Raw genomic sequence first — 57,671 nt, forward strand, 5'->3', positions numbered from 1 at the left:
GTGGACTCCTGCTGAATTTCGGGGCCGCGAGTCTTGAGCGCAAGCGCCACGTCATGACCGCGACGGTATCCCCGCCCCAGCGTTAACTCGCCTTGCACTCCAGGCCCGTTCCCCGTTTCAGTCTCGGGCGCGTGATTTTTGAAAGGACCTTCTCCGGACTATGGATATCGGACTGATCGGGCTGCCTGGCAGTGGAAAAACAACGGTTTTCAATGCTTTGACGGGACAGAGCGCCTCCACGGCGCCGTCCGGCAAGCTCGAAGCGAACCAGGCAATCGTCAAGGTGCCCGACGAGCGGGTGGATCGGCTGGCGGAGCTGTACGAGCCAAAAAAGGTCACTCATGCGACGGTGAAGTACGTCGATCTGGTCGGTCTCCAGGTGCAGGAGGGCTCCGGTCTTCCGACGGCCGCGCTGACCTTGCTGGGCCAGACGGAGATGCTGGTCGTTATCCTGCGTGGATTCGATGGTGGCTTGGGTGCTCCCGATCCGGCGTCTGAGGCTGAAGCTCTCGAACTAGAAATGACGATCAGCGATCTGCAGAAGGTCGAGAACCGCCTGCCGAAGATGGAAAAGCAGATCATGCGCGTGGCGGGCGCAGAGAAGGATCGGCTGCGCGCCGAGCAGTCTGCGCTCGAAAAGGCTCAAGGACCACTCGAAGCCGGGCAGCCGCTGCGAGAGTTGGAATTCACGTCGGAGGAACTGCTCGCGATCCGCGGGTTCCAGTTCCTGACGCTGAAGCCAACGCTCTATCTCGTGAACACGGAATCGGTGGAGGCTGCCGCGGATCCGGCAGCACTGGCACCCCTTTCCGAGCGCGCCGGGCGTCCTCACACGATGGTCGACGCGCTGGCGGGCAAGATCGAGGAGGAGATTGCGCAATTGGATGCCGAGGAGCGCGAAATCTTCATGGGCGAGTACGGCATCGAGCGTCCCGGCAGCGAGCGCATCATCCGCCGCTCGTACGAGTTGCTCGGCCTGATGTCTTTCCTGACCGGTGGCAAGGACGAGGTTCGCGCTTGGACGATTCGTCGCGGATCGCCCGCTCCGGAAGCTGCCGGCGCGATTCACTCCGACATCCAGCAGGGCTTCATCCGCGCCGAGGTCGTGAAGTACGAAGACCTGATGAATCGCGGATCAATGAAGGCCTGTCGCGATCACGGGGAACTGCGCACGGAAGGCAAAGCCTACGTCGTGCAGGACGGCGACGTCATCGAGTTTCTGTTTAACAAGTAAAACCTAAGCTGTTTATTGTCAGTGGGGAAGAAAGCGCTACCGGAGGAGTGTCCAGTAGACTTGGCCGGTGCCGCCTTCGATCTGATCGCTGATGAAGAGCAGGTGCAGTTCCCCGTTCGGGCCGGCGGCCAGACGGGGCTGCGCGACGTGCTCGAGACCTGAGACGCGCAGGCGCTCCGGACCGCTCTGGACGAGCAGATCGCTGCCCTGCGGGGTCTCTTCGCGCCATGCGTAGGCGGGTTCGGTGCGCCCATCCACAGCGTCGGGCTCGAGTTGACGCGCGGCGGGCTGACTCGGGAGGCCACGCACGCGATCTCCTTCGGCGCGACGCGGATCGTAGGTCAGAAGGAGTTCGCCGTCGTCCTGCGGTTCAACCCAGATCGCTCCGGGGCTGAGTCCAGGTGCCGTCTGGTAGAGGATCGGGAGCCGGTTCGCAGGGAGAGCATCCAATTCGCCGACCGACTGAGAACGCCATCCGCGCTCCTCGATCAGCGCCGACTTCATCTGGAAAGCCTGTCCATCAAGCGCGTACCAATGCACGGTCGGCTGCGGTCCGCCGAAGACAGTCGGGAGGATGTCGTAGGCCTCCGGGCGCATGGTCAGCGGAATCTTCGTCCACGTGTTGCTGTCGGAATCGAAGCGCGACAAGGCCACGGAGTAACTGGCGCCGTTGCCCTCTGTCCAGGCGACGAGCGGTCGTCCCTGGCCATCGAATCCCAGCGAGGGCGTTTCAATCATGCCCTGGCCGGAGGAATAAACTGTCTGGGGATCCTCACGAGAAACCACCGGGGAGAACTTCAGGACGTGCGAATCTGTCTCGGCTTCGATCCAGACAAGCGCCGGGCTGCCATTCGAATCGATAGCAACGATGGGCTCGCGGCAATCGGCCGTGCCGGAATCGAGGGCAAACCGGGGCGGGGTCCACTCGTTGCGGATCCGGGCCGCGATCTGGATGCGGTTGCGACCGTCGATGAAGGCGCTCCAGGCGGCGACTGCACCATTCGGGCCGACTGCAATCGCGGGATCGTGGCACAGATCGGCCCCGGCGCTGACCGTGATCATCGCCTCGCCGTCAAGCACGACATCTGCACGGGCCACTCCGCATGTCGCGAGAAGCGCCGCGCCAAGTGCCGTCAGAAGTCTGCCCGTCTGTTTCGCCACGCTCATTATGACCACCCGTACGCCTTGGCGTTTCTCCTAATATGGAGCCACGCGCTGGTACACGGCAACAGGATAATCCATCCGATTGACGCGTTTTCTGCCTCTGCCGCTCGCATGCTCGCATTGCAGGCCTGCATAAATACCTGGACTGATTGTTTCAAAGGCTGGTTTGGAGCCTACTCCATGATCCATAGGTCGAACGTTCCGATTCTCTCGCGATGATGGGCGCGTTCGGGAACTTCGATCTCGGGCGCCGGCTGACGCACGAGGACGCGGGAGCCCGCGGCCGCTGTCTGATAGACGTTCAGCAGTCCCTCGGCGTTCCAGACAGGGTAAACGCGATCCGGCCAGTGTGAGTGGTACATCGCCATCCAGTGGTCCTCGCCTCGACCGGGAATGCCCATAACGAAAAGCGCAGTGTCCGGCGGCTGGATCGGGAGGTACCCGAGCTTCCCATCGACCCAGGGACGGCCGTTGTCCCACTCGTGCTCAAGCCGGTCGAAGACCATGAGGGCTTCGGGACTGTATCCATACGCATTGGGGTAATTGGCGCGACCGTATCTGGCGGACCAGCCAACGAACACGACAAGTAAGAGAACAACAGCCGCGCGAAGAGCGATTCGGAGCGCTCCCCTCCCCTGGTCCCACAGGAGCGCGGGAAGTCCTGCGCCCAATCCAATCAATGGCAGCAGGAGAAACATCGTGTAGCGCGGACGATTATTAGAACCAACGCCGGCTTTCAGTGTGATTACCATCGAGAAGAGCAGCAGAATCGCCCAGGCGACGATGTAGAACGCCAGACGTCGGCGTCGAACAAGTGCGAAAACACCGGCGGCTGCAGGTAACACCAGGAAGTTCCAGTGATCTTGAACCAGGATCTTTGGATAGATGACAAATCGAGTCCAGGGCGTGGAGAAGTCGTAGAGCATGTTCGTGTCGGTGTTCATCTGGGTGGCGTCCTTGGCAAACCCCAATGGCGACCCGAGATGCACGGTGCTGCTGATCATCCAGCATGCAGGATAGGTCATTAGCAGAACGCAGCCGACCAGCGGATACCAGGCGTTGGCGTTGGGAACATCCTTGCGGAAGAGTGCCCGGCCGATGCGAAAAATGAGGAAGCAGCCGAAGAGAATCCCGACGTACCACATCTCGAAGCGGAACATCGTCCCGAATGCGAACCAGGCAGCGGCGGCGAGATAGCGACGCTCGGCCCTGATCGGCTCGTCGGTGGCCTGCCAGCCGGCGACCCAGCGCTCGATCCCTGCAAGCAGTGCCGGCAGGAAAAAGACTTCGGCGTGCGGATTCACGGAAGCCCAGAGAACAACCCAGTGCGTCCCCGCCAAGAGGCCTGATGTGACGCCCGCTATAGGATGCTTCCAGAGCCGCGTCCCCAACCGGTAGGCGAAATAGGTCGTTGCCAGCGTTCCAGCGATACTGGTCGCTGCGACCGCCAGGGGCATACTGGAGACGAGACGCGCAAGGGCGCCCAGAATGTAGAATTGCCCGGCGAGCCAGATATGGTCCGGGGGGGCGAAGAAGGGATCGATCGACCAGTAGGTCGCATACATGGCGCGCGCGTACTCGTCGCCGCCCTGCAGGAAATCGATTCCGCTACGGAAGAGAGCATCCACGGCCAGGACCGACAGCAGCGTCCAGAGCAGCGGAATGATCGAACTTGAGGCTCCAGCATTCCGCTCGCCGTCTGATTGCTTCCAGGCAATTGCAATCGCCAGCGCTGCGACAATGGCAGCCAGGATGGCGGAGAGCATTTTCAACTGATCCATGGATCGTCGTTCCCGATTGAGCTGAAGGCAGAGTGAAACCGGCCGTCAAACGAGCGAAAGGGGAATCTTGCGGGGCCTCCGGTGCCGAGAGGCGCTTTCTCCTTGCGGGGCGAGGGGCAGGGGCGCGAGAACGCTGGCCCGCGGGCGTACGACCCCGTCAAATCCACTGATCTGAAGATGCCATGACTCTCTCTGGAAACGAACTGCGCAAAGAATACCTGGAGTACTTCATCAACATGCCGGACGCCCCGCACAAATTGGTGGAGTCCGCTCCGCTGATTCCGCCGGACGATCCGACGTTGCTGTTCACCAGCGCCGGCATGGTGCAGTTCAAGCGTTTCTATAGCGGCGAGATCGATCCGCTCCCCTACTGTCGCGCCACGAGCAGCCAGAAGTGCCTCCGCGCCGGCGGCAAGGGCAGCGACCTGGAGAACGTCGGCAAGACGCTGCGTCACCACACGTTCTTCGAGATGCTGGGGAACTTCAGCTTCGGCGATTACTTCAAGCGCGAAGCCATTCGCTGGGCATGGAAGTTCGTCACCGAGCATATGGGCCTGCCGAAAGAGCGGCTGTTCCCGACAATCTTCGAGGACGATGACGAAGCCGAGCAGTTGTGGCGCGAAGAGACGGACCTGCAATACACGCCTGTGCGCCTCGACGCGAAGCAGAACTTCTGGGGTCCCGCCGGCGACACCGGCGCGTGCGGCCCCTGCAGCGAATTGTGCTTCTTCATGGGCACCGATGCAGAGCTGCGCGAGATTCGCGAAGCTCTGAGCAAGAGCGAAGACGCCTACATGCCGATTCTCGCCAACCGCATCGACGAGGAAGGCGACAAGTTTCTCGAAATCTGGAACATGGTGTTCCCGCAGTTCGATCAGCAGCGCGACGGCAGCCGTCCGCAGTTGAAGAATCGTGGCATCGATACAGGCGCGGGCCTGGAGCGCATGACAACGGCCATGATGTGGATGCAAGGCAAGGCCAGCACGCCGTACGAAACCGATCTGTTGATGCCGATCGTTTCGTCTGCCGCGAATTTGCTGAACGTGAAGTATTACAAGGTCCTTGACGAGGGCGGACACACGGCAGAGGCCGAGCGCGTTCGGCTAGCAATCAATGCCATCGCCGATCACACGCGTGCGCTTTCGTTCTGCCTCGCGGAAGGCATCACGCCGGGAAATATCGGTCGCGGCTACGTGATCCGTCGAATCCAGCGCCGCGCGCTGCGTTTTGCATCGCTGCTCGGAATGGATCATCCCTTCATGGGCGACCTGGTCGATCCGGTGATCGATGCCATGGGTGGAACGTATCCGGAGTTGAAAGAGAAGGCAGACTTCATTCGCAAGGCCATTCGCCTCGAAGAAGAAGCCTTCCTGCGCACCCGCAATCGCGGCATCAAGTTGCTCGATGAGTTGATGGACCAGGCGCGCGATCGCGGCGACAATGCGATCCCGGGCGCGGAAGCCTTCAAGCTGTGGGACACGTACGGATTCCCGCTCGATCTGACGCGCGAGATTGCCGAAGATCACGGCATTCGTGTCGATCGCGAAGGCTACGAGAAGTCTCTGCGCGAGCAAAAGGAACGCGGCCGTGCCAGTTGGCAGGGTGCCGAGATGGACGAAGTCGTGGAACTCGTGAAGCCGATTGCGGACGAAAAAGGGGGGACGGAGTTCCTCGGATACGATCCGAAGCTCCCTCGAATCGAAGCGAAGATTCTCGCTATCGTCTGCGACGGCAAGATGGTCGATCATCTCGAAGCTGGCTCGAAGGCTGATATCGTTCTCGATCGGACGCCCTTCTACGCCGAATCCGGTGGCCAGATTGGCGACACGGGGTTCATCGAGCATTCCCACGAGTCGACGTTCGAGGTCATGGATACGCAGAAGACACCGGAGGGCATCTTCCTGCATCGTGGCGAACTGGAGGCAGGCATCATCCACACGGGCGATACCGTGACTGCGAAAGTCGATCGCGAACGCCGCATGGCAATTCGCCGCAACCACAGCACCACGCACCTGCTGCAGGCGGCGTTGAAGAAGCACCTTGGCGATCACATCACGCAGGCCGGCTCGTGGGTCGGCCCGGAAGGCTTGCGATTCGATTTCTCACACCCGGAGCAGATTCCGGCCGCAACGTTGCGGAAGGTCCAGGAAGACGTGAACCAGCACATCCTGCTCGATCTGCCAGTAACGACCGATGTGTTGGCGTTGGAAGAAGCGCGTCAGCGCGGCGCCATCGCGCCGTTCGGCGAGAAGTACGGCCCCACCGTGCGCGTCGTGCAGATGGGACGCGGAGATGCGCTGGCATCGCTGGAATTCTGCGGCGGTACGCACCTCGACCATACTGGCCAGGCGGCGCGCTTCCGCATTGTCAGCGAATCCTCGATTGCCTCCGGCGTGCGGCGCATCGAAGCCGTGACGGGCGAGAAAGCTGTCGAGATGGAGATCGAAGATCAGTACGACGTCCTTCAGCCGCTGCAGATGTCGCTGGCCTCGAAAGGCAGCGCGCTCGTCGATCGCGTCGGGCAATTGCAGTCACGCATCAAGCAGCTCGAGAAGGAGCTCGCACGCGAACGCCAGAAGGCCGCGACCTCGAACCTCGATCGCTTCATCGAAGAGGCGCAGGAAGTCGGTGGCTGCAAAGTGGCCACGGCGGTCGTGGAAGAGATGGGCACGAACGAGTTGCGTACGTTGGCGACGACTCTTCAGGAAAAGCTCGGTGCCGATGGCATCGCGATTGCCATCTCTGCGAGCGCAGACAAGGTCGGCATCGTGGCGGCTTGCGGCGAAAACGCCCGCAAGACCTACCCGGCCGGACGCGTCGTGAACGCCGTTGCCGGTCCGCTCGGTGGCAAGGGCGGCGGCAAGCCCGACATCGCGCAGGGCGGCGCCAAGGATGTCGCCGGCGTGAAGGATGTGGCGAGCAAAGTGCCCGAACTGATCGGCGCAATCTAACCAGGAATCTCGATCACTCCACGCGTCGTCTGATCGGGCTCGACGAGTATTGCGAAACCCCTACGGCATGGGCGGCGGGGGTGGCATGTCCGGGTCTTCGTCCCCGTGGTCGGGACTCAGGTCGACGTCGTCCCAGCGGGCCGGGCCGGGCTGCGGGGCTTCCCGAATAGTCGGCGGATCGAAGTCATTGTAGTCGCGGTTCGGCTCGTCGATCTCGGCATCAGGCTCGGGCGCCTGTCGAATAGTGGGAGGATCGAACTGGTCGTAATCCGCGTCGGGATCCACGTACTGAGCATTCGTTTGCTCGATCCGATACGGCGACTCTTCAATTTCCGGGTCTATCGGGGCCGGCTCTTCGTGTTGCGATTCGGGGCGTTCGATCTGGTAGGGCGACTCCTCGATTTCCGGGTCTATGGGCGGGACCGGCGCGGGCGATCCGGGCGAGAATGGCGGAGGAGTCATGGTTCCCTTGTCAGCCTTGCGCGCTGGTCGTCGCGTCGGCTTGGGAGGCAGGTTCGCGCGCTTGGGCTTTGGAGGCAGGGGCGTCTTTGGCTTCGGCTGGGCATCCTTCGAGGACTCGGCTGCAGGCGGCAGCGGAGGCTCGTAGGGGGGCGCTTCCTCAGGTTCGAGACCGACCTGGAGATCTTCTTCCTCCTCTTCCACCGGCGCGGGGGTTGAAACCCCACCCGGGTTCGATGGCGGGAGCGCGAAGCCATCGAATTCGCGATTCAGCGCCAGATGGAGCTCGTAGTTCTCCTGATAATCCTGCAGCAGTTCCTGAATTTCCGCCTCGAGCGTATCGACCTCGACGTCTTTTTGGGCTTCGATCGCGAGATCGAGCTTCAGCAGACCTTCCTTCAGACGCTTCAAGTCTTCGTCGGTCATCGCGTCGCCGACGGCGGCGATTGTGCGATTCGCGAGATCGGAGAGGCGCGCGGCCCGCGCGCGGCGATCCGCGAACCGGACGAAGTCCCTGTCCTCATCTTCGTGCGCGACGGCATCCTCGACGAGCTTCTCAACTTGCTTCCGATCGCCACCGATCTGCCCGTATTCCTCAACGACTACGCCCGTTTGCTGTCCGGTCGTCATATCGGTCGCGGTGACGCTCAGAATGCCGTTAGCGTCGATCGAGAAATGCACATCGATTTCAGGAAGTTCCTTCGGCGCCGGTGGGATTCCGACGAGGCGGAACTTTGCGAGCGAGTGGTTGTTCGAAGCCTTCTTGCGTTCGCCCTGCAGCACGTGAACAAGCACGCTGGTCTGGTTGTCCACAACCGTGGTGAATTTGCGATTGGCCTCGCAAGGAATCGTCGAGTTGCGCGGGATCAGTTCGCGGAACACGCCACCGGCGAGTTCGATGCCGAGCGTCAGTGGCGCAACATCAAGCAGGAGAACTTCGCGCAGCGCGCCGGAGATCACACCGCTCTGGATGGCAGCGCCCGCACCAACAGCTTCGTCCGGATTGATGGATCGATTCGGTTCACGGCCGAAGTACTCTCGCACGATTTCCTGCACGCGCGGAATGCGAGTAGAGCCGCCGACAAGGAGGACTTCCTCCAAGTCACGCGGCGTTAGATTCGCGTCCTTCAGCGCGCGCTTGCAGGGCTCGATCAGGCGCTGGAAGATGGGCTCCATCAACTCATTGAATTGCTGGCGGGTGACGTCGCGCTGGAAGTGCTTCGGCCCATGCGAATCGGCCACGATGAACGGCAGAGAGACGGTGGTACTCGTCAGGGACGAGAGCTCGCACTTCGCCTTCTCGGCGGCCTCGTTGATACGCTGGATGGCCTGGGAATCCTGTGTCGGATCGATGCCGGTTTCCTGCAGGATGTTGTCGCAAAGTTCTTGATAGAAGCGACGATCGATGTCATCGCCGCCCAGATTGTTGTCGCCGTTCGTCGAAAGGACTTCAAAGATGTCCTTGGAAATCTGCAGGATTGATACATCGAACGTGCCGCCACCGAAGTCAAACACAGCAACGCGGCCTTTGCGTTCGCGTTCTAGACCGTACGCGAGCGCGGCGGCCGTCGGTTCATTGATGATTCGGAGGACGGAAAGCCCTGCCATTTCCGCTGCAGATTTTGTCGCCGTACGCTGCTGGTCGTTGAAGTGCGCAGGAACCGTAATGACGACTTCCTGCACGTCCTCGCCGAGATAACCTTCAGCAACGATGCGAAGGCGATCGAGAATGTCGGCGGAGACCTCTTCGGGGCGCAGACGGGCGCCGCCCTCCAATTCGACACCGGCCATTCCATCATCCAGTTCGACGACCTTGAATGGCATCTCATCGAGGAATTCTGCCAGTTCGGCGTAGCGCTTGCCCATCAGTCTCTTGATGGAACGGATGCAGCGATGGGGCTGGAGGAGCGATTGGCGCTTCGCGAGATTGCCGACGATGATTTCATCATCGCTTTTGTAGAAAACGACGGAGGGAGTCGTCTTCTGGCCTTCGGAATTGGGAATGGTCTCGACGCGCTGGCCGTCAAGGAAGGCAATCACCGAGTTTGTCGTCCCCAAATCGATCCCAATTGTCCTCATAATTGCTCACCCATCACTTCTTCTGGCCTTTTTCCAGGAGGCTTCCGAAGACTTTCGAGAAGAATCCCTTCTTCGAATCCTCTTCGTCCTTCATGAATCCCAATCGCAGTTTCGCGCGTTCGTTGGTCGGATCCCAGCGCAAGACATCCTGGTAAAGCTCCTTCGCCTTGCTGTGGACGCCGGCCATCTCGTGAATCTCTGCCAGAACCAACTTGAAGTCCAAGCTGTACGGATCCATCTCACAGGCCTTCTGCGCGTGCTCGACGGCCTTTGTGAAACTACCGCGTGCCTTCATGATCGCCTGTGCGTATTTCAGGTGGTATTGCGCATCGGAATCCGGGTCGTTCTTCACGGCCGCTTCGAAGAAGCTCAACGCCTGCTTGATATCATCCTGCTTCATCATCTGCATGCCGCGGACGAAAGCCTTCTGTGCCATGGCTTTCTTCTGTGCACGAATCTCGGCGTCACCGATGCGAGGCATATCGCCCGACAACGCGGACGAACTCGAGTCCTCCGAACTGGCTTTCGGCTTGCGAGGCGCCGGAGCGGGAGCGGATGCCGGGGGGTCGCCGCCAGCCGAGCGGCCGCGAAGCTTGGCGTCGTACTCCTGGCGCTTCCGAGCGTCCTTGAGCGTGTTGTAAGCTTGAGAGATCAGCGCGAGATCGCTGGCGTTCTTGGACGCCTCCTCGGGCGAACTCGCTTTGTCCGGGTGCAGACGGCGGGCCAGGTCGTAATAAGCCTTCTTGATCTCGCGCTCCGGTGCGTCGCGAGAGATCCCTAAAAGGCGATAATAGTCGGCTTCGTTACTCGGCATCTAGTCCGCCCGCTCTTCCTTGGTTGCGGCAGCTCATTCTCGATAAACCTTGGGCATTCAATCGTATCACCCGGAATCTCGGGCCATCGAGAAATCGTGTCAACGGATTTGGAATCGACCGTCAATCCCACCAGAGGCACATTTCATACCGTCATGAGGGTGCTTTTCAAGCCCCGATTACAAACAGCCTTTCCCCTTGAGCGTCCACACCCATCTACGCGAACATTCTTGGTTAATCTTTTGAACGAGGATCGCCCGCCATGCTCCCCTACAAGTTGGTCTGTTCTGAATCCGGTGCCGAGTACCCTCCCCAGTCGATGCACTACCTGTCGCCGGAGAAGGGGCCGGAGACTCCAGCAGGCGGTTGCCTGCGGGGGGTGCTCGATATCGTTTACGATTGGTCTGCTTCGCCACAGCCGATTACACGCGAGTCCATCGCCGCATCCAGAGCCCTCGGAACACGCCGCTACATGGACCTGCTGCCGATCGAGAGCCCGGATTCATTACCGGCAGTCATCGTGGGAAATACGCCCGTCGTTCCCGGGGGGCGATTCGCTGAAAAGAGAGGGTTTAAGCACCTCTTCTTCAAGGACGACACGCGGAATCCAACCGGCTCCTACAAGGATCGCGCATCCGAGATCGTGGTGGCCAAGGCGCGTGAGCTTGGCATCAGCCGGATCACTGCGGCGTCAACGGGCAATGCGGCCACGGCGCTCTCCGGGCTGTGCGCTTCCACCGGACTGGAGGCAATCGTCTTCGTCCCGGCCGGGGCGCCCCAGGGCAAGCTGGCCCAGATTCTCGCCTACGGCGCGCGCGTCATTCGCGTCCAGGGCACCTACGACGATGCCTTCGATCTCAGCCTTGCCGCGACCGAGCGCTTCGGCTGGTATAACCGTAACACGGCCTATAACCCTTATACGATCGATGGAAAAAGGACAGCAGCGTTCGAGATTGCCGAACAGATGGGATGGGAAGTTCCGGATGTTGTGGCGGTATCGAGCGGCGACGGCGTGATTCTGTCCGGTCTCTGGAAGGGCTTCAAAGACCTGCGCGACGCGGGATTGACGGATCGCGTGCCGCGGATGCTGTCCGTCCAGGCAGAGGGCAGCAACTCGATCGTGCGAGCGATCCGAGAGGGGCTCGACGTGCCGCCGACGCTGCGCGGAGCGTCCTCGATGGCCGATTCGATTGTCGTTGAGGCGCCCCGCAACGGTGTCATGGCGGTTCGCGACATCCGCGAGAGCGGCGGAACCGCGATCGATGTCACGGAAGAGGAAATCCAGGCCGGCCTGCGCGATACGGCCCAGGAAGCGGGCATTTTCTGCGAGCCAAGTTGCGCCGCGACCGCTGCGGGTGTGGTCAAGGCCGCCGAAGAGGGTCTGATCGGCAGGGACGAGCGCATCGTCTGCGTCCTTACCGGAAATGGTCTAAAAGACGTTGCGGGGACCCTGAAATGCGTCAAGGTCCCCGAACCCATCGAGCCAAAGCTGGAAGCGCTGCCTGCCGATTTGCAGGTGTAACATCGCTTACGAGCAGGCGAATTGCGCATCGGCCGGCGATGCCGGGCCGGATTGCGTGATGCCGCGGCCGTTTGCCGCGAGGTGCTCCAGCAGCAGGTAAATCTCTTCCGCCTTGTCTGCGGCGGAGAGCTTCTCCGCCCACCCTTCTGCGCTGAGCGTGATACCCGCGTTGGCCTTCATCGTCTCAACCAACTGTCCCTGAAGTTCCAGCAGCGCTGCGGCAGCCTTCTTGCCCGCTTCGACGCCGGGTTGGTGGTAGGCGTTGATATTCACGAGCGTCGCGTAGAAGCCGACGGCGCGCTCGAAGAGTGCGATCAGCATGCCGACCGTCCGTGGGGAAACATCCTCGACGGTGATCGTCATCGATTCGCGGCCGCTGCCGGCGAGTGCCGTGCGTGTGCCCTGGAAGAACCCGTGCAGGTAATCGCCGGACGTCACGCCGGGCTCGACTTCCATCGATGCGCCTTCGCGATCCTTCAAGACCTCGATGAACGTGACGAAGAAGTTATTCACGCCGTCGCGGAGCTGCTGCACGTAGGCGTGCTGGTCTGTGGAACCCTTGTTGCCGTAGACTGAAAGACCCTGGTGGACAACGTTTCCGTCCAGATCCTTCTCCTTACCGAGCGATTCCATGATCAGTTGCTGCAGGTACTTGCTGAACAGGCAGAGGCGATCCTTGTAGGGCAGAATCACGAGGTCGCGTTCGCCTTTGCCATTCGTTGCGTAATACCACATCAGCGCCATCAGCGCGGCGGGGTTTTGGGGCGTGTTGCGATTGCGAGTGCATTCGTCCATCGCCGCGGCGCCTGCCAGGAGGCCGTCGATGTCGAAGCCTTCGAGAGCCGCCGGCAACATGCCGACCGCGCTGAATTCGCTCGTGCGGCCGCCGACGTAATCGAACATGGGAACACGACGGAGCCAGCCGTCGGCTTCGGCGACCTTGTCCAGGTTGCTGCCGATTCCGGTGATCGCGATGGCGTGGGCGGCAAAATCCAGCCCGACCTCTTCGTAAGCGGCCTTTGCTTCCAGCATCCCGTTGCGGGTTTCTTTCGTGCCGCCGGACTTGCTGATCACAACCGCCAACGTCTCTCCGAGGACGGGTTCGAGGCCCTGCAGGACAACATCCATGCCGTCCGGGTCCGTATTGTCCAGGAAGAAGACGGCCATCGCATCGTCATTGCCGCCGAGGGCTTCCTTGACAAACTGCGGTCCGAGTGCGCTGCCGCCGATTCCGATCACCAGCACGTTCAGGAATCGGTCTGCATTCGGGGGCTTGATGGCGCCGGAATGCACGTCGGCGGCGACCTTTTTGACGGTTTCGAGGGTCGACATGACTTCCTGGCGGCGCTCCTGGTCGGGAGCGATGGCCGCATTGCGCAGCCAATAGTGGCCAACCTGGCGCTTCTCGTCGGGATTGGCGATAGCGCCGCCTTCCAGCGCTTCCATGTCGCTGTACGCCTTCTCCATCTTCGCCTTCATCGAGTCGAAGAAGTCCGCCGGAAAATCCATTCGGCTGATATCGAGCGCCAGCCCCAAGCCCTTGGGTGCGCAGTAATAGTCCTTGAAGCGTTGCCAATTGGTCGAAGCCATGTGTGTCCTCGCTTGCGGTGATCTCAAAAACGGTGTCGGACCTACGCGCCGGGGGGCGGGGACGCAAGCCCTAGACGGGGGATGACGCTCCCACTTGCGTCGCCGGAGGGCGTCGCTTAGGCGAAGACCATGATGAATGGACCATTTCTGCAGGATTTCTCTACAGAATTGCGGCGGATCTGCTCTTCTTTTGACTGGAGCCGCATGGAAATCGGCATGTCTGGGCATTCGACCTGGCGGGGCGCTCGCGACGGGCGGGCCGAGGTCTTCCTGAAGCTCTCCGGCGAAAAGGGGATGCTCCCCCTCTCGGACGAAGCGGAGCGATTGCGCTGGCTGGCGGGAAGACTGCCGGCGCCGCGGCTCCTGCACTTCGAGACGGATGATCACAGGGAGGCTCTGCTAATGTCCGCCGTTCCGGGCGTCGATGCGACGCGTGTCATCGAAGGCAAGCCGCGTGAGACCGCTCGTGTTCTCGGCGAAGCCCTTCGGCTTTGGCACGAGACTCCAGCCGCGGACTGTCCGTTCGATGAGCGCCTGGACGTGGAACTCGAGCTTGCCCGCCGGCATGTGGAACTTGGGAAGGTCGATGTGGAAGACTTCGACGACTGCCGCCTCGGCCGCTCGGCGGATGAAGTGTTTGCGGAGTTGCTGCAGACTCGTCCGATTCAGGATGGCGAATTCCTGACGCACGGCGATTACTGCGTCCCCAATATCATGATCGATCCGGATACCATGAAGGCAACGGGTTTCGTCGACATCGGCCGGGCGGGTATCGGTTCCATCTACCGCGATGTTGCGCTCGCGCTCCGTAGTTTGGGCTACAATGGAGCAGGCGATTGCCAGCAGGATTTCCTGGCGGCGTATGGACTGACGGAAGTGAATGAAGAGTTAGTGGAGTACTACCAACTGCTGGACGAGTTCTTCTGAGCTACTCGAGTTCCTGGAGCGCCGCCCGCACAGTTTCTTCCTCGATCACACCGATGTAGCGCCGCGCGAGATTTCCTCGGTGGAAGATCAACACGGTCGGCGTTCCGAAGCTCCGATGCCGGCGCGCCCAACGACGGTAGGCCGTGAATCCGAGGTGAAGCAATTGCACGCCGGCCTGCGGTTCGCAAATCGCCCGTACGCGATCCACCATCATGAGGCCGCCGGGATGATGGGGCTCGGAAAGACAAACGACAAGAAGCTCTTCCGCGCGCGCAATCAGTTCATCGAGCGCTTGCTCGTCGCGACTGAGATGGCTGCTCATAGCAACTCCTCCAGTTCCTCGCGCGAAATGCCGAGTTGCTTCATGTTCCGATAGAGCGTCGACTTATGCACGCCGAGATCGCGTGCGGCCTGCGTCAGATTGCCGCCAGCCGCGCGGAAAGCCTCACGGATGTTCTCCGGAGTCAATTCTGACGGCTCTTCCGTGCGCGATTCCGTGAAATCGGTATATTCGATCGCTTCCTGGGGAGGCGGCAGAGAGGGCCAACTCATTCGCGGTCCCTGCGCGGGAATTATAGGAGCGCGTTGCGCGAAGGATGTCTCAACCGACCAGTCGCCCGGCATCAGGAAGTCGCGTTCATCGATCCATCGTTGCACGGCATTGCCGCCGATCGCTTCGCCTTGGGTTTCAACGACGAGGCGCTCGACGACGTTGCGAAGTTCGCGGATGTTGCCTGGCCAGGGGTATTGCTCGAGCAAGCGCAGAGCCTCGGGTGTGAATCGCTTCACATTGCGGCGATAGCGTTCGTTGAACGTCGCGAGGAATGAGTCTGCGAGGATCGCGAGATCGCCCTTTCGATCGCGCAGCGGCGGGAGATGAATACGGAAGACCGAGAGGCGGTGATAGAGATCGGAGCGGAACCGCCCTGTGGCGACAGCGTGCTCCAGCGCCACATTCGTCGCCGCGACGACGCGGACATCGACCTCGCGCTCGCGCTCTCCACCAACGCGTTCGATTACGCCTTCCTCCAGCGCACGCAACATCTTCGACTGCGTGATGGGCGGCATGTCGCCGATCTCGTCGAGGAACAACGTCCCGCCGTCGGCGCGTTCAAAACGGCCTTTGTGTTCGCGATAGGCGCCGGTGAAGGAGCCCTTCTCGTGGCCAAAGAGTTCGCTTTCGAAAAGCTCCGGCGTCAGTGCGCAGCAATTCACCGGCACAAATGGCCCGTCGCCGCGTGGGCTTCGATCATGCAGCGCACGCGCCACCAGTTCCTTTCCCGTTCCCGTCTCGCCGGTGATGATGACGGGGGCTTCCGTCGGGCCGTACATGGCGATCTTCTGAAAAACGTCAAGCATCGGCAGCGATTGGCCGATGATCCCGTGAAACGCCCCGACCGCGGCTGCACGACGGCGCTCGCGAACAATCTCCGTTACGTCCTGGAGCTTCAATTCGACGTAAGGCGTACCGTCGTACTCGCCCGGTTCCGCGTCGATCAGAACATCTCGGGAATCGCCGCCGGGGATCTCGATGTCGGTCAGGAATTCGCGAACCGGACGTCCGGAATCGATCACGTCACCGGCCACGCCCTCCAGAACCTGCAGCGCTTCTCGCTCTTCATTCGGATCGATCGTGAATGGCGGTTGTTGGTCGATGCGTGCGGCATCAAGCAGCCAGCGCGGCGCCGACTCCAGAACCATCCCCCCGTCTGAGGGGCGCAGGACGGCCCGATTCGCCTGGGGGGACAGGATCACGGGATAAGCGTGTCGATTTGTCATGCCTGCACCTATCCGGGAGGACATCTGGGGTTTCCGGACTCACTTGCGAAGTTACGCCCGCGGCCCGCAAAGGGGAAAGAGCAAAATCCGTGGCGTCCACGGACCCACGGGCAAGTTCACATGCCAAGGAAGCGCAGCGCCTCAACGGCTTTGCTCCAGACGAGGTCGCTCTTCGAGCGCTTGCCGTGACGCAGGCGGTCGAGCGCGCGGTGGCGGAACGCCTCATCGTCGCCCATGAAAGCGGCGCGACCGCAGAACTGCACGACGAACGCCTGCAGTTGCTCGTCGTCGCCCTCCCCCGCCTCCAGCATGTCCAGCGTTTGCGGAAATGGCGAATTCCATCCCAACAATTCCGCCGCCCAGTACAGGCTGGCCGGGTCACGTTTCTTCTCCAGCCGATCGAACACGTAGCCGCACACGAGATCGAATTCCTCGGTGCTCATACCGATCGAGAGACCCATCAGGAGCTTCACGAACAACCCATCGAAGATGCCGCCGGGCCATTCGGGTGATTCTGCCAGATCGATCATGCCCTGCAACGCCGCCCGCGAGATTCCCTCCGGATCGTACAGGCAATCGGGTTGCTCGTGATGAGAAAGCAGCAGGAGCGTCAGGAACCGGCCGTGCTCATCGTATCTGAAGCGTGGATGGAAGAAGTAGGAGCTCTCGATGGGTTCAGTACGAGGCGGAGAAGGATCGGCAACGGGCTGGAGGAGTTGCCGCGCGATGGCTTCGGAGGTCAATGCCTCCGACCAGAGGCCGTCGACGAAGAGCTTCTGCCAAGCCAGTCTCTCTGTGAAGAAACAGACGGGCTCCGAGTCAATCGCCTGTCCGCAAAGAGGCATCAGGGTTTTCAGGAAGCCGTTCACGATTCTCCGGCGGTCGTGCTTGGGTGCGGATTCGAGAATACCGGGGGCCTCAGGGCGAATGAGTTCCGATGCTCGTGTCTGAATCAGCGCGCGAGAAAAGAAAAAGCGCTCCCGAACGCCGGCCTGAATCAGACTGCACTGCTTCTCGGGCCATTTGCGCAATTGCCGGCGATACGACGGCAGGTGAGGCACTTCGCGTCGCGGCTGGGGCTTGTATTTCTCCGTGTGAGGTGGTGCCGGATCGACGAGAAGATCGAGGATCTCTCGTGGATCTTCTACACGGAACCGGCGGATTGCCAATTCTGCCATCAGCGAGACCAACGGCGAATCGTCATCGAGATGTTCGAGGATGCGTTCCGATGCCTTCCGGCGCCAATCGGATCGCGGTTGCCGCAGTACGAAGGCAGCAAGTCCGTGCACCGCAAAGGCGCGTCGCACCGGATCGCCCTCCAGCGAGGGGCGAATGATGTGCAGGACCTGGCGCTCCGACGCGGCACGGCCGAGTATCTCGTACCCGAAGCGCAACTCAGGCACTCGCTGCAGCGCGGGCAGCCACTCCAGCACCGCGTCGACGAGGTTGTTCTTTTGCCCCTCGCCGAGGCAGTCGATGACGTGCAGCAATCGGAACAAGACGGCGCCAAGATCCGGGCTGCCGAACGCCGCGCATGTCGATGCCGCCTCGAGCAAGAACGCGAAGATGCCCTGCGACAGGGTGCCGCCGTCGCACAAAGCCTCCAACAGTTGCGACGTGTCGAAAAGGCTCTGGAACAACGCTCCCTCGTCCGGATCGACTTCTCCGAACTCGATCAACCGCCGCAGGCCCGGCACGAGCTCTCGGGGGAACTCTGCGGGATAGCCAATCGTATCCGATCCCTGGCGCCACTCCTCTTTCCACGGCTGGCCTGGCTCGCGATTAAGCAGGGACGGAGAAGCCAGAAACTCAATTTGTTGGGGGAGGTGTGGGTAGAGCAGCCGACATTGGCTTGCCTGGATGTCCTCCTTGGGCACGGCCGGGATTGAGCCAAAGGAAACGGGAAACGCGACCTGTCCAATGCCGAGCAATCCCATCAGCAACGGCGAGGACTCTTCCGTGATGGTCATCAGCACGGGCTCGCGCAGGTAGGCCTCGAAGGTCTTCCGACCTTCCTTCGCCGAGGCGCCCAGTTCGAAGGCACGAATCCCGAACACACCCGCCATCGCGCGCGTCTGCTGCTCCAGCAACGATCCCGCCGCCCCGCGCGAGCGATCATTGCGATGCAACCGCATCAGCGTCGCAGCAATGTCGGGCCGCAAAGTCATGGGGTCTCCTTGGCGCGCGGTTCATCATTTGGTTCAGGGTCTTCGGCGGATTCAAGCGCTTTGGCTCCCCGACTGCGCGATGGCACAGCCATCAGGAGAATGGCTGTTGCTTCTAATGCGATCAGGATTGGGACACGATAGAGAATGTAGGCAGGCCAACCCATGTTCGGGAACTTCCGCGACCAGATCCAAGTGATTTCCCGTCCGGCATCATACCACCAAAGGAGAGCCCAAACCCCTGCGGCCGCAGAAAGAACGATGAGAATCTTCCGACGGAACATGCGCACGATGGCGAAGAACAATCCTGCCACCAGGACTCCCTCGAGTAGGAAGTCGAGGAGGTTCCACAAGAAGGGCGAATAGGTATAGGATTGAACGAAATCAGAGGGGAAGAAGTCATCCAGTAGCAATCCTCCCACACCGGCGAGCAAGTAGAGGATAATTGGAGCCGGCAGCAGGCGCAAACAGATACGGATATTGCCGGTTGGGAAGACGAGAGCTTTCTTGGGTTGATACGCCGGAAGTGGCTTCGGCCACAGAATCCAACAGATTCCCATGAATGAGGAGAGGTACAGGAACTGGCCCCAATACGACCAGTTGACTGCGTAAAGTCCATCAAAGTCATCGACCGATTGAGGATTCACAATCCACCACATGAGGCGGTCACAGAAGCGAACGTAGCGAGTTTCCCAGGATATGAAGAGAAGGAGAGTGAATAGGGCACACAGAAGGATCCAGCGCCAAGGAAGTCCTTTGAGGAAGGCCCATGCCTGCCGTCGTGGGTCCTTTGTGTTTCCTCGCCAATCAATCACCTACGTTGTCCCCTCATCCACAAAGAGAATGCCTTCCAACAGAGTGCTGCCGGCCATCGCCCGCGTCTGCTGCTCCAGCAACGACCCCGCCGCCCCGCGCGAGCGATCGTTGCGGTGCAACCGCATCAGCGTCGCAGCAATGTCTGGCCGCAAGGTCATGGGCTCTCCTGGGTGGACTGTTCATCATTTGGCTCGTGCTCTTCAGGGGACTCAAGCGCTTTGCCCCCCCGACTACGCGCCGGCGCAGCCATCAGGAGAATGGCTGTTGCTTCCAATGCGATCAGATTTGGAACGCGGAAGAGGATGTAGGCAGGCCAGCCCATGTTCGGGAACTTCCCCGCCCAGATCCAGGAGATTTCCATACCAACATCATACCACCAAAGGAGGGCCCAAACCCCTGCGGCCGCAGAAAGAACAATGAGAATCTTCCGACGGAACATGCGCACGATGGCGAAGAACAATCCTGACGCGAGGATTGCATCGAGCAGGAAATCGAAGAGATTCCACGAGAAGTCCGAGAAACTGGTGATTGAGTGCATTCGCAATTCAGTTTCGGGCCAGACAGGGAAGAACGTATTCAAGAAGGCTCCACCCATTCGGGCAATGACGTAGATGATTACAGGAACCGGCATGATGCGGAGATACACACGAATGTTTCCGGTGGGAAACACGAGAGCCTTCCGGGGCTGATAGGGTGGAAGCGGCTTGGGCCACAGAACCCAACAGATTCCCATGGGTAGTAACAACTGCATGAAGTGGCGCCAGTAGATCCAGTCGATGAGATTCAACTTCTCGATATCTTCCCAATAGCGAGGCTCTACCATCCTCAACTGGAATTCATAAAGGAACTCCTCACAACGGCTTTGCCAGGAGATGAGAAGGAGGATGATGAAGAGCAATGACACCAGAATCCAGCGCCAAGGAAGTCCTGTGATGAACGCCCATGCCTGCCGTCGTGGGTCCGTTGTGGTTACTTGGCGGTCAATCACCTACGTCGTCCCCTCATCCACAAAGAGAATGCCTTCCAACAGAGTGCTGCCGGCCATCGCCCGCGTCCGCTGCTCCAGCAACGATCCCGCCGCCCCGCGCGAGCGATCAATGCGATGCAGCCGCATCAACGTCGCAGCAATGTCGGGACGCAAGGTCATGGGCTCTCCTGGGTGGACTGTTCATCATTTGGTTCAGGGCCTTTGGCGGACTCAAGCGCTTTGGCCCCCCGACTGCGCGACGGAATAGCCATCAGAAGAATGGCTGTTGCTTCCAATGCGATCAGATTTGGGATTTGGTAGATGAGCGAAAGGATCCATCCGGAAACGCTCAGGTTCCAATTGAAGACGATATCATGCCCCAACCCCTGCCACCACGCGATCACCAGGGAACTCGCCAACGCTAAGGCTGCTATGAGAAGTCTTCTTCGAAACAGTCGCTGGATGGCAAAGAACAGTCCTGCCGCCACGATTCCCTCGACCACTGCGTCAATGAATTCCCAGAGAATCTGATACCAGTAGTTAGATCCATCGAAAGACGACCACACACCACTCCCCCAAATCCCAAGCGGGAGAGCAGTGTCGACAGCAATTGCCAGAAAGCGCGTGGCGAGATATGTGCACAAAGGCAGAGGTAAAAGACGGAGCACGAGGCCAATATTGCCCGTGCGAAATACATGAGCCCGGTGATATCGGAAATCAGGGAGCGGCTTGGGCCACAGAATCCCGCAAATCGCCATGTACAGACAAAGGCGTGCAGGGAGAGACCATCGCCACGGATTCTGCAGGGATCGAAGAACGAAGTGATCATGACCCTGCAGACTCTTGATCAGGTAGATTGTCTTTACTTCCGATATGCTGCAGAGACTCTCCCAAGAGAGGAGGAAGAGTAAGATAAACAAGAAGATGAGGATAATCCAGCGCCAAGGAAGTCCTTTGAGGAACGCCCATGCCTGCCGTCGTGGGTCCGTTGTGGTTACTTGGCGGTCAATCACCTACGTCGTCCCCACATGAACGAAGAAGCACACGTCGTTCTCGTCGTAATACATGAAGATTGCAAATGTGGTGAAGCTGTAGACTTCGACGCTGCCTTCTCGCCCGGTATTAGGGGGCGCGGGATGGAAGTCGAGATTCGCAGCCTGCGCTTCCGTGACGGAATCGAACGCATAATCCGGCATCCCATTCGCCGTGTGACAGGTATGCTTCGTCATCCCGACCTGATGATGCACAACCTTCGTGGGCAGCTCCTCTCCGCCGGTAACCGCAAAGATTCCCAACACGAGAGCGCTCCCCAGCCCGAACGCGATCAGGATCATCAAACCCCACGGGATGAGTTGCTTCAGGATTGGCGGGCGGTCGGTGTGGGTCATGGAAAGGCTCGTGTCGTCTTTGAGAAATCCATCGAATCATCATCTCGGACACCCGTCAACGGATCTCTGCGGCAGTCATTGACACACATCCCCCCTCGCCGGACATCATCAAGTCACTCGCGTCGGGAGGAGCCAGCGATGCAGCGAATGTCAGCCATGCCGGGGAAGGTCTCGTTGCAGGACGGAACGCGTGCGGTGTTTCGCGCGATCGGGTTTCTGGTCGCGCGGCCGAAGTATCTGGCGTTCTGCATGGCCCCGTTTGCGCTGAATCTGCTGATCACATTACCGCTGACGCTTTGGCTAGTGTTCCGCTTCATCTACGAACCCATCACCGGCACGCTGCCGCAGGATGGGAACTGGTTCATGACGGCGCTCGGCAGCGCCGCCAGCTTTCTGCTGTTCGTCGTGCTGATCGTCGTGGCGCTGATTGTGTTCCTGGTGATGTCGATTATCCTCAGCGCACCGTTCCACGACAAGATCAGCGAATGGGTCGAGCGCGAACGCTTTGCGCTGTACCCCGATCTGATGCCGCCGCAATTGCCGATCTCGTCCGGCATTCGGCACGCCCTCTTCGAGGCCGTGAAACGCGTCTCGATCGCACTGCCGCCGATGATCTTTGTTCTGGCGCTGGGGTTCATCCCCGTCGCGGGATCGATCATCGCCGTGCTGCTGAACACGATCCTGGCCGCGCAATTCCTGACGCTCGACGCGATGAGTTACTCCATGGATCGCCGCGAGATTCCGATGGGCGCGAAGGTGAAGTTCCTTCGCAACAACGTGCGTTACTCAATCGGATTCGGCCTGCCATTCCTGGCACTGCCTTGCGCGATCTTCATCGTCCCGCCGATTTCCGCCGTGGCGGGATCGCTCGTGTTCTGCGATTTGATGCTCGAGGCGTATGAGAAGAAGGAGTTGGAGACGGAAGACCAGGGCTGACGCGGCGTGCCGATGGATCGGCCGCAGGACGACTCTTGGACAGGGATGTCCAAGTCACCTCGAAATGCGTCCCCTGAGGTGACTTGAGCGACATTGCCTGCCTATGAACGTATCGCGGTTGCCAGAGACCAAACCTAATGCGCTACGCCCGGCGCTCGCGGTTCCACAGCAGCCATGTCCACATGATTAGTGACGCGAACCATGCGAGCAGACCGAACCAGTCGCCCAGCCGTGCGTAGATCGTCGGCTTCGGATCGATGGGGACGGAGATCGTGCCGATCAGCGTGGCGGGCTCCCGGCGCTCTGCCCGGGCAATGACTTCACCGGTACCACTGATCAATGCGGACACGCCGGAGTTCGTGCTGCGAATCATCGGCAGGCGTGTTTCGACGCATCGCATCGGCACGTGCAGGAAGTGATAACGGCTACCGAGGGTCGGATCGTACCACGCGTCGTTGGTGATGTTCACAAAGACCTGGACGCCACGGCGGCTCATGCGCCGGTGCAGATAGGGGAACATGTCCTCGAAGCAGATGTTCGGCCCAAGGTGCACCTGAGGAAGATCGCCGACGAAAGAACTGGCAGTCGCGGGGACTTTGATGAAGACAGGTGGCTGATGTTTGTCGCCGCGCAGGAAACTTGAAATCTGCACGAGTTTTTCCTGCAGGCCTGGAATCAGGTGGAAGTACGGCACCGTCTCGCCAAACGGCATCAAGTGAATCTTCTGGTAGTCGGCCACGCGATGCATCTCGGTTTCGCCTGGCCGAAAAACGAACAGGCCGCCGTAGTGCTCTTCCGAACTCATTGGCGACGGATTTTCTGAGTACTCTCCATCCGGATCGACAAAGATTGTGTCGTCGGCGCCGACGATGATCGTGGCTCGCAACTCGTCGGCGCGCAGTTGCAATTCGCGCTGCAGCGCTTCGCTGTGATCGAAGCCCCCCTGTGTGAAGGCCGATTCCGGCGTGACGACCAGGTCGACGGTGTCCGGTTCGATCGCGTCGAGCATGTCGAACATCTGCAGCGTCAGCTTGTCCTGCGTGGCCTCCATCTTCGCGACGGCGGCCTGCAGTTCCGCCTGCGTCATCTCCTGCCAACCGATGATCGCGTAGCTGGAGATTTTCTCCATCTGCTCGACATTGGGTTGAATCAAAGCGACGCGAATCGGAATGCCGGCCTCTTCGGCTTCGGCTGTGGCGGACATCACGCGGCTGCCCCAGACGGCTCCGCCGATGATGACAAGAACGGCGACTGCGAGGCGCGACAACACCCATGCGTCCAGCATGCGCTGTTTCGCCGCGGCGATCGTTTCCATCAGCGCCAGGTTCATCGCCAGCACAACGGCCGACACGAGAACCATTCCGCCGATCGACGCCAACTGCGCCAGCGGCAGGAAGCCGCGAACCGTGTAGCCCAGCAGTGCGTACGGCACGCCCAGTTGACCGACAGAGCGGAACCACTCCCAGCCAACCCACCACAAAACCGCCGCCACCAGTGCCGTCCACGGCGAGAATCGGCGCGCAAAGAACACCATCCCGGCGCCGTTCAGTCCGTAGAAGAACCCCTTGAAAAGGCACAGCATTGGAATGCCCAGCCAGATGGCCGGGTTGAACTGGTCGAGCGACCGTAGCCAGAAGAACACCGTCAGGAAATGCACGGCCCCGAACAGCCACGAGTTCCAGAATGCCAGCCGCGGCGACGTGCGGCGAAGGCTCCACAACCACGGCACCAACGCCACAAACCCGAGCGGCCAGGCGTTCAGCGGCGGATAACACATCCACAGCAGCACGACCGATCCGAGCGCCCAGAGAAGCGACATCCGATGCGCCCACATCTCGCGCACAGGCGGGAACAGAAGCATCAGCATGCCCAGGCATCCGCGCCGTTTCGCAGGTCGCTCTGGAGAAGTCGCCGGCGCGCGCCTCACTTCTTCAAGCGGGCGCGCGGGGCGGGGCTTTCGCGATCGTTGTGGCCGAGCCATTGACAGAATCTCCGTAAACTCGCGGGAGACTGGCCCGGCCGAGGGGTGAGGCACAAGGGTTGTTCTGTCGGTTTGGAGGCAATCTGCCTCCCGACGATCAGTGCGCGTGCTTGGCGGGCCGTTGCTCGAAGATCAGAATGCATGCAACGATGAAGTTCAGCAGAACGGCCGATGCGCCGAAGCGACTGAGTTCCAGTCCGCCCTCACTCAGAGGCTTGTCGAGGAGATCACCGACGACGGCCCCAAGTGGCCGCGTCAGCACGAATGCCAGCCAGAACAGCGTGACCCGCGAAACGGAGCTGAAGAAGTAGGCTCCAGCGATGATCACCAGCAAGACGCTGAAGAGAATCGTGCCGCCGACGAAACCGATCCCGGCCGTGTCTGCAGTCCAATCGCCCAAGGCTGTGCCGAGTGTCTGGGAGAACATGATTGTGACCCAGTAGAAGATCTCGGCTCTGGCGGAGACGATTGTGTTCACGGAAATCGTGCCCATAACCCGGTGCCAGATGAACAGCGATGCCAGCAGACAGATCGTGAGGATCGTCGTTCCGCCGAAGTAACCGATTCCCAGCGATCGCGTGGCGAAATCGGCCAGAGTCGTTCCGACCGTTGTCGTGGCGATGATGGTGAACCAGTAGAGGTACGGGCGAAAAGACTTCGCTTTGATCTGGCCGATCACGGCACCGATGAAAATCGCGCCGAAGATGATTGTGCTGATCAGGTACCCGAGATTCAGCGACATCGACAAGGCGTCGCCGCCGGTTTCCCCCAACGTCGTAGCGGCGATCTTGATCAGCCAGAAAACGATCGTGACCTCCGGCACTTTGGTCAGGGTAAGCGTCCGGGGTGATTCCTCCGCCTCCAACAGCGGGGTCATGACTGTCTCGCTCATAATGTCTCCTTCTGTGGCATTCCAGCTCGAATGCGAACGCATCCTGCTGCGGCGGGCCGAAGATTCCCCGGTCCGCAGGCGGCAGAATGAATACCCAAGCTGAAGCGACAGTTAATTTCGCGGTGCAAATCGGTCCCGCCGGGTCATTCGGGGGAATTTGGACCGTGAGAAGGAGAGGCACGGGGGAGATTACGGGCTCGCAGGGTCGGACAAGCCCCAAGGTGAACGAAACTGCGATAGCTCAAGCTGTGGGAGCTAACGACCAGAAAATGATCGACTACACACGCTGGAATCTCTTGATCATCAGCCTGACGCTCTTGACGAGTTTGTCCATGTCGAAATCTTTGTGCATGAGCATGACCTGCCGATGGGTCAGCTCTCCAAGGTCAAATTGATCTTCTTCACTATCTGCCGCAAGAGCCGTGTAGATAATGATCGGCACATCCGAACTGTGCTGTCCAATCAACTTCGCAGCCCTCGTCCCGGCCGACATGAAGCCCCATTCGCCATGGCGGGAAATCCCTGAAGTCGGGTCTGCCCAACCGACCATCATGTCCAAGAGGAAAATATCGGGTGGCTCGATAAGCAGGCTTGCTATCTTCTCGTTGAACTCCGACTCTGTCAGGATTCGCAAGTAGGTCAGGTCCGGAAACGCGTTCCCGAGACCTCGTCGAACAAGTTCGCTGTGCGGATAGTCGTCTTCCAAGTGGATGATGCGCATGTCTCCAGAACTCGCTTTCCTATTGTGTTGGGATGATTACCCTGGCATCGGTCCGAGATTCTGAAGAGTCATGCGTGATCTCCAAATCTCCACCCATTGCCTTCATCATGTGCTTGGATATCCAAAGACCAATCCCAAGCCCCTCTCCTGTAGCGGCTCGAGCCGCCGCCCCTCTGAAACCCTGGTTAAATATCCGAGATAATTCCTCCTGTTGAATTGGTATTCCTTGATTTGAAACGGTAATGATAAAATTCCCTGAGGTACGCTTCAGGGAGGCCTTCAGATGAATGGTGCTGTTCGCGTTTGCGTATTTGAATGCGTTATCACACAGGCAATACAGCACTTGCTCTAGGAATGGCCTGTGAACCTGGAGGTCCACCGCCGGTCCTTCCGAAAAGGACTTGGAGTCAATGTGGAAATTCAGCCCCTTGACAGGTTCCGCAAGAATGCACTCGTTGTCTGCGATTTCGAATGCGAGCTTCTGCAGATCACCTGAGTTGATGGATTCCTGCCGTTTGGGTAGCAGGATGGCAGATTCTGACCGATCGAACAGACCTCGAAGAAACTGCATCGTCTCTGTGACGTTCTTTGCCTTTCCAATCTGGCCTCGAAGCACCCGAGCGTCCCGCTCCTCATCCCGCCCCTTCAGATCATCACAAAGGAGCTTTGCAAAGGCATACGCGGCCCCCACAGAGCCTCTGATTTGATGACGGTGGAGTTTCGAAATGTGGTCGAAGAATTCGATCTGTCGGCGAAGTTCTCCTTTTGTCGCGGCAGATTCTGCTGAACGCTCAGCCACGCGCGTATACAAGCCAAGCTGTGCTGCAAGCAATTGTAACAAATGCACATTATCGCTCGGCAGTAGCCCTGCTTCTCTCAGCGACACGGCCAGAACTCCCAGAGCCCGCTTCTCGCCCTCGATGAGTATCGGTGTACCGATCCAGCCATAAATTCCGGGGAGCGTCCCTTTATAAAGCTTCCATTTATCAGGTTCGGTCGCCTGAAGAGCCAAAGGGATTCTATCACGGATTATCTTGCCGGTAGCACTCTCCTCAATGAAGGGGTGCATCCCGGCCATGCGTTTCTTAATCCGGGCAGACAACTCCTCATCGCCGACGGCAGCCACGAAGTAGGTGGCCGAGCGCTCGTGATCAAGAAGCTCAATGCAGACAGCGCGAGCCTGTGGGATCGACTGGTAGACCAAGTCGACAGCCTCTTGGTAGAACGTTGTAATCTCGTATTCCCCTTCGGCTGTCCGTCGATCAATCTCGGCATTCAACTCTATCACTTTCCTGATAGAGTTCTTCCACAGGATATTCTCCTGAATTACTTGTATCTGCCGATGAGAGAGTCCCCAGAATGAACTGATGCGAGCTGCGACAAGGCCCAGTAGCTTCATATTCTCTTCTGTGAAGTAGTACGGACCGCTCTTGGAGCAACAACACCTGATGATTCCTACAACCGGAATCTGGTCATCTTCGCGAGGACCGGATGATTGCTCAGACGGAACTGGAACACCCATCCAACTCAAAGGGGGGGTTGCTTCGTGATCCTGCAGCTTAAAAATATCCCTGATCCTCTCGGCGATACCGAGGGAATCCCCCCAGCGGACAGCCTGGTCCTTCTCCTGGCCGGCGATTCGATCTGGCAACCTCAGAAGATCAGGTATGAGCCTGGGCTCGCCTGCTCGAAGTACCCACTCGGTGATCCCGGAAATCTCCTCCCCATCTCCGAGAATATAGGTAGTTTTCTCAGGATCAGACTTTGTGGGCCAAGTACTCGCGCATTGTTCAAAACGCTGGTGAGGAAGCGTAGATGTCCGGAAGAACACCGATGTTTCGATGCAGTCGAAAACATCTGAGATCGCCTCACAGACCTGCTGAAGAACTTCATTCCGGGTATCCTCATCTATCAAAGCTCCCTGCTCAGCTCTGATACCATCAGAAATGATCTTGTTGATTCTTGCTAGCAACTCCAGTCCCACACGATCCTCGATCCCCTGCTGGAGTTCAGGAATCATGTCAGCATAGAGTTTCAGTCGGGAGACATGGTCATGGAGAAAATCAGGCTTGGGGATATCGGAGTATACTGTGAGGGCCCCTCGAACATTGCCGGAGAACAGAACCGGAGCCGCCCAACTCCATTCGAGGTGCTTCCCATCAAGAAGTCTGCAAACGCGTCGACCAAATGGTGCATTTGGTGGAACGAAGTTACCTGTATCAAGGCATTCCTGGGATGGAGAATTAGCGTCGTGAATCTCGTAGAGCCGTATTGACTCTCCGCCTCGGAAGTACTTGGCCATCATCCTCCCGAACGATTTCGAAGTCGGATTATCAGGAGCCTGCGGAGGCTGCACCCAGAGGACACATCCGTAGGTATCAAGATCTTCAGCGATCTTCTGAAGAACTCGCTCCAACCCGCGAAGAGTCGTCTGGCCCCGCGCAAGATTGAGAATCTTTCGTACCGGCTCTTCGAAAGGCATGCTTTCCCCTCAGCCCAGAGAACCTTCACTTGCAGAGTGGGATTGTCGTACGCAGCGGACCACTGGTGGGCAAGTGGAATATTACATTTGTTATCACACACCTGCACACAATACCCTTGTCGTTCTGTTCTCGGAAGAGGGCAGATGTGAGCCTCGTATCCTGGCATTGGTCTGCCCAATGCGATGGAAGAGTTTCATGGTCTGGCCCGCTGAGGGTTGCGCCCTGCCGCCTCGAGTGGGATATCTCTGCGTTTCTGGCGCATACGGGCCGCTTCGACTGCGAGGGGCAGGTCCTGTCCGCCGCCACCGAGCAAAGCGGCTTCGATTCCCCAAACGCACGAACTGGCGGATAGGTCGTCACCCCCGCGATCCCACAGGCACGCCGTTTGCACCGCAGCGCCCGGCGCCGGGAATTTGTTTCGACGCAATTACTCAGCACGGAAAGGTTCTTCCATGAAACGCCCGTTAGGTTCGATCGCCATTGTGGGAATTCTGCTGGTTGGTTTGCTCGGCTCGTTTGCTTGGGCGGGTGCGCAGAGCAATTTGTTCGAGGGCTTCGGGCGAGTGCTCGATGAGCCATGGGGCGTTGTCGAGACAATCGATCTCTATCTCGGATTCGCGTTCGTGTCCGTGTGGATTGCTCTGCTGGAACGCCGACCGGGGCCCGCGATCGCCTGGATCGTCGCGCTGATGTTGCTGGGCAACGCGATTACGTTGGTCTACGTCGGCATTCGGCTGTGGCGATTCGGATCGTGGAGAAAGGCGATCCTGGTCGGCGCTAACGGATGAACCAGCTCAACACGAAGGCGATCCAGCAAATCATCCGCGCGGCCTTGGCGGCCTGCAGGGTCTTCTCCCCCGCTTTTTCGCCGGTCGCCTTGATGTACGCGTGAGTCAGCACGCCACCGATCAGTGCAAGGAATCCCTTTCCGGTTCCGAGCGTGATCAGGACAATCACCACTGACGCAATCACCATCCCGATACCGATCTGGTTCGGCTCCAGTTCCTTCTTCACCGGCGGCATGTTGAAGTCGGTCTGGGCGGCGCGTTGGCGGCGCGCATCGTCGACATTCTGCGTCCGGGTGGGTGGCGGCGGCGGGCCGGCATTCAGATGCCCGCTGTGATCCTGATGCGAAGTCGTGCGCTTCGGCGGTGAGACACGTCCGAAAGTCTGGCCACCGATTGCCGGAGGCGGCGGAGGCGGCGACGAAGAACGCGTCGAGGACGATGAGGCAGACATGCCCATCTCGCGCTCTGTCCGGCGGATTTCCTCCTCAACCTGCGTGTGCGAGGGATCCATCACGTGCAGACGCTTCAGGGCGTTCAGCAATTTGGGGCGATCATTCCGGCGGCGATAGATGTCGGCGGCCGTCTTGGTCGCGGCAATGGCCAAGCCGATACCGCCGGCCGATCCAACAATTGCTGCCAGGTCCAGCAACAGATCGCCGTTCTCCTTCGCCAGGTGGAACGCCTCCTGGTAAGAGCGATTGGCGCGGTCTTCTGCGCCACGCTGAACGGCTTTGCGATACGTCTCCGCGTAGGCCTTTACGGCCTCTTCGATGTGGCCGGCCTTTGCCAGAGCGCGGGCGCGAACTTCCTCAAGGCGCGAGCTGTTCGGGAACTGCGACAGCGCCTCGTTAACGCGACCGAGTGCCTCGTGCGCCTTTCCTCGACGCAGCATGTCGTCAATTTCCGATTCCCACCGATCCCACTGCTGGGCGGCACGATCCACGGGTTTGTCGGCGGGCTTGGGTGCAGCCGGCTTCGGCGGCGCGGCGGGCTTCGGGGCACCACCGACAGGTCGCGGCGGACGCGCTTCCCGTGTCGGCTCCGGGGGAGATTCCTGCCAGTGCGGTCTCGTTGATCGGGGCGCGGACGACGGCGCATGGTGAGATGTCGGCGGCTTGTGAGTTTGTGCGATGGGGGGCCGTGGAGGTCCCTCGATAATCGGCGCGATGTCCAGCGCCCTTGATCTATCGATGATGATTTCGCCAGGCTTCTCGATGTGAATATTGAGATCTTTGCCAAGCAGGGACCGCATGCTGTCGCGCTGAACGGGTTCGACTTTCAACTCGCCGCTCAACACGCCGCTGAGGAGCGATCCGAGCGCCCGCGGCGGCAAAGGAGTCACTCGGCCGAGCGGCTTGTTGCCGATTCCGGCCAATGCGACGGGCATCGTGCGAATGGAATCCGGATCCGCCAGCCAAGCATAGGCTGCTTTCGGGGCGGACTGCAGGCGCTTGCTCTCAAGTTCCTCGAGCAGAGTCGCCACGCAAGGGCCGAGGTTCTTGAATACGCCGCCGCGCGGGCGAATGCCCTGGCCGGAGGTGAGCTTATCGGCCAGCGTCTGGAAGACCTCCTGTGCGCCGCGAACGTCGCGCAGGGCCAAATTCGTAATCCCGAGGGCGTATAGCGCGTGCAGGGACTCCGGATGGCGTTCGGTGGCATCCAGGGCAGTGTGCTTCGCCAGCATGTACGTGCGGTTGCGATAGTTCTCCTCCCACTCTTCGAGGAGTTCTTCGATGGACCGAACAGTGCCGAGAGCTGACATGGCATCACCACCATTGGAGACCCCGGCCGAGCAGCCGGAATCGTCTGCGATTTACAGGGACGCAACAATCACCGAAATCTCTATCCTCGTGGACGCCGGATATTCAATGCAATTGCCCGAATTCGACGAATCTTGGGCACTTGCGTGTATCTGAATCCCGGGACCGGCTGGATTCTCCCCGCTGCGCAACGGGGGGTAAAGGATTTCTGTGCCTCTATCAGCGTCAGGGGCAGACAGGACGCAAGGACTTGACGCCCATGCTGCGATGAGCAAGAAATGACATGTGTTCCAGAAGGGAAGGACCAAGCCTGATGGGCGAAGCCATCGTTGTATTATTCTTTCTCCTCCCAGCCGCCCTCTTCGCGCGGGCAGGCGAACGCAGTTTCAAGCACGACGGCATCTGGCATCGAATCTTCGGCGCACTGGCGTATGCTGCTTGTCTGGGATGCATCGGAATGTTTGTGCTGTACCTGGGTTCGATGCACTATGGATGGTTTGACTAGCAAGCATCCCGCGGCGAGTCGAGCAGCCTCTCAAATGCCTGCCGCGCGGTTTCGCGCAGCCAATCCGGTTGCGACGCGTCTTCGGCGATGCGTTGGAGTTCGCGCGCTTCGGCTTCGCCGCCGCGTTCGCTGGCGACGATGGCGGCGTTCCGGATGAGCGATTCGTGACCCGCGCGCCTCAATGGATTGCCCCACATCGCATCGTCCAGTTTGTCTTCATCCAACTGTAGCATTTCAACGAGCGACCATCCCGCCGGAGCCTTGCGCGGGGCGAATGCGTCTTCTGCCGCGACGCGTGCGCGCTTGCGATTGTATGGGCACACGTCCTGGCAGATATCGCAGCCGAAAACCCAGCCCGCAAAATGCGACCAGAGCTCTTCGTCGATCGGGCCGGAATGCTCAATCGTCAAGTAGGACAGGCACCTTCGCGCATCGAATCGCCACGGCGCCTCGATCGCTCCGGTTGGGCATGCATCGATGCAAAGGCGGCAATCTCCGCAGCCGCATGAAGATTCAAGCGGCGGCGTTGGCTCCAACTCGACCGTGGACAGCACGACCGCCAGAAAGAAGTACGATCCCTGTTCGGGATTGATCAGCAGCGTGTGCTTGCCGATGAAGCCGAGGCCGGCACGTTGGGCCCATTGGCGCTCCATCACCGGGCCATAGTCGACATAGGCGCGCGACTGTGTCCCCGCGGGGCCATGGTGATCGATGAAGCGACAGAGCTTCTTGAGTCGCTTCTCGAAGACGCGATGATAGTCGCGGCCGCGTGCATAGCGCGAAATCTTCCCAACCGGCGGCGCATCGCGCCGTTCGATGTCGTCAGGTTGCTGGTAGTTGATTCCGAGTACAATGACGCTGCGACACTCGGGCAGCACGCGCTCCGGGTCAGCACGACGCTCCGGATCGCGCGCCAGCCACTCCATCGAACCATGGCGATCTTCGTCGAGAAACTCGCGCAGCTCGGCCAACTCGCTTTCCAACGCTTCGGCACGCGCAATGCCGAACCAGTCGAAACCCAACTGGCGCACACGCTCTTCGATGAGGCTTTGAAGGGAGGCGTCGGTCATTGGGGCAAAGGCTCTCCGGCCTTCTCTGCCAGATCATCATGGCTCCGCCCCACCGGCCGGTAGTTTTCGTTGGAGGACATCTCTGTGTAGTTCACGTTCACCCAGTCCCAGATGGGCTCGTTGTCTCGCAGCACAGGATAGCGCGGTTTGCGCCCGGCGACTGCGGCGGAGGCTTCCTCGGCGGCGGTGAAGGCGTCGCATTCTTCTTCGAGGCAGACGACCTTCGAATTCTGCTCGGCGTGCAGGGCTTCGTGATAGAGGCGTTTCGCGAGACGTTCCGCGTTCGGAAACGTTGCCCCGCGCGGCGATTCCATCGCGCCGATGTAGATCATCTGCGGCAAACCCGGCTGGTCCCACAGGATGGATTCGGCTCGCAGGTCCGGCGAGAATCTCAGGTGGCCGGATGCGATGAACTTCCGGAGGCGCGCCGTCAGAATCTGCCCGCGCTCGGTCTGGCCGAAGTCCGAGGCATCGATCTTCTCTAGCACGGCCTCGACCTGGGCGATGCCTTGCTTCGCGTGTTCGGGGGTGACTTCGGGGGGACGCTTCGAGAGGCGCCAGGCCCACACGGCGCCAATCGCCACAACGCCGATCAGCAATAGAATCGCCACGCGAACAGGCGACGTGCGCGGGCGTTCCTTCGGCTCGGGCGGGCTAGACGGTGTGGGCTCTTCGGACAAGGCATGGCCTCCCTGGGGGGCCATTGAACGCATGTGGCCTGGATACGGCAATGCAATTCAGAGAGGGAGTTGAGGAACGTGGTGAGCATTCACTGTCGCCGCAATCGTCCAGACGATCAGTCCCACGATGGAGATCGCAAAAACTGCGAGGGAGCATACGCGAGCCGCCTTCTCGCCCCGGCTGAGTTGCCTGAGCGCGAGATTCTCGACTCCCGCGGACACTGGGAAGCGAGTCCCGAATCCCCACGTCCGTGCCAGTTCCTGGACGGAACGAACTTGTGAAGGAGTTGGCTCCTTCGGCAGGAATTTCGGAATCAATCCAGGTTTCGGGTAGTTGAATATTGCGTACGCGACATGAAAGGCGACAGGCACGCCGTAGAGGATCAGGCGCAAGTAAGACATCCCCACATCATCCGGATGACGAATCATGCACGCGAAGAACATCGCCTCACCCACTATGCCGGCCGGCAATGTCGCCAGGTAATCCGACTTCCACCATGCGGGCCAATCAATCCACTGGGAAATCTTCGCGAACTTCATCGTAGCCGCATATGCGGTCATTCCTGCCAAGATGAATAGCATTGCTTCGACAATCAAGAGTAGCCAAGCCAAGTCGTCCGGCAACAAAGGCGCCGAGATAGCCACAGCGGCCGCCATGTATGCGAACGCAATCAGATGGCGATTCGTCTGCTCCTTCGTATTCGTGAGGCTGGCATTCCGTGCCATTCTGCGGGCTCCCTCCTATCCGTACCGGTAATCGTCACCGCTCATTCATCAGAAACGTACTCCGCCGTCAAAGAGTAACGCACTCCAAGGTTGCCCCTTGCCGTTGGGGGGCAATCCCGCTTCAATCGCCGCCACTCTTGGCTGGAGGCCCCGGTTGATTACTTCCGCGCTACTGCTGCAAGCCTACATCATCGGATGGACCGTTGCGGCGCCAATCGGGCCGGTGAATCTGGAGATCATTCGTCGGTCGTTGCGCCATCGTTTGCTCGCCGGGTTCCTGGTGGGCGTCGGGGCAACGATGATCGACACGATGTACCTGCTCCTGACAGGTTTCGGGCTGGCATCGGCGCTGCAGAAGAAGCCGGTTCTGCTGACGAGCCTCGTTCTCGGCGGCGGGCTGATGGGGTGGCTGGCGTGGATGGCGCTCGTCGAGGCATGGCGCGAGTGGCACAAGATGCATGAGGCGCCGGGCGAGCACGATCCGTTAACCGAACACGCCGCCTCGGACGATCTCGGGTCGGGGGAGACTCCCCCACCGGCAAAGCGCGTCACGCTCGTCCGCAGTTGGCTCGTCGGCCTCGGGATGACGGCGTCCAACCCGATGACGCTGGTGTTCTGGGCGACGCTGCCGAGTCTGCTCTTCGGCGCGGGCAAGCCGGCGACTCCGGTGGTCCTGGTGGCGGCGCTGGCGGTGTGGGCGGGCACGCTGTCGTGGGTGGGAACGCTCATGGCCGTCCTGGCATTTGCGCGCCGTTGGGTCGGACCGCGACTGTTCGCCGTGGCATCCGGATTGGGCGGTCTAGGCATGGGGTATTTCGCGCTGAGATTCCTATGGATGGCCGCGCATATTGGGGAATTCATGGAAAAAATGGCCAATGGCGTGCAATGATGGCTTGACAGCCGGGGGGTCTGTGAGTTGACTGCGGGCCCTGAAGCGCCGACGTAGCTCAGTTGGCAGAGCAGCTCACTCGTAATGAGCAGGTCGTCAGTTCGAATCTGACCGTCGGCTCCAGAATTCGCCCCGGCTTCGCGCTGGGGCCTTTTCTATGCTCCCATCCGGTTGACACAGCGCCCCCCCGGCGCGGAACGTCGAAGCCACTTCACGCGCGCGGGAGCGACAATGGGTTCCACCTTCGGCCGGTTTTTCCGCATCACGACGTTCGGCGAAAGCCACGGCGGCGCCGTCGGCGTGGTCGTCGATGGTTGCCCCTCGGGGATCGCGATCGATCTGGAGGAAATCCAGGCGGAACTGGATCGTCGGCGCCCCGGCCAGTCGAAGATCACAACCGCCCGTGGCGAGACGGACCAGGCGGAGATTCTCTCCGGCATGTTCGAAGGCAAGACCACAGGCACTCCGATCGCCATCGTCGTTCGCAACAAGGACGCGCGCAGCACGGATTACGAGTCCTTCAAGGATCTCTATCGGCCCTCGCACGCGGACTTCACCTACGACCAGAAGTACGGCCTCCGCAACTGGGCGGGGGGCGGACGTTCTTCGGCGCGCGAGACGATCGGCCGTGTGGCCGCCGGCGCGATCGCAAAGAAGTGGCTCAGCCTATACCACGGAATCGAAATCGTCGCGTGGGTTTCGCGCGTTGCCGATATCGAAGCGGCCGTGAATTCCGATGATGTCACGCAGGAAGCGGTCGAGCAGAACATCGTGCGGTGCCCCGACGGTCCGGTCGCGGAGCGCATGATCGATCTGATCCAGAAGGTGAAGTCGGAGGGCGATTCCGTCGGCGGAACGGTCGATGTCGTTGCGCGCGGTGTACCGACGGGGCTCGGCGATCCGATTTTCGACAAACTGGAGGCGGATCTGGCGAAGGCCATGATGTCCTTGCCAGCCAGCAAATCCTTCGAAGTCGGTTCGGGCCTGGAGGGCACGTACCAGCGCGGAACGGAACATAACGACGAGTTCATCAACAAGGACGGACGCATCGGCACGACGACAAACCGCAGTGGAGGAATCCAAGGCGGAATCAGCAACGGCGAGCCGATTCTTCTGCGCGTCGGATTCAAACCGGTCGCCACGATTCTGAAGCCGCAGAACACTGTCGACAAGAACGCCAATCCGGCGGAGCTGATGCCGCGCGGGCGCCACGATCCGTGCGTCCTGCCGCGTGCCGTTCCGATCGTCGAGGCAATGATGGCGGTGGTGCTGGCGGATCACCTGTTGCAGCAGCAAGCCCAGGGCTATCTCAAAGATCTGCCCTTCTGATCAGATGAAGCGCATCGCGATCCTCAATTTCTTCCCGGCGTTTTCGCCGCCTCGGTCCGGAGGCGAATTGCGCTATTGGAATCTGTCCACGCGACTGGCGGAACGATTCAGCGTCAATATGGCGGATCCGACGCACGCCGACGCGGAGCCGGAGACTGTCGAGCATACACCCAACTGCATCGAGAAGCGCATTCCAAAAACCGGGCGCTACATGTGGTGGCATCGCTTCCTGAATCGCACGTCGAAGTTCGCGGAGTGCTCGGCGCTTGTGGCGACGCTGGCGGCTCCGCGACATCGTGAACTGCGCGCCGAGGCAAGACGTATCACGCGCGACGCGGACATCGTCATCCATTCGTGCCCGTTTCTCTGGAAGCTCTATCCGCGTCCGCGCCGGGGGCAGTTGCTTGTCTACGATTCGTACAACGTGGAAGCCAACATGGCGCGAGACATGTTCGGCAGTGGGTTGTGGGCGAAATGGGCAGTCGGGCGGATTCGTCGATTGGAAGGTGGGCTCTGCCGCGCGGCGCACGTGATCCTGGCCTGTAGCCACGAGGATGCCGAAGGCTTCGTTGAATTGTACGGTGTTGATCGGTCGAAAATCGTCATCGTCCCGAACGGAGTGGATGTCGAAGCCGTTCGCCCTGCGCCGGAACAACGCGAGGCCGGCCGTGAACGCCTTGGCCTTTCTGCAGATCGTCCGGCTGCGTTCTTCATCGGCAGCTTCCACCCGCCAAACACCGAAGCTGCCGAGTACATCGTCGGTTCGGTCGCTCCGCAGGTTCCCGAAGCGGATTTCCTCATCGCCGGAAGGGTCTGCCAGTCCTTCGAAGGACTCGAACTGCCGCCCAATGTTCGAATGCTGGGCCTGGTCGACGAGCAGACGAAGGCTGACCTGTTTGCGGCCACCGATGTGGCTCTGAACCCGATGTTCTCCGGCAGCGGTACGAATCTGAAGATGCTGGAGCACCTGGCCGCAGGCCAGCCGATCCTGACGACTCCACTTGGCGCCCGCGGCCTGGATCTGGAGCACGGCCGACACGCCTGGATTCTGCCGGAGCGACGGTACGTTAGAGGGCTGAAAGAACTCCTCGCCAACGCAGGCGCGCGGCGGGCCCTCGGTCACCATGGGCGGGAACTGGCGGAATCGCGATTCTCGTGGCAAGTCATCGGCCGGGAACTGGCCGATCTGCTGGAGATGAAGATCAGCCCGCGCATTCTATACTTGAATGACTACCAGGTAAGCCCTGTGATTTCAGGTGGCTGTCAGCGACTCAACGCCGTCGCGACAGAGCTCTCCAAGAACGTCCTGCCGGTGACTTTGCTAACGCTGACGACGGAGGAGTCGGCAAGACGGGTTTCGCATTCGGCTCGTTATGAGGAGCTCAACATCCCGCGATCCGGCGCCCATCGAGCCGTCGATGCGTTCCTCAATCGGCGTCTGGGCGTCGCGCCGGATGATGCGACGGCGATCGCATTTCATTGGCTGACCCCAGCCTATCGCCGCGCGCTGGAGCGCGAAACGATCGCGCCCGCCTTGATTGTGCTGGGGCATACATTCATGGTCCGCCAGGCTGAGCGTTTCCGCGATCGCCTGCCCATCTTCTACGATTCACACAACGCGGAGTTCTCCCTGAAGCGCCAACTCTACCCCAGCAGCCTGGTCGGACGGTGGCTGAAGTCGGTGGTCCGGCGCGGCGAGCGCGATGCCCTTCAGATGTCGTTCGCCGCCTCTTGCGTCGCCCAGGGCGACCTGGAGGCATTCGTTTCAGAACTTGGGGCCGGTCCAGAGAAGCTCTTCATCGCTGATAACGGCGTGGATTGCTCGCGCCTGACGCCGGTCGATGTGGACGTTCGGCCGCGTCTGAGACAGGCTATTGGAATGGGAACGCGGCCTGCGGCGATCTTCCTCGGCAGCGGGCATCCACCCAACGCCGACGCGGCTCGCTTTCTATTCGAGGAAGTCGCTCCGGCCAACCCCGATGCGCTCTTCCTGATTGCAGGCGGAGTCTGCGGCTGGTTCAGCCCCAATCAGGTGCCGAAGAATGTCGTCCTTATGGGCATGGTGTCGGATGCCGTGAAGGACTTCCTGCTTCTGACCGCGGACGTCGCGCTGAACCCGGTATTTCGAGGCTCCGGGACGAACATCAAACTGATGGATTACCTTAGTGCCGGACTGCCAGTGATCTGTACGCCGGTCGGCGCACGGGGACTGCCGGCGAATGCCAACGGAGTCGTCGTCAGCGAGCCCGATGAATTCGGACCGGCGCTGGCGGAATTGCTGGGCGATCTGGATCGGCGCCGTGAACTCGCCCTGGGCGCCCGCGAACTGGCCGTTCGCCAGTTTGACTGGCCAATTGCCCTGGGTCCTCAGGTCAACCACATCCGGGGCGAATTGCAGGAGATCGACGAGAGTCGGTCCTGATGACCCGCCGCCGTGGATTACAGCGCTCCAACGTCTTGACGCCTCCCCCACCATGCCCTAGCCAACAGGGGAATTCCTGAACGAGGCATCATACTCTGCCCTTAAGAGGATTTAACATCGTGAAGAAGATGAGACACTTCACTCTGAAGCTTGCCGGGACGGCAGTGCTGGGATTGCTGCTGACGGCGTGCGAGACAACGGGAGGGACACAGTCCGCCAAGACTCTGCCAGCGGTCATCGATCGCGACCCGTCTGTCCCAATTTGGCGACCAAACCAGGTCCCTGTTCCGCTGCCGGCCGTGAACCTGACTTCCGGCGAAGTGCGGACCGTTTCGCTCGACGGCTGCGTGCCGGGACAAATCGCAACGGTGAAAGTCGATGCGGTCGAGGGAGATCAGTCGCTCGTTGTGTCGATGCTTGAGCCAACAATCTTGGAGCTTTCTGCGCCGCGCGGCACAACTGGCGATGGCGTTGTGCATCTTGAAATCGAGTCGATCGATGGTGTGGAATCCGAAGTTGGATTCCCCGTCCGCTGGTCGCCAAAGCCGGAAGTCGAATTCACCTTCCGCACGCTGACCCCTGAAGAAACGCACAACGTTTATGTGGCAGGAACGTTCAACGGCTGGAATTCAAGCGCCGATCGCCTGACCGACGAGGATGGGGACGGAACGTACACGGGAATCCTGATGATTGCCCCGGGCACGTACGCGTACAAGTACGTCGTGGACGGACACTGGATGCTGGATCCGGGGAATACAAAGGTCCTGGAAGAAGGCGGAATCAGCAACTCGCGACTCGACGTCGCCGGCAGCGGCGGCGTGGCCCAGGAGCCATTGCACATATCAGTCTTGCCGGCAAACACGCCGGGTATTGGCTCCCAGGGCGGCTTCATGGTGGATCTCGCTGCTGGGGCTCGACTGGAGCCGAGTAGCACGAACCTGTTCGTGAACAACAAGCCGGTCGAAGCATCGGGCTATCAGATCAACCCCGTGACCGGCAAGATCAGCCTTAACATCCCACCAGACTCGTGGGGCAGTCAGCAGTTTGTCTCGGTGACCGTCACGGATTCGACCGGCCGCACGGGCAGCCTCGTTGCGCCGTTCGACTTCGCCGATGCGCCTCGCTCCCCCCGCGACGAGGTAATCTATTACGCGGTCGTCGATCGTTTCATCGATGGCGATGCTTCGCTGAACGATCCAGTCAATGATCCTGACGTTGCGCCAATCGCAAACTACATGGGCGGCGACTTCGCCGGTCTGAAGAAAGCCATCAACGAAGGCTACTTCAACGATTTGGGCGCTTCGCTGATCTGGGTTTCGCCGGTCAACAAGCAGCCGGATAAGGCCTACAAAGATGCCCTTCCTCCGCATCGCAAGTTCACCGGCTATCATGGCTACTGGCCTGTCTCGAACACGGAAACAAACGAGCGCTATGGCTCGATGGCGGATCTTCGGAATGTGGTGTCCGCTGCGCACCAGCATGGCGTCGCGGTGATTCTCGACTACGTCAGCAATCACGTGCACGAAGACAATCCGATCCTGAAGGAACATCCGGATTGGATCGTTCCGCTCGAACTGCCGAACGGACAGAAGAACATCCGCCAGTTCGACGCGCATCCTTTCACGACCTGGTTCGACGAGTTCCTGCCGAGCCTGGATTATGAGCACCATCCTGAGGTCATCGACTTCATGTCCGATAACGCCGTGTGGTGGCTGGAGCAAACCGGCGCCGACGGCTTCCGTCATGACGCTGTGAAGCACGTCCCGACACCGTTCTGGCGGACTCTGACCCAGAAGCTGAAGGACAAGATCATTCACCCCGAGCACAAGGGCCTCTACCAGGTCGGGGAAACGATCTCGTCGCGCGGAACGATCAACGAGTTCATCGGTCCCGACATGCTGGATGGGCAGTTTGACTTCCCGCTGCTCTGGGTCGCACGTGATGTGCTGGCGCTGGAGTCGCAGCCGATGAGCAAACTCGAAACCGGCGTGATGGAATCCGCCCGCGACTATCCGATCTACGCCACAATGAGCCCGTTGATCGGCAATCACGATACGCCGCGCTTCATGGCGTTCGCCGACGGCGATCTGCATGGAGGCGACGACACGCTGGCGAAGGAAATGGCCTTCAACAATCCGCCCAAGGTCGATAACGCGAAGTCCTACGACAAGATCCAATTGGGCATGGCGTTTCTGATGACCATTCCGGGCGCTCCGTTGATTTATTATGGCGACGAAATCGGCATGACTGGCGCGCACGACCCTGACAACCGTCGCATGTTCATTCCGCGCGACCACTGGAATAAGAACAACAAGCGAACGTTCGATGTTGTCAGCCAGTGGGCCAAGCGCCGCGCAGAATCCGTTGCGCTGCGTCGCGGAACGTTCGAGCCGCTCTACAGCGATGACGAACGCATGGTATTTGCCCGCGTGGCGCCGGAGGAAGTCGTCGTCGTTGCTCTCTCTCGGGCACCGCTCGACAATTCTGTAACGATTCCTTTGCCGAAGGCATGGGGCGAACCGAAGACCTTCGAAATCCTCGCCCTCAATAACCTCGACGATAAGGCTGCCACTCTGCGGAACGGAACGCTCGTTCTGCGCGACGGGCAGTACAGCGCAGGAATGTGGCGTTTCACTTGGTAAGACTTGGCCGGGAAGCTGAGAACCAAGGGGCCGCGGTCGTTACGATCGCGGCCCTTTCCATTCCATGGCGAATTCGTTGTCGATGCCGGCTGACTCCAAAACCTTCATCACCATGAAGTTCACCAGATCGTCGACAGTCTGAGGATCATGATAGAATCCCGGCATGGCCGGGATGATGTGTGCGCCGGCCTCTGCCAGGGTCGTCAGATTGCGCAGGTGAATCAGCGAAAACGGCGTCTCTCTCGGCACAACGAGAAGCGGGCGCTTCTCCTTCAGAAAACAGTCCGCACATCGCGTCAGCAGATTGTCCGAGTACCCATGCGCCATCGCCGCGACGGTCTTCATCGATGCGGGCATGACGATCATGGCGTGCGCACGGAAGGTGCCGGATGCCATCGGGGCGGCGATATCCCGGTTGTTGTAAGTGCGAATCTGGGCATCGGCCTGTTCGGCGGTGATGTCCAGCCAGTCCGTCAAGGCCATGCCGGGGCCGGCCGCGCTCAGGCCCATCTCCGACTGCATTACCTTCCAGGCGCTGGAGGTCACGAGAAGGTGCACTTCCCAGCGCAGGTGAACAAGGGTCTCAACCAGCCGGGTCCCGTACACAATGCCGGAAGCCCCGGAGATGCCGACAACGATGCGTTTCATGCTTTCTCCTTCTCCGCGATGTGCAGGGCCGCGATTCCGAACGTCAACTGACGGTGGCGGACGCGCGAGAATCCTTCCGCGCGAATCCAGCGCGCCAGTTCCGGCCGGCCGGGCCACTCCAAGACCGAATCGGTGAGGTACCGATAGGCCCGGGATCCAGATACCAGGTTTCCGGCAAATGGCAGGATGTGCTTGAAATACGCCAGGTAAAGTCCTTTGAAAACAGCATTCTGCGGCGTTGTGAATTCCAGGATTGCGAGCCGTCCGCCTGGGCGAATTACTCGTCCCATCTCCCGGATGCCGGCCTTTGGATCGGCCATGTTGCGCAGCCCGAAGGCTATCGTCACGAGGTCGAAGGAGGCGTCCGCAAAGGGAAGGCACAGGCCGTCGGCCTGGACAAACGAGAGCGGTGCCTTGCGATCCGCGATCTTCAGCATTGGCATACAGAAGTCCGCGCCGATCACTTCCGCCTCCGGGTCGGCGTGCTTTCGCAACGTAATCGCCAAGTCTCCCGTCCCACACGCTAGATCCAAGACGCGCCGATCGCTGGCACGCAATGCCTTACGCGTCGTGTAGCGACGCCACGCCTGATCGATGTTCATGCTGAGAGCGTGGTTCAACAGATCGTAAGTGGGGGCAATCCGCCCGAACATCGATTGAATACGGGCGGGGTCCTTCGATGGCATCGCGAGTCCTTGGCAGTCGAATGACAGGGGCGATTCCGCCTTGCGGCGGGTGTGAAACTCCCCTAGCGTCCCTGTTCCGCAGCCGAGGTCAACAGGGACCATCGCTGCGGGCCAAACTGGTCGACAAGAAGCCAAACAGTTTTTGTGCCCACTGGGTCCAGTTTGCCGAAAGCGCCCCGTGCGCCAGCCCAGTGCCAACAAACCTCAGAATCAGGAGCCGTGAATCCGATAATGGGAGTTCCGACCGGAAATCAGCCCTCCGCGAAGGGGAAGATTCTCTTCGCTATCACAACCTTGCTATCAATTTCACTTCTCGCGCCTGCGCCGGCCCAGAAACCACCGGCCGAAGTCGCCCCCCCCGAGGAAATCACGCTCAACGTGGTGTCGAACAAAGGGAAGCGCGAATTCAAAGACTCCGAATCCGGCAGGGTCACAGATCTGGAGCAAATGCCGAAGGGCTTCTGGTCCCACGGCGTTGTGAACGATACGTACCTGAAGAACGATCTGTCGCTCTTCGTCTTCGGCCAGGTTCAAGGCGGAGGAACGGCGACGGAGGCCACCCCACGTGATGGCGGCCTTCTGGATGTGACTTCCTCTCCCGCTTCGCCGGAGAAATTCCAGCTGTTCCAGCCCAATACCGGTGGCGGCGGAAAGCTGTACCTCCAGGCGGACAGCATCGATCAGTATCCCGAGGCCAACGGCAAGGCAGTCGTCGTGGTGACCTCACACGATATCCGCTATCCTGATCTGGAAGCGCGTACAGAATATACCCTTGAGAAGGACATGCCCGGCGTACTTGTGACGACAACGCTGACGAACAATAGCGACGAGCAGATCGCCGAGTACGTCCATCCCTCCGACTATATCCGTTGGGGCGCTACGATCCCGTTCATTCCCGGCCACGGTCCGATGCCCATGGGAGGAACGACGGCCGAGGTCGAATTCATGTTCGGGCGCCAGGATGACGTCTGGGTGCTGATCGCTCCCGAAACCGGCACGATGAACATCACGCACAATACGGACTTCACGACAGTGCGGTACGGCGAATTGCTGAACATGGAACCGGGCGAGACGCGCAGCTTTCGCCGCTGGGTGCTGACGTCGACGCAAGACCCCGCGCATCTGTTCTCTTACGTGCTTCAGCGTCGCACAAACCAGGAATACGGGACATTGGTCGGCCGTGTGGTGGAACGGCAGCAGGCTCCGGACGGCGCCATGATCGACAAGGGCCCGATTCCGAACTGCAACATCCGCATTCTGCCGATCAAGCGCCCCGACTGGGATCCCACCGTCGAGCGCGATATGCGGAACAAGCCGTACCTGCTGGCTCAGACACGTGCGAATGGACAATTCGAGTGCGTGCTGCCCGTTGGCGAATACCGCGTCTATCCTGCACCCGATGCGCGCCTCGCCCCGCGGCCGAACTACGCCAGTCGCATCAAGGCAGGCGAAGTCGAAGCGATCGATTTTGGCGTATCGCCCCCAGTTCAACTCGTCTATGAGATAGTCGATGCAGATACCGGAGAGCGGATGCCCGGCAAGTTGACGTTCGAGCCGCTGCGCGGTTCCAACTCTCCCGAGTTCGGCCCTCCTGGCGACGTGCTTTCGATGAATACGGTGCTGTCTTCGCACGGTGCCGGGACTGTCGATGTGCCGCCCGGAAACTACCGCATCGTGGCTTCACATGGTCCCGAGTACCACACCACTGAAGAGCGCATGTCGTTCAATTCCATCGGCCAGGTTCAGAAGACGTTTGAACTGCGCCGCGCCTACGAGACGCCCGGCTGGATTTCTGCCGATGTCGGTGTACGTACGAACAACTCGCCGGCCTCTCGCGTTTCTCCCGAGGCCCGTGTCGTTTCGGCTGTTGCAGAGGGCGTTGAGTGGCTGGTCACCGGCGATCCCGGTCAGGCGACCGATCTCTCCCCCGCCGTCGCACGCCTGGGCGTTGGCAAGTGGCTGACGACTACTCCCGGCTATCGCCACACGGGCGAAACAGAACCGTTCCTTGGCGACTTCCTGATGTTCCCAACAACAATCTGCTCAACGGGCATGGAGCCGGATTTCTCGCTGATCCAGAATGCGGACACGAGCGAAGGCGTGATTGAAGCAATGCGCGCGCTGTGCCCCGAGGCAGCGATTCTATTGAGCCGTCCAATCTGGCCAACGATCGGCTACCTGTCGCTGCAGGGCTACTCGATGCAGGAGAGCACGAAGTTGCCCGGAGGCGATTGGACGAAGGACTTCGACGCATTCCAGATCTGGGAAGGCAAGCGTCAGCGCGCCATGCAGCCTGCTTACAATGCCTATCATCAAATGCTGCGCCGCGGAGGACGCTTGACCGCATTCGGAAACTCGAACAGCTACGGAACTTGGAATGAAGAGACCGGCTACCCGCGCGTGTACATTCGCTCGGAGACGGACGATCCGGCTGCAATCAATCCGGAGGAGTTGGCCCGCAATATCAAGCTCGGCCAGGTGACCGTCACGAACGGCCCGTTCGTGAATGTCAAAGTCAACGATCGCCCGATGGGCTCGCTGATTACGGATACCGACGGTTCGGTGGATCTGGATATCGAAGTCTACGCAGCGAACTGGGTCCAGATTTCCTCAATCAGCATCAACATCAACGGCCAGTTCGTCCGGCGCATCCTGCTGCCGTCAGGAACATTGGATACCGAAGCCGGCAAGGTCTTCCCGCCGGCGGACAAGCCTGAGGACGGACGCCTGACCGTGAAGGTGAAGGAAGATTCGATTCTGGACGTTGTCGTTCAGGGCGACTCGAATCTGCCGATGGATCCAGTGAATCCGTTCATCCTGCCGACACGAGACTCAACCGTTCCGCGCGGCCAATATGCGCTGGCCGTCAGCGCCCCCGTCCTGATCGATACGGACGGAAACGGGCAGCTCGATCCGCCTGCGCCGGATGAAGACACTGGTCCACTCTTGCCTGCCGAGGAGACCGACCCGGTCTTCTAAGACAAGTCTTATCAACATTCTCTGGTGCCCGTGGCGATTGTTTCGCCTCGGGCACCTCTCGTTTTTCACTACCGGTCCAAACCCCACGGGCCTTGACACCCCGGCCGCCAGGTCCAGGCTACAGCCACAATCGCGTGGCGATGGCGACTTCCACCTCAAGGTGATTCACTGCTTATGAGTGAGATCCTTCCCATCACGGAATGGGGAAATGAACTGACAGAAGACCTCGATATTTCCGAACCCCTCGGAATTGCGCGGATTCTGCGCCAGGTCGACGAGCAGCTTTTCACCGGGTGGCAGAGCTACGATGCCCTGCTGGACACACCGGTGATCGAGCGCGCCGCGCAGATTGCACACAACGCCGCGCTGGCAATGCGAGCTGGTGAGGACGGCGCAATCCTGATCGCCGGGGCCGGAACCAGCGGGCGGCTGGCATCGCTTGTTTGTCGTCAATTCAACCGATTGCTGCGAGCATCCCATCTGCCGGAAGTCTTTCGCCCGCTCGTCGCTGGCGGCCCGCTGGCCTTGGTGCGCGCCCAGGAAGGCGCCGAAGACGATCCAACGGCCGCAGTAGAAGATCTCCAGAAAGCCATTCCGGAAAGCAGCAAGCAGGTGCTCTACGTCGGCATCACTTGCGGATTCTCGGCGGCTTACGTAGCCGGGCAGATGGATGCGTTGAAAGCCGATTCGCGTGCAAACATTGTGCTCCTCGGATTCAATCCGATTCACCAGGCGCGAGACATGAAGGTGGAAGGTTGGGACAAGACCTTCGCAGGCGTCGTTCGTGAACTGACGAAGGAAGGCGATCGCTTCGATATTCTGAACCCGGTCTACGGACCGGAAGCAGTCATGGGTTCGACGCGCATGAAGGGCGGTAGCGCGACGAAGATGCTGCTCGAGGCGATCTTCTACACGGCTCTGGAGATGGCGGGGCACGGCGCACCGGAGGCAAAAGCTGGTAGTGCGAAGATGGACGAACCGGCTTCCGCTCGTCGCCGAATCCGCGAATTGCTGCGGCGCTATCGTTCAGCGATCCAGGCCATCTATGAGAAGACCGATGTGCTGGCCGAGATGATCAAACTGGCCGGCGCCGCACTGCGTTCCGGTGGACAAATCAGCTACATCGGACGAGACACGGCCGGCATCGTGGCAATGATCGACGCGGCAGAGTGTCCGCCGACATTCGGCGCGGGCTACGACGATCTTCGCGGTTACATCCGCAGCGGTTGGCCCGAGTTGCTGGATGAAGAGCGCGACTTGGCATCCTCCGGCTCGGGTTACGCCATCGATCACGAAACCTTCGAGAAGTCAAAGCTGCCGGATCTGGCGAAGGGCGACCTTGTGCTCGGCGTGGCGGTTGGAGAAATCGGCCCGAACACGCGACGCCTACTCGAGGAAGCCCAGAAGACCAAGGCGACTGTTGGTGTGATTACGGTTTGCACGGTGCCACCGAAATCGGGCGACCTGCCCGAAGGACTCGAGAACATCTTCATTCTCGAAGTTCCCTCGTTGGGCTTCCAGCCGGGCTTCTTCAACGAAGCGGAACTGGGTTTGAAGATTGCGCTGAACGCGATGTCGACCGGCGCGCATGTCCTGACCGGCAAGGTCTTCCACAACCAGATGATCGACTTGCGCATCTCGAATACGAAGCTTTATCTGCGCGCGATTGAGACGATTCAGACGATCACGGGCGCTGAAAAGGACGACGCGCGACGCGCGTTGCATCGAGCGATCTTCAAGACCGATAGCCTGACCACCGAGGAGGACGAGGCTCCCCCCAGCGCTATCATCAAGGCCGCGGGCGAGCGCCTACGGATCGTCCCAATGGCTATCCTCCTGGCGACAGGTCAGCAGACGTACGAGAGCGCGGGCGAACTGCTTGCGCAGGACCCGGTTGTCCGACGCGTAATCGAGAGCCAGATCGAAGAAGACAGCGAGTAGCCTCAGCGCATCAGAATCCCGGTTGGTGAAGGCTGCGGCGCGGGATTCTCGTAGATTGCCAGTAAGCCCACATGGTCGCTGACGCGCGGCTGGTAGGTATTCGCATCGGCGTTGCGATTGAACGTGCGAATAACGGATTGCGGACTCGGAGCACTCGCTACGTCGTGCGCCTTCAGGAACTGATAATCGATCCGGCTGCCCGGCGGATCGCCGATGGTTCCGTTTGTATTGCCAACGCTCGCTCCCACGTCCACGAATCCCGCTGCGAGGACGCGCTGAATCTGCGGGTCGGTTGTGCTGGCGTTGAAGTCGCCGCCGATCAGCGTTGCATCGACTCCTTCTGTCAGATCTCCATCGAGAAATTCAATCAGCTTGCGAACCTCCTCATCGCCTCCCGCGGACGGCCATGATGTGTGCGCCGTGCAGAAGCGCATGTGAACGCCTTTCACCTCCGACTCAACGGCGAGCGCATTGCGCCGCAGCGCTCCCCCACTGAGTTCGTACTCGTTCACATTTGAAAGCGGCGTGCGTGATAGAATGCCCAACCCCTCACGATAGACGTCGAAGCCGATGTGCGCCATCCGCCACTCGTAGTGCCACGTGTCGCCGGTCAGTTGCTCGAGGTGATCCTTGATAACGCCGCCGGCATTCGGACGCGAAGAGTCGGAAACGTGCTCTCCGACTTCCTGCAGGATCGCGACGTCGATGTTCATCGCATCGAATGCAAAGGCGATCTGTTCGAGTTTCAGAAGGGCGTCTTCCTCCTGGTAAGTGTGCAAGTTGAGCGATGCGATGCGAATCACGTTGTCTCCTCCCAGGTCGCGGCCACCGATTCCGAATGCTGAATTCGTTCCGGAAAAGCCATCATCCTCACCCATTGGATTGGCTGGATCGGGAATCCAGGATCCATCGACGATGTACTTATAGAAATGTGCGCCTTCGGCCAACGGCGCAGTGTCCACGGTCCAGTCTTCACCGTTCTGAACCATATCGAGCGGAGAGGTGCTCCAGTCCGTAAAATCGCCTGCAACCTTCACGGACGAAGCAGTCGCATTCTGGTAGGCGAAGTGAACCGAGTTGTCCGGCTGAACGTTGTAACCGGGTTCGGAGAGTGCAGGAACTGAAAAGGAAACCAGGAGTACGAGAGCGCACAGCCACCTGGCAATAAGACGAAAATTGGCCATCGAGCAGCCTCCCCGAAGCGCATTGCTGGAAATGATGGGGGATGCTGCCAAGGGAGGCGGGCGGTGTCACTCGGAATAGCGAGGAAAAGGCGGCGGGCCTGAGCAAACCCGCCGCCAATTGTCCTACCGGGAGAACTCGCGCCAGTCGGGAACGGCGCTGAAGTCGCTTGGCGTGATAACGTTCACACCGTTTTCCGAATCGATCACAACCAGCCGTTTGGAACCGGCACGCGCTATGCCGGCCTCGAAGGTGTTCGCGCTCGAATCGAAGGCCACTCCCTGGACGAACTGGAAGAACTGCTTCGGGAAGTCCGCGAATGGCGTCACAACTCCAGTCGCGGGATCGACAGCCACGACCTGATATGCTTCGGGGAAGAAGCTGTTAGTGCTGACGTAGAGCAGACCGGAGGCCGCGTCGAAGGTGACGTCGCTGATCGGTGCGAGCGCATCGGTAATCAGAACGGTCTCGCCCGCATCCAGCGCGTCGCCATCGGCGTTTATATCGACCGCCTTGTAGAGCGTGCCGCTGGTGAACGCGTCGTTGCTATCGCCGAAGTACACCGTGTCAGTGTTGCGATCGACAGCCACACCACTGCCGTAGTCGAGACCGGCGAAGAAGACGGATTGGCTGGTCGCGCCATCGGCGATGCGAAGGACTTCCCCATTTCCACCGCCATCAGTTGTGACGACGTAGAGGTTGCCGGCGGAGTCGAAGTCGCCCTGCGCGCCAGTGAAGTTCCCGGCCGTCGTCGCAATCGGCGTTGCGTAAAGGGCTGCTTCGGGGGAGCCGCTGATGTCGCGGAAGTCGTTGTCCACGGTGATATCCGTGAGCTCGATCACTGCGTCGCCGATCACTCCGCTCAGACCGGATGTCGTGCCGAAGTCGTTGTCGATAACCAGCGCCGTTCCGTCGGCCCGCATCGAAATCGATGGCGAGCCGAAGTGATTGTCCAGCCGATCGTTTCCATCGCTGAGATCACCTGCGCTGCTGGTCGTGCCGGTCGCGATGGGGGTCCAGGTTGCGTTGAATGGATCGCCAACGGGAGACAGTTCGAGTCGGTAGATGTCGATGTCGCGGAAATACCCCCAGCCGGTCGTGACGCTGACGAAGAATGAGTTCGGATCGTTCGGATCGGCGGAGACGGCTCCGGCCGCAGCGCCGACTGGCGTGCTGATGCTGTCGACAATGTAGCCGGTCGGTAAGCCGACGACGACAGAGCGCGAAACGTGCTCTGTCTGCTTGATTTTCGCGGCCTCCGCCTGCTGGTCGCGAATCGATTCCAGCGGCGAGGCGTTGAGTGTGGCGGCAGCGAGAATCGCCGCGCCGAGAACGGCGGTCGTGCGTGGAGTGGTTGGCATCATGTTGCCCTCCAGAGATTGGATTGGCGACAGGACACGGATGCTACGCGATGTCGATGAGTCAGAGGGAGAACTTGCCATTCGCCTCGTCTTCTCAGTCCACGGAGAAGTGCGCAAGCATGCGCCGAGGAGGGTCTTCCGGCTTCCGGATCATCCTACTTGCCGCGCCTTCCCGGGCCTTGTGGCCCAGTGGCGAACGTGCGGCGTTCGTTCCCGGTTACGGCGGCGGGTCCGCGACGGATTCTCACCGTCTTCCCGGCCTGCGAGCCTTTGCGCTCTGCGGGCCGTCTCCTCGGAGCCCGATAACCTTGTCGGGTGCGTGATGCTCCTGGGGCGCCTCGGGGTCAATCGCGATTCCGGCGATTGACGAAAAGGAAATGGGCCGCGAAGAGAAAATCTCCGCGGCCCGGCGTACTGGCTGAATTGACCGTCTCTTAGTACAGAGCCCAATCCATGACACTCGAGGGCGGTGTGAGGTCATGAGCACCCAGATCACCGAAGGAGTTGAAACCTGCGTCGGTCCATTCGATTGTTGGGTCGAAGGTGTCGCTGCTGTCTGTGTCGCCTTGATAGACATCCGAGTTGCGGATCAGTGTATGATCGGCGGTCAGACCGCCCCATCCGGTCGCGCCGGGATCGTTCCCCACTTGGCCGAATGAATCCACCACCCCCGCGCGGCGCGTCGCATTGTTGTAGAGTTCAATCGCATCGTTGCCGTTGAAGCTCAGCGCGTTATCCGTCAGGTCTGCGACGGCGAGAACCGGGGCATCGGCGCTCGGATGCGCCACAACGTACGCAATGCCGCTGTCCAGCGTTCCGGTCAGGTTAACCGTGTTCGAAACCGATGTACCCCCGTTGGCGTAGATCAGGATGCTGTAAGTGCTCAGGTCGATCGTTGTCCCCGTTCCGTTGTATATCTCGATAGCCTTGTTATAACTGGTGCCTTCAACATACTCGCTCAGAATCAGGTCCGTCGGGGTACCGGGCACGGGTGTCGGAGTTGGCGTCGGAGTGTCCGAAGGAGTCGGCGTGGGCGTATCGGTCGGCGTCGGAGTCGGCGTGTCGGTCGGAGTTGCCGTTGGTGCCGTGAACGTATGCGATCCAATATAGCTGAACGTGTCCGATGCATAGCCATCCCATTCAGTGGCGGGATCGAATGCATCGCTGCTGTCGGCGTCACCCTGCGTAATGGTCGACTTGCGCACGAGGGTGTGGTTTTCGGTCGTTACGGGCTCGGTACCCCAGAAACCGGAAGCAGGTGCCTCTCCAACGCGTCCGATCGAGTCGATGACGGTGGTACCATTCTTCACAAGTTCGATGGCATCGTCGCCATTAAAGTTAACATTGCCGCTCGTCTGGTCGGTCTCGGCCAGGATCGCTCCGTCTGCCGATGGATTCGCCATGACAAACACATCCCCAGACGCAACACTGCCCGTCAGTGAGATTGTGCTGTTCGGAGTTGCGGCGCCATTCGCGTAGATAAGCACTGAGTAACTCGTCAAATCGATTGTGCCAGCAGTAGGATTGTAGATTTCAAGAGCCTTATTGAAGCTGGTGCCCTCGATGTACTCGCTGAAGAACAGATCGCTTGCCGGGCCCGGCGTCGGTGACGGAGTGGGTGTGGGTGACGGCGTCGGCGTTGCGCCGGAGCCAAAGAGCGTTTCAACCCATTCGGGATGATCAATGAATGGGTTTCGGTTGCCCTGGATGGCGTAAACCGCATCGTTGCGCAACATCTCATTCGGGTCGGCACCCGGCAAATCGCTGTTGTGCCATTGAACTAACGTTGTCAGCTTGCCCATGTAGCCATGCAGGCCATCGTCGATCGCAACGATCAGAGCAGTATTGTCGGTCAATTCCAGGTCGGGCTCGTTTGTCGCATCGCCTTCATAGCGAACGTCCATGTAGAACAATCCGCGGGCGACATCGCCCTTCTTGCCATCCCAAACCTGCCATGTCGTGCTGCCCGACTCGTAATTGAAGAGGGCCGGATCTGTGTTGTCGACGCTCCAAGGGGTACACGAGGAGAGGCAATCGTCGTAGTACTCATTGCTTCGCGCGTTGTTATACTGTTCTACCGAAGCACGCAAGTGGTGGAGATCGGTGTAGGGTGCCCAGGAATCATGATCGAAACCAAAAGACTTCGGCCAGGTGTGTTCGCGGTTCCACAGGCTCGGATCCGCCCCTCCGGTCGCGTGGGCCGACTTGGCCAGCGTGCGATTGGCGTACACGCAAAGCACATTCGAGGAATTTCCGGGATCTTCGTCCACGGCCTCGAGGCCATCCCATACGTCAAAAGCGGTGCTGGTGTAAGGCAGCTTCGTCGTGCCGCTACTGATGATCGCGTGCAGCGTCGAACGGAGCGACGCGGCGCTGCTGGCATCGACGGTGTCGTAGTAGCCCGGGGGGGCGTCTGCCGTCGCAATCCCCGCGACAAGCAGGAGCGCGCTCGATGCCACCAGGAGGGGGCGCCGGCGCGGGAAAATCTTCGAATGTTTCTTCATCGGGATGTGGGGTCCTTTCGGAGGGGATGAACTCTCTTCAAACCGGGTCTGTTAAGGGTATGTCCCCTTCCTGGTTGAAGTTTTACTGATTTAGTTATCGCGGAGTGGGAAAGCAAGCAATCTCTCGTGAGTTCAAGACCAGAATTCTTAGTAGGAATCCCATTGCTCGACGTCTGCATAGCCGGTTGTGGCTCGTAACTCTACTGAATTCAATTCTCCGAAGACATGCCAGCCGCGCCCATCGGCGTCATCCCCTTCGACGTTCACATGGGAATCGATGATCGTGTCGAGTGAGGGCATGACAGCGGGCACGGCAAGCTGTGGATTCGGATTGATGGCGGTGAGGAACCCCCGGGGAACACCATACTTCTCGACGACCTCGAGGCGCGAATCCTCGTCCAGGGCGGCCTGGCTGTAGTCATGCTTCCCGTTCTCGATGGTTCCAAGAAGGAAGTCCCACCCGACCTCGACGTTGGGAAACTCCGGGTCGGCGGACAGCAGCCCAGGACGGACAGTCTCTACCGCGGAGCTGTAGTCGAGCAGGTGCTGGTAGTCGACAATGTCGTCATCCGTTCCGTGGAATACGAAGTAACGCGAAATCCCATTCGGATCCATGGGGACAGTCCGGAGCGTGCGCTGCGGGGATCGGAGATATCGTTCGGCAGCGCGATAGGCGAGTTCGAAGGTCGGAAGACTGCTGGATGGCTGCAACCAGACGTTGGCGGCCACCCATCCCCAAGGATCGTCTTCGCTCTCGTACCCACTGTTTTGTACTTCCGCCGATGTAGTGATGAGGGTAATGGCTGAGTTCACAAATACGCCTGCAAACAGTCCCCCATATTCACCGGATGGATCGCCCGATACTCGCGACATTGCCATCATGCAGAGGGCGATCTGCCCACCACCGGAGTTCCCGTACAGGTAAATCCGGCGCCGATCGATCTGGGGGTAAAGCGTCAACGTTTCGCCGATAGCACGGTACATATCAATGCTCTGAAACTTGCCCAAGTCGTACGGAGAATTATCCCGATACCGAGCGGACATGTAGACTACGTCGTAGGTATCTGCGAAGTGCGCCCCATTTGCGTTGGCCAAATCCAGATGCAGGGTTGGCCCAGGGCAAAGGCATCCGACTTCGACCAGCAAGCCGGTGGATTCCGTCACCCCCGCCGTAGGCTCTACGATGGCCATCGGAATGTCGGATGTGAACATCTGGTCCGGTGGATCGGCCATCGGCAGGAGCTGAGTTGTGGCCGTGGCCGCAATGACATCCGCTCGGACGCGCGGGACGATGCCGCTGAATGCGTCGGAGCAATCGGTGGCCGGAACTGGCGCTTCGGCCCAAGCGGCCGATGTGAAGCAGACAACCAACACAAGAGCGATGGTGCGGATCATTCTCCCCCCCCCAGGCGGACGAACTGAATTCGACAACCGCTTTCTCCCCGGAAGCCAAGCGGATTTCAAGGCGGAACTCGGAAGATTGACCCCAGTCCGCAGACAATTTGGACCGTGCGTCAAAATCTGGCATGATCAACGCTCCCTCACTTTCACCCTTCCGGGCGAATAGCATGTAAACCATGAGAGCGGGATCAATGAGGACAAACGAAGCGGCAGGATCAAAGACCCCTGATTGGCGAAAACTCGTAGCACCGTTTGGCGGAGCCGACACGCGGCGCAGCCTTTTTCAACTCATCACGACACTTCTTCTCTTCGCAGGCTCCTGGGCGGCGATGTACTTCAGCCTGGCGGTCAGCTATTGGCTGACACTCGCACTGGCGATTCCGACGGCGGCTCTTCTGGTGCGCCTGTTCATGATCCAGCACGACTGTGGGCACGGATCCTACTTCCGGTCCCGTCGGGCGCGCGATCTGACGGGGTTCTTCCTCGGGGTGCTGACGCTAACACCCTACAGATACTGGCAGAAGACTCACGCCTACCATCATTCGCATTCTGGAGACCTGGACTTCCGTGGCTTCGGCGATATCGACACTTACACGGTCGAGGAATACCGAGCTCTGAGCAAGTGGCGTCGCATTGCCTATCGATTCTACCGGCATCCGGCGGTCCTTTTCGGAGGCGGCGCGGCGTTCCACTTCCTCGTCAAGCACCGGTACCCATGGGACATCCCCCGTTCCTGGAAGGCCGCATGGCGCGGCGTTTGGCTGACCAACGCGGTCCTGGCCGCGCTGATCGTCGGCGTCGGAATGACGATTGGTTTCCGCGAACTGCTGATGATCCAACTGCCGATCACGCTTCTTTCCAGCGCCATCGGCGTCTGGTTATTCTATGTCCAGCATCAGTTCGAGAACACCTACTGGCACCGCCATGACGATTGGAACTACTACGAGGCCGCGATCTTCGGCAGTTCGCACCTGGTTCTTCCGAAGCCTCTGCAATGGCTGACCGCAAGCATCGGCCTGCATCACGTCCATCACCTCAGCAGCATGATCCCGAACTATCGCCTGGAGGAGTGCCTGAATGCGAATCCGGACTTCCAGAAGGCGACGCGGATCAATATGCGCGAGACATGGCGGCTGATGAAGCTGACGTTGTGGGACGAGGCGAATGAGCGGCTGATTTCGTTTCGCGAAGCCCGGCAATTACTTACTGCCGCTGCCCAATGACGATCACCGGGCAGTCGGTTGTGCTGACGATCCCGGTAACGAGTTTTCCAAACACCTGACGCGAGCGATCGACGCGGTTCAGTCCGAGGATCAGGAGATCGGACTGAGCCGCTTCGTTTACAATGACCTCTCCGGGGTCGCTCCCCCGCACAATATCGATATGGGGATCGACGCCGGATTCGTCGCGGACGAGAACCTCCCAGTTCGCGCGGAGGCGCTTGGCCTCGCGCTCAGACGCATCATCGCGAATCACAATCAAGTAGCGGACTTCCAGATTCGTCCCCGTGCGTGAATCCAACGCGGTCAACAGCCGCGCGCGCAGCGCATTGTGCACGCCACGGCCGCCAATGGGAACCAGAACGCGCTGCACATGATCCGGACGCCAGCCGATTGGTGCGCGCAGAATCGCGGCGTTGCCAGGCAAGGCGCTTACGAGCCGTTCCAGGCGTTCCCGCACTCGATCATCCCGCAGATCTGTCATGCCCATCAGCGCCAAAGCACACCGGTGCGTGTCGGCCACGCGGGCGATTTCGCTCCATGGATCGGCGGAGAAAGTCGCCAAACACTCGACTCGAACACTGGAGCCGAGCGATGCCGCCATCGAACGTCGCAGAACGGCCGACATGACTTCCAGATTCTCGTCCACCCTCTCTGGAGCGGCAGGCTTGACGATGTTCAGCAGCAGAATTCTCCCGGCCCGCGGGGACATGAACGAGGCCATTGTCGCGAGCGATCCGGCCGACGCCGGGTTTGCAATCGGCACGAGGACGAGGGGGCTCTGGCCACGAAGCTCCAGAAGATCGGGATCGGCCAGTTCGCTGGCGGCGTCGGAGACCTGGGCGCGGTGGCGAAAGATCCACTGGTAGCAGAAGAACCCGAGCACCAGCCATCCGCCGGTGATCATTCCTGCGCTGGGAACAACAGCGCCCTGGAAGATCGCCAGCGCGATGCACGCAGTCCCACCAACGGCGGGGACGTACGGCCAGATGGGAACTCGGAAGCCATCGTGATTGGGCCGGCGGCGACGCGCCAGAATGCAGATCAGGTGTGCGATGGCGAACGTGAGCAGGAAGATCAACGATGATGCGGCGCCGGCTGCCGAGACGTCTCGGATCGCCAGAAGGAGAACACATATGACCGCCGCGGTGACCAGAAGGGCCATCAGCGGCGTACCGTAGCTGACGTGAACGGCTTCCATATTGGCCGGCAGTGTTCTGTCGCGCGCCATGGCCTGGGCAATGCGCGACGCGGCAAACACGTTCGCCAACATCGCCGACCACATGGCGAGCAAACCGCTGGCCATGACGATCCAGAAACCGGTCCTGCCGAGGTAAATGCCGGCGGCTTCGGCCACGACCGTATCGGGGTTGCGTTCGGCCATCTGGCGGATCGTCTCCCCTGCCGGCGTGCCGAGCACGACAACGATCAGCAGCAGCGGCAGGTAAACGACGAGTGCCGCGCCCAACGACATCAGCATTGCCCGGGGCAGCACCCGGCGCGGTTCTTTGACCTCGCCCGCCGCCGCCGCGATCAGGTCGAAGCCTTGCAGCGCGATGAATGTGAAGCCCATCGCGCTCAGAACACCGCCCATTCCCAGCGGCAGAAAGGGAGTGAGGCGCTCGACGACCGGGGGGCGATCCTGAATCCACACGACGACGCCGCCGACGATGAGGATGCTGAAGACGATGATCTTCAGCACGTTCACCCAGTTCCCGCCGGAGCCGGGCTTCCTCGCCAAGAGACCGAATCCGAGAACGACTGAGAGAATCGCGATGACCTTCAATCCGGCCGGGGTTGTGATCCACGCCGGCGTCTCGGGATAGGCCGCGGCCAGCGATCCAATCAGGAACGAGGCGAATCCCATGGCGTAAAGCGCCGCGGCCACGATCGAGGCGAACCAGACGATCCATCCGACAACGAATGCCGCGCCGACCGAGAGAACGCGCTTGGAGAATAGATAGGTTCCGCCGGATTCGGGGAACGCCGTCGAGAGTTCGGCGAATGTCAGCGCCGTCAGCACCGCGATCACGCCGTTGAGCGCGAAAGCCACGATCGCACCGGGGCCGGCTTCGACAAAGGCCGTGCCGGCCAATGCAAGAATGCCGCCTCCAACGATCGCACCGATTCCGATGCTGGTCGCCGAGAAGAGACCGATATGTCGTTCCTGTGTGGACATGGCCAACAATTAGGACAGAAGAGGTCCGGGAAGGAAAGGGCGAAATGGGCTTTCGTGCAGTTTCGCTGCGAACCCCTTGCTTCCTCCGGTTGTGGGATGTAGACAACAGTCA

General features: G+C 60.1%; 43 protein-coding genes, 1 tRNA gene, 1 pseudogene and 1 riboswitch (1 of these 46 cut by a window edge). Of the genes and pseudogenes, 16 read left to right on the forward strand and 29 right to left on the reverse strand.

Annotated elements, in window-relative coordinates; translation table 11 throughout:
• Window positions 1-86: pseudogene (locus tag KQI84_15055) on the forward strand (GxxExxY protein); it begins 331 nt to the left of the window's first position.
• A gap of 74 nt (window positions 87-160) precedes the next feature.
• The gene (locus tag KQI84_15060; protein ID MCB2156194.1) at window positions 161-1,234 is read left to right on the forward strand and encodes a YchF family ATPase; all 1,074 of its coding nucleotides are present in this window, start codon (window positions 161-163) and stop codon (window positions 1,232-1,234) included.
• Window positions 1,235-1,270: 36 nt separating this feature from the next.
• On the opposite strand, the gene KQI84_15065 is transcribed toward KQI84_15060, so the two are convergent.
• Together KQI84_15065 and KQI84_15070 are read right to left on the reverse strand one after the other, a co-directional pair.
• Complete coding sequence (locus KQI84_15065) at window positions 1,271-2,401, reverse strand: hypothetical protein (GenBank protein MCB2156195.1); 1,131 nt, start codon at window positions 2,399-2,401, stop codon at window positions 1,271-1,273.
• 170 nt (window positions 2,402-2,571) lie between these two features.
• Window positions 2,572-4,179: a glycosyltransferase family 39 protein gene (locus KQI84_15070; protein MCB2156196.1), complete on the reverse strand. Its 1,608-nt coding sequence runs from the start codon at window positions 4,177-4,179 to the stop codon at window positions 2,572-2,574.
• Between the two features lie 182 nt (window positions 4,180-4,361).
• On the opposite strand from KQI84_15070, the gene alaS reads away from it, so the two are divergent.
• Window positions 4,362-7,130: an alanine--tRNA ligase gene (gene alaS, locus KQI84_15075; GenBank protein ID MCB2156197.1), complete on the forward strand. Its 2,769-nt coding sequence runs from the start codon at window positions 4,362-4,364 to the stop codon at window positions 7,128-7,130.
• A 60-nt stretch (window positions 7,131-7,190) separates the two neighbouring features.
• Here alaS and dnaK read toward each other — a convergent pair whose 3' ends face one another.
• Together dnaK and KQI84_15085 are read right to left on the reverse strand one after the other, a co-directional pair.
• Complete coding sequence (gene dnaK / locus KQI84_15080; GenBank protein MCB2156198.1) at window positions 7,191-9,668, reverse strand: molecular chaperone DnaK; 2,478 nt, start codon at window positions 9,666-9,668, stop codon at window positions 7,191-7,193.
• Between the two features lie 13 nt (window positions 9,669-9,681).
• The gene (locus KQI84_15085) at window positions 9,682-10,482 is read right to left on the reverse strand and encodes a DnaJ domain-containing protein (GenBank protein MCB2156199.1); all 801 of its coding nucleotides are present in this window, start codon (window positions 10,480-10,482) and stop codon (window positions 9,682-9,684) included.
• A 260-nt stretch (window positions 10,483-10,742) separates the two neighbouring features.
• On the opposite strand from KQI84_15085, the gene thrC reads away from it, so the two are divergent.
• A complete protein-coding gene (thrC, locus tag KQI84_15090; GenBank protein MCB2156200.1) occupies window positions 10,743-12,002 on the forward strand; it encodes a threonine synthase in 1,260 nt (419 codons plus the stop codon).
• Between the two features lie 6 nt (window positions 12,003-12,008).
• On the opposite strand, the gene KQI84_15095 is transcribed toward thrC, so the two are convergent.
• Window positions 12,009-13,592, reverse strand: coding sequence for a glucose-6-phosphate isomerase (locus KQI84_15095; protein ID MCB2156201.1), 1,584 nt, complete (start codon window positions 13,590-13,592; stop codon window positions 12,009-12,011).
• A 129-nt stretch (window positions 13,593-13,721) separates the two neighbouring features.
• Between KQI84_15095 and KQI84_15100 the strand changes: the two genes are divergently transcribed.
• On the forward strand, window positions 13,722-14,519 hold the full coding sequence (locus KQI84_15100; protein ID MCB2156202.1) for an aminoglycoside 3'-phosphotransferase: 798 nt from the start codon (window positions 13,722-13,724) through the stop codon (window positions 14,517-14,519).
• Between the two features lies 1 nt (window position 14,520).
• Here KQI84_15100 and KQI84_15105 read toward each other — a convergent pair whose 3' ends face one another.
• The 9 genes from KQI84_15105 to KQI84_15145 all read right to left on the reverse strand — a co-directional run bounded on the left by KQI84_15105 (window position 14,521) and on the right by KQI84_15145 (window position 21,634).
• Complete coding sequence (locus tag KQI84_15105; GenBank protein MCB2156203.1) at window positions 14,521-14,841, reverse strand: hypothetical protein; 321 nt, start codon at window positions 14,839-14,841, stop codon at window positions 14,521-14,523.
• A complete protein-coding gene (locus tag KQI84_15110) occupies window positions 14,838-16,298 on the reverse strand; it encodes a sigma-54 dependent transcriptional regulator (GenBank protein MCB2156204.1) in 1,461 nt (486 codons plus the stop codon). Before KQI84_15110 ends, KQI84_15105 begins: the two co-directional genes overlap by 4 nt.
• A gap of 116 nt (window positions 16,299-16,414) precedes the next feature.
• Window positions 16,415-18,466, reverse strand: a complete 2,052-nt coding sequence (locus KQI84_15115) for a hypothetical protein (GenBank protein ID MCB2156205.1) — start codon at window positions 18,464-18,466, stop codon at window positions 16,415-16,417.
• Window positions 18,463-19,122 (reverse strand): hypothetical protein, encoded by a 660-nt coding sequence (locus KQI84_15120; GenBank protein ID MCB2156206.1) that lies wholly within the window; start codon window positions 19,120-19,122, stop codon window positions 18,463-18,465. The genes KQI84_15115 and KQI84_15120 overlap by 4 nt, the downstream gene beginning before the upstream one ends.
• Window positions 19,123-19,278: 156 nt before the next feature.
• Entirely contained in the window at window positions 19,279-19,437 is a 159-nt protein-coding gene (locus KQI84_15125) for a hypothetical protein (GenBank protein MCB2156207.1), read from the reverse strand.
• Complete coding sequence (locus KQI84_15130; protein ID MCB2156208.1) at window positions 19,434-20,267, reverse strand: hypothetical protein; 834 nt, start codon at window positions 20,265-20,267, stop codon at window positions 19,434-19,436. Before KQI84_15130 ends, KQI84_15125 begins: the two co-directional genes overlap by 4 nt.
• Entirely contained in the window at window positions 20,268-20,426 is a 159-nt protein-coding gene (locus KQI84_15135; GenBank protein ID MCB2156209.1) for a hypothetical protein, read from the reverse strand.
• Complete coding sequence (locus KQI84_15140) at window positions 20,423-21,259, reverse strand: hypothetical protein (protein MCB2156210.1); 837 nt, start codon at window positions 21,257-21,259, stop codon at window positions 20,423-20,425. The genes KQI84_15135 and KQI84_15140 overlap by 4 nt, the downstream gene beginning before the upstream one ends.
• Window positions 21,260-21,634: a hypothetical protein gene (locus KQI84_15145; GenBank protein ID MCB2156211.1), complete on the reverse strand. Its 375-nt coding sequence runs from the start codon at window positions 21,632-21,634 to the stop codon at window positions 21,260-21,262.
• A 138-nt stretch (window positions 21,635-21,772) separates the two neighbouring features.
• Between KQI84_15145 and KQI84_15150 the strand changes: the two genes are divergently transcribed.
• On the forward strand, window positions 21,773-22,570 hold the full coding sequence (locus KQI84_15150) for an EI24 domain-containing protein (protein ID MCB2156212.1): 798 nt from the start codon (window positions 21,773-21,775) through the stop codon (window positions 22,568-22,570).
• Between the two features lie 142 nt (window positions 22,571-22,712).
• Here KQI84_15150 and lnt read toward each other — a convergent pair whose 3' ends face one another.
• The 4 genes from lnt to KQI84_15170 all read right to left on the reverse strand — a co-directional run bounded on the left by lnt (window position 22,713) and on the right by KQI84_15170 (window position 28,646).
• On the reverse strand, window positions 22,713-24,437 hold the full coding sequence (gene lnt / locus KQI84_15155) for an apolipoprotein N-acyltransferase (protein ID MCB2156213.1): 1,725 nt from the start codon (window positions 24,435-24,437) through the stop codon (window positions 22,713-22,715).
• Between the two features lie 211 nt (window positions 24,438-24,648).
• Window positions 24,649-25,428, reverse strand: coding sequence for a hypothetical protein (locus tag KQI84_15160; protein ID MCB2156214.1), 780 nt, complete (start codon window positions 25,426-25,428; stop codon window positions 24,649-24,651).
• A 292-nt stretch (window positions 25,429-25,720) separates the two neighbouring features.
• Complete coding sequence (locus tag KQI84_15165) at window positions 25,721-26,164, reverse strand: hypothetical protein (GenBank protein ID MCB2156215.1); 444 nt, start codon at window positions 26,162-26,164, stop codon at window positions 25,721-25,723.
• 19 nt (window positions 26,165-26,183) lie between these two features.
• A complete protein-coding gene (locus KQI84_15170; protein MCB2156216.1) occupies window positions 26,184-28,646 on the reverse strand; it encodes a GAF domain-containing protein in 2,463 nt (820 codons plus the stop codon).
• Window positions 28,647-29,099: 453 nt separating this feature from the next.
• Between KQI84_15170 and KQI84_15175 the strand changes: the two genes are divergently transcribed.
• Window positions 29,100-29,435: a DUF1475 domain-containing protein gene (locus tag KQI84_15175; protein ID MCB2156217.1), complete on the forward strand. Its 336-nt coding sequence runs from the start codon at window positions 29,100-29,102 to the stop codon at window positions 29,433-29,435.
• Here the strand turns inward: KQI84_15175 and KQI84_15180 are convergent.
• A complete protein-coding gene (locus tag KQI84_15180) occupies window positions 29,425-31,197 on the reverse strand; it encodes a hypothetical protein (GenBank protein ID MCB2156218.1) in 1,773 nt (590 codons plus the stop codon). The genes KQI84_15175 and KQI84_15180 overlap by 11 nt on opposite strands.
• Before the next feature lie 311 nt (window positions 31,198-31,508).
• Here KQI84_15180 and KQI84_15185 point away from each other — a divergent pair, with 311 nt between their 5' ends.
• Window positions 31,509-31,700 (forward strand): hypothetical protein, encoded by a 192-nt coding sequence (locus KQI84_15185; GenBank protein MCB2156219.1) that lies wholly within the window; start codon window positions 31,509-31,511, stop codon window positions 31,698-31,700.
• Here the strand turns inward: KQI84_15185 and queG are convergent.
• From queG to KQI84_15200, 3 genes are read right to left on the reverse strand one after another with little or no spacing between them, the layout of a single operon-like run.
• Complete coding sequence (gene queG, locus KQI84_15190) at window positions 31,697-32,770, reverse strand: tRNA epoxyqueuosine(34) reductase QueG (GenBank protein ID MCB2156220.1); 1,074 nt, start codon at window positions 32,768-32,770, stop codon at window positions 31,697-31,699. The genes KQI84_15185 and queG overlap by 4 nt on opposite strands.
• Window positions 32,767-33,450 carry a hypothetical protein gene (locus tag KQI84_15195; protein MCB2156221.1) on the reverse strand — a complete coding sequence of 228 codons (684 nt, stop codon included), beginning with the start codon at window positions 33,448-33,450 and terminating at the stop codon, window positions 32,767-32,769. Before KQI84_15195 ends, queG begins: the two co-directional genes overlap by 4 nt.
• A 57-nt stretch (window positions 33,451-33,507) precedes the next feature.
• A complete protein-coding gene (locus KQI84_15200) occupies window positions 33,508-34,176 on the reverse strand; it encodes a hypothetical protein (protein ID MCB2156222.1) in 669 nt (222 codons plus the stop codon).
• Between the two features lie 154 nt (window positions 34,177-34,330).
• On the opposite strand from KQI84_15200, the gene KQI84_15205 reads away from it, so the two are divergent.
• The 5 genes from KQI84_15205 to KQI84_15225 all read left to right on the forward strand — a co-directional run bounded on the left by KQI84_15205 (window position 34,331) and on the right by KQI84_15225 (window position 41,458).
• Window positions 34,331-35,065 carry a LysE family transporter gene (locus KQI84_15205; GenBank protein ID MCB2156223.1) on the forward strand — a complete coding sequence of 245 codons (735 nt, stop codon included), beginning with the start codon at window positions 34,331-34,333 and terminating at the stop codon, window positions 35,063-35,065.
• Between the two features lie 47 nt (window positions 35,066-35,112).
• A tRNA-Thr gene (locus tag KQI84_15210) sits at window positions 35,113-35,188 on the forward strand.
• Between the two features lie 108 nt (window positions 35,189-35,296).
• Window positions 35,297-36,394, forward strand: coding sequence for a chorismate synthase (gene aroC, locus KQI84_15215; GenBank protein MCB2156224.1), 1,098 nt, complete (start codon window positions 35,297-35,299; stop codon window positions 36,392-36,394).
• A 67-nt stretch (window positions 36,395-36,461) separates the two neighbouring features.
• Window positions 36,462-38,816: a glycosyltransferase family 4 protein gene (locus KQI84_15220; GenBank protein MCB2156225.1), complete on the forward strand. Its 2,355-nt coding sequence runs from the start codon at window positions 36,462-36,464 to the stop codon at window positions 38,814-38,816.
• Window positions 38,817-38,935: 119 nt separating this feature from the next.
• Window positions 38,936-41,458, forward strand: a complete 2,523-nt coding sequence (locus KQI84_15225; GenBank protein MCB2156226.1) for a hypothetical protein — start codon at window positions 38,936-38,938, stop codon at window positions 41,456-41,458.
• A 39-nt stretch (window positions 41,459-41,497) separates the two neighbouring features.
• Here the strand turns inward: KQI84_15225 and KQI84_15230 are convergent, their stop codons facing one another.
• Complete coding sequence (locus KQI84_15230) at window positions 41,498-42,106, reverse strand: UbiX family flavin prenyltransferase (GenBank protein MCB2156227.1); 609 nt, start codon at window positions 42,104-42,106, stop codon at window positions 41,498-41,500.
• A complete protein-coding gene (gene ubiE, locus KQI84_15235) occupies window positions 42,103-42,792 on the reverse strand; it encodes a bifunctional demethylmenaquinone methyltransferase/2-methoxy-6-polyprenyl-1,4-benzoquinol methylase UbiE (protein ID MCB2156228.1) in 690 nt (229 codons plus the stop codon). Before ubiE ends, KQI84_15230 begins: the two co-directional genes overlap by 4 nt.
• Window positions 42,793-43,023: 231 nt before the next feature.
• On the opposite strand from ubiE, the gene KQI84_15240 reads away from it, so the two are divergent.
• Both KQI84_15240 and KQI84_15245 read left to right on the forward strand, forming a co-directional pair.
• Complete coding sequence (locus KQI84_15240; GenBank protein ID MCB2156229.1) at window positions 43,024-45,771, forward strand: hypothetical protein; 2,748 nt, start codon at window positions 43,024-43,026, stop codon at window positions 45,769-45,771.
• Between the two features lie 174 nt (window positions 45,772-45,945).
• Window positions 45,946-47,712, forward strand: coding sequence for a hypothetical protein (locus tag KQI84_15245; GenBank protein MCB2156230.1), 1,767 nt, complete (start codon window positions 45,946-45,948; stop codon window positions 47,710-47,712).
• A gap of 2 nt (window positions 47,713-47,714) precedes the next feature.
• Here KQI84_15245 and KQI84_15250 read toward each other — a convergent pair whose 3' ends face one another.
• The 4 genes from KQI84_15250 to KQI84_15265 form a co-directional block, all read right to left on the reverse strand.
• A complete protein-coding gene (locus KQI84_15250) occupies window positions 47,715-48,896 on the reverse strand; it encodes an endonuclease/exonuclease/phosphatase family protein (GenBank protein MCB2156231.1) in 1,182 nt (393 codons plus the stop codon).
• Window positions 48,897-49,019: 123 nt separating this feature from the next.
• Entirely contained in the window at window positions 49,020-50,258 is a 1,239-nt protein-coding gene (locus KQI84_15255; GenBank protein ID MCB2156232.1) for a hypothetical protein, read from the reverse strand.
• A 129-nt stretch (window positions 50,259-50,387) separates the two neighbouring features.
• Window positions 50,388-50,512: riboswitch (cobalamin riboswitch) on the reverse strand.
• 177 nt (window positions 50,513-50,689) lie between these two features.
• On the reverse strand, window positions 50,690-52,759 hold the full coding sequence (locus KQI84_15260) for an endonuclease (GenBank protein ID MCB2156233.1): 2,070 nt from the start codon (window positions 52,757-52,759) through the stop codon (window positions 50,690-50,692).
• 147 nt (window positions 52,760-52,906) lie between these two features.
• Window positions 52,907-54,154, reverse strand: coding sequence for a hypothetical protein (locus KQI84_15265; GenBank protein MCB2156234.1), 1,248 nt, complete (start codon window positions 54,152-54,154; stop codon window positions 52,907-52,909).
• A gap of 197 nt (window positions 54,155-54,351) precedes the next feature.
• On the opposite strand from KQI84_15265, the gene KQI84_15270 reads away from it, so the two are divergent.
• Window positions 54,352-55,383, forward strand: a complete 1,032-nt coding sequence (locus KQI84_15270; protein ID MCB2156235.1) for a fatty acid desaturase — start codon at window positions 54,352-54,354, stop codon at window positions 55,381-55,383.
• On the opposite strand, the gene KQI84_15275 is transcribed toward KQI84_15270, so the two are convergent.
• The gene (locus KQI84_15275) at window positions 55,364-57,559 is read right to left on the reverse strand and encodes an amino acid permease (GenBank protein MCB2156236.1); all 2,196 of its coding nucleotides are present in this window, start codon (window positions 57,557-57,559) and stop codon (window positions 55,364-55,366) included. The two genes, KQI84_15270 and KQI84_15275, sit on opposite strands and share 20 nt — an antisense overlap.
• Window positions 57,560-57,671: the final 112 nt, after the last annotated feature.

The organism is bacterium (assembly GCA_020444065.1).
Taxonomy (GTDB): domain Bacteria; phylum Sumerlaeota; class Sumerlaeia; order SLMS01; family JAHLLQ01; genus JAHLLQ01.

Bases quoted from the DNA above. Each gene is read 5' to 3' on its own strand.
- KQI84_15060 (MCB2156194.1), top strand. From the start codon at position 161: ATGGATATCGGACTGATCGGGCTGCCTGGCAGTGGAAAAACAACGGTT.
- KQI84_15110 (MCB2156204.1), bottom strand. From the start codon at position 16,298: ATGACAAATCGACACGCTTATCCCGTGATCCTGTCCCCCCAGGCGAAT.
- KQI84_15245 (MCB2156230.1), top strand. From the start codon at position 45,946: ATGAGTGAGATCCTTCCCATCACGGAATGGGGAAATGAACTGACAGAA.
- KQI84_15250 (MCB2156231.1), bottom strand. From the start codon at position 48,896: ATGGCCAATTTTCGTCTTATTGCCAGGTGGCTGTGCGCTCTCGTACTC.
- KQI84_15070 (MCB2156196.1), bottom strand. From the start codon at position 4,179: ATGGATCAGTTGAAAATGCTCTCCGCCATCCTGGCTGCCATTGTCGCA.
- KQI84_15270 (MCB2156235.1), top strand. From the start codon at position 54,352: ATGAGGACAAACGAAGCGGCAGGATCAAAGACCCCTGATTGGCGAAAA.
- KQI84_15230 (MCB2156227.1), bottom strand. From the start codon at position 42,106: ATGAAACGCATCGTTGTCGGCATCTCCGGGGCTTCCGGCATTGTGTAC.
- KQI84_15125 (MCB2156207.1), bottom strand. From the start codon at position 19,437: ATGACCTTGCGGCCAGACATTGCTGCGACGCTGATGCGGTTGCACCGC.
- KQI84_15105 (MCB2156203.1), bottom strand. From the start codon at position 14,841: ATGAGCAGCCATCTCAGTCGCGACGAGCAAGCGCTCGATGAACTGATT.
- KQI84_15185 (MCB2156219.1), top strand. From the start codon at position 31,509: ATGGGCGAAGCCATCGTTGTATTATTCTTTCTCCTCCCAGCCGCCCTC.
- queG (MCB2156220.1), bottom strand. From the start codon at position 32,770: ATGACCGACGCCTCCCTTCAAAGCCTCATCGAAGAGCGTGTGCGCCAG.
- KQI84_15260 (MCB2156233.1), bottom strand. From the start codon at position 52,759: ATGAAGAAACATTCGAAGATTTTCCCGCGCCGGCGCCCCCTCCTGGTG.
- KQI84_15165 (MCB2156215.1), bottom strand. From the start codon at position 26,164: ATGCGCATCATCCACTTGGAAGACGACTATCCGCACAGCGAACTTGTT.
- KQI84_15120 (MCB2156206.1), bottom strand. From the start codon at position 19,122: ATGTGGTGGATTGTGAATCCTCAATCGGTCGATGACTTTGATGGACTT.
- KQI84_15065 (MCB2156195.1), bottom strand. From the start codon at position 2,401: ATGAGCGTGGCGAAACAGACGGGCAGACTTCTGACGGCACTTGGCGCG.
- KQI84_15160 (MCB2156214.1), bottom strand. From the start codon at position 25,428: ATGACCCCGCTGTTGGAGGCGGAGGAATCACCCCGGACGCTTACCCTG.
- lnt (MCB2156213.1), bottom strand. From the start codon at position 24,437: ATGCTGATGCTTCTGTTCCCGCCTGTGCGCGAGATGTGGGCGCATCGG.
- aroC (MCB2156224.1), top strand. From the start codon at position 35,297: ATGGGTTCCACCTTCGGCCGGTTTTTCCGCATCACGACGTTCGGCGAA.
- KQI84_15115 (MCB2156205.1), bottom strand. From the start codon at position 18,466: ATGACTTTGCGGCCCGACATTGCTGCGACGCTGATGCGGTTGCATCGC.
- KQI84_15175 (MCB2156217.1), top strand. From the start codon at position 29,100: ATGAAACGCCCGTTAGGTTCGATCGCCATTGTGGGAATTCTGCTGGTT.
- thrC (MCB2156200.1), top strand. From the start codon at position 10,743: ATGCTCCCCTACAAGTTGGTCTGTTCTGAATCCGGTGCCGAGTACCCT.
- KQI84_15095 (MCB2156201.1), bottom strand. From the start codon at position 13,592: ATGGCTTCGACCAATTGGCAACGCTTCAAGGACTATTACTGCGCACCC.
- KQI84_15180 (MCB2156218.1), bottom strand. From the start codon at position 31,197: ATGTCAGCTCTCGGCACTGTTCGGTCCATCGAAGAACTCCTCGAAGAG.
- KQI84_15145 (MCB2156211.1), bottom strand. From the start codon at position 21,634: ATGACCCACACCGACCGCCCGCCAATCCTGAAGCAACTCATCCCGTGG.
- KQI84_15150 (MCB2156212.1), top strand. From the start codon at position 21,773: ATGCAGCGAATGTCAGCCATGCCGGGGAAGGTCTCGTTGCAGGACGGA.
- KQI84_15275 (MCB2156236.1), bottom strand. From the start codon at position 57,559: ATGTCCACACAGGAACGACATATCGGTCTCTTCTCGGCGACCAGCATC.
- KQI84_15170 (MCB2156216.1), bottom strand. From the start codon at position 28,646: ATGCCTTTCGAAGAGCCGGTACGAAAGATTCTCAATCTTGCGCGGGGC.
- KQI84_15085 (MCB2156199.1), bottom strand. From the start codon at position 10,482: ATGCCGAGTAACGAAGCCGACTATTATCGCCTTTTAGGGATCTCTCGC.
- alaS (MCB2156197.1), top strand. From the start codon at position 4,362: ATGACTCTCTCTGGAAACGAACTGCGCAAAGAATACCTGGAGTACTTC.
- KQI84_15255 (MCB2156232.1), bottom strand. From the start codon at position 50,258: ATGATGCCAACCACTCCACGCACGACCGCCGTTCTCGGCGCGGCGATT.
- KQI84_15200 (MCB2156222.1), bottom strand. From the start codon at position 34,176: ATGGCACGGAATGCCAGCCTCACGAATACGAAGGAGCAGACGAATCGC.
- KQI84_15265 (MCB2156234.1), bottom strand. From the start codon at position 54,154: ATGATCCGCACCATCGCTCTTGTGTTGGTTGTCTGCTTCACATCGGCC.
- dnaK (MCB2156198.1), bottom strand. From the start codon at position 9,668: ATGAGGACAATTGGGATCGATTTGGGGACGACAAACTCGGTGATTGCC.
- ubiE (MCB2156228.1), bottom strand. From the start codon at position 42,792: ATGCCATCGAAGGACCCCGCCCGTATTCAATCGATGTTCGGGCGGATT.
- KQI84_15100 (MCB2156202.1), top strand. From the start codon at position 13,722: ATGATGAATGGACCATTTCTGCAGGATTTCTCTACAGAATTGCGGCGG.
- KQI84_15135 (MCB2156209.1), bottom strand. From the start codon at position 20,426: ATGACCTTGCGTCCCGACATTGCTGCGACGTTGATGCGGCTGCATCGC.
- KQI84_15240 (MCB2156229.1), top strand. From the start codon at position 43,024: ATGGGAGTTCCGACCGGAAATCAGCCCTCCGCGAAGGGGAAGATTCTC.